The 57,671-nt window shown below is 32.5% G+C and carries 48 protein-coding genes (2 of these 48 running past the window's edge); 7 read left to right on the top strand and 41 right to left on the bottom strand.

What is annotated here, in order from left to right:
- The 33 genes from DMR38_RS02370 to DMR38_RS02195 all read right to left on the bottom strand — a co-directional run.
- Positions 1-1,056: the 5' portion of an RNA-binding domain-containing protein gene (locus tag DMR38_RS02370; RefSeq protein WP_127719828.1), read on the bottom strand. Its footprint begins 273 nt before the window's first position; the window shows 1,056 of its 1,329 coding nt (coding positions 1-1,056); its start codon is at positions 1,054-1,056; the stop codon falls past the left edge of the window.
- A 211-nt stretch (positions 1,057-1,267) separates the two neighbouring features.
- On the bottom strand, positions 1,268-2,677 hold the full coding sequence (ltrA, locus tag DMR38_RS02365) for a group II intron reverse transcriptase/maturase (RefSeq protein WP_127719827.1): 1,410 nt from the start codon (positions 2,675-2,677) through the stop codon (positions 1,268-1,270).
- Between the two features lie 482 nt (positions 2,678-3,159).
- Positions 3,160-4,539 (bottom strand): mannose-1-phosphate guanylyltransferase/mannose-6-phosphate isomerase, encoded by a 1,380-nt coding sequence (locus DMR38_RS02360; protein WP_127719826.1) that lies wholly within the window; start codon positions 4,537-4,539, stop codon positions 3,160-3,162.
- A 495-nt stretch (positions 4,540-5,034) separates the two neighbouring features.
- Positions 5,035-5,754 (bottom strand): polysaccharide deacetylase family protein, encoded by a 720-nt coding sequence (locus tag DMR38_RS02355; RefSeq protein ID WP_127719825.1) that lies wholly within the window; start codon positions 5,752-5,754, stop codon positions 5,035-5,037.
- 57 nt (positions 5,755-5,811) lie between these two features.
- Entirely contained in the window at positions 5,812-7,371 is a 1,560-nt protein-coding gene (locus DMR38_RS02350; protein WP_127719824.1) for an oligosaccharide flippase family protein, read from the bottom strand.
- A 12-nt stretch (positions 7,372-7,383) separates the two neighbouring features.
- Entirely contained in the window at positions 7,384-8,577 is a 1,194-nt protein-coding gene (locus DMR38_RS02345) for a Coenzyme F420 hydrogenase/dehydrogenase, beta subunit C-terminal domain (protein ID WP_127719823.1), read from the bottom strand.
- A 49-nt stretch (positions 8,578-8,626) separates the two neighbouring features.
- The gene (locus DMR38_RS02340) at positions 8,627-9,736 is read right to left on the bottom strand and encodes a polysaccharide pyruvyl transferase family protein (RefSeq protein WP_175412900.1); all 1,110 of its coding nucleotides are present in this window, start codon (positions 9,734-9,736) and stop codon (positions 8,627-8,629) included.
- Between the two features lie 174 nt (positions 9,737-9,910).
- On the bottom strand, positions 9,911-11,092 hold the full coding sequence (locus DMR38_RS02335; RefSeq protein WP_127719821.1) for an O-antigen ligase family protein: 1,182 nt from the start codon (positions 11,090-11,092) through the stop codon (positions 9,911-9,913).
- A 3-nt stretch (positions 11,093-11,095) separates the two neighbouring features.
- Positions 11,096-12,349 carry a glycosyltransferase family 4 protein gene (locus DMR38_RS02330; protein ID WP_127719820.1) on the bottom strand — a complete coding sequence of 418 codons (1,254 nt, stop codon included), beginning with the start codon at positions 12,347-12,349 and terminating at the stop codon, positions 11,096-11,098.
- A gap of 84 nt (positions 12,350-12,433) precedes the next feature.
- Complete coding sequence (locus tag DMR38_RS02325; RefSeq protein WP_127719819.1) at positions 12,434-13,027, bottom strand: acyltransferase; 594 nt, start codon at positions 13,025-13,027, stop codon at positions 12,434-12,436.
- On the bottom strand, positions 13,011-14,075 hold the full coding sequence (locus tag DMR38_RS02320) for a hypothetical protein (RefSeq protein WP_127719818.1): 1,065 nt from the start codon (positions 14,073-14,075) through the stop codon (positions 13,011-13,013). Before DMR38_RS02320 ends, DMR38_RS02325 begins: the two co-directional genes overlap by 17 nt.
- A gap of 14 nt (positions 14,076-14,089) precedes the next feature.
- The gene (locus DMR38_RS02315; protein ID WP_127719817.1) at positions 14,090-15,214 is read right to left on the bottom strand and encodes a glycosyltransferase; all 1,125 of its coding nucleotides are present in this window, start codon (positions 15,212-15,214) and stop codon (positions 14,090-14,092) included.
- A gap of 97 nt (positions 15,215-15,311) precedes the next feature.
- Positions 15,312-16,370, bottom strand: a complete 1,059-nt coding sequence (locus DMR38_RS02310; RefSeq protein WP_127719816.1) for an NAD(P)-dependent oxidoreductase — start codon at positions 16,368-16,370, stop codon at positions 15,312-15,314.
- Complete coding sequence (locus DMR38_RS02305) at positions 16,363-16,908, bottom strand: serine acetyltransferase (protein ID WP_127719815.1); 546 nt, start codon at positions 16,906-16,908, stop codon at positions 16,363-16,365. The genes DMR38_RS02310 and DMR38_RS02305 overlap by 8 nt, the downstream gene beginning before the upstream one ends.
- 12 nt (positions 16,909-16,920) lie before the next feature.
- Entirely contained in the window at positions 16,921-17,649 is a 729-nt protein-coding gene (locus DMR38_RS02300; protein WP_127719814.1) for an IspD/TarI family cytidylyltransferase, read from the bottom strand.
- Positions 17,650-17,740: 91 nt separating this feature from the next.
- Positions 17,741-18,907 (bottom strand): CDP-glycerol glycerophosphotransferase family protein, encoded by a 1,167-nt coding sequence (locus tag DMR38_RS02295; protein WP_127719813.1) that lies wholly within the window; start codon positions 18,905-18,907, stop codon positions 17,741-17,743.
- A 25-nt stretch (positions 18,908-18,932) separates the two neighbouring features.
- Positions 18,933-20,114 carry a glycosyltransferase family 4 protein gene (locus DMR38_RS02290; protein ID WP_175412899.1) on the bottom strand — a complete coding sequence of 394 codons (1,182 nt, stop codon included), beginning with the start codon at positions 20,112-20,114 and terminating at the stop codon, positions 18,933-18,935.
- 2 nt (positions 20,115-20,116) lie between these two features.
- A complete protein-coding gene (locus DMR38_RS02285; RefSeq protein ID WP_347562537.1) occupies positions 20,117-21,088 on the bottom strand; it encodes a WecB/TagA/CpsF family glycosyltransferase in 972 nt (323 codons plus the stop codon).
- 175 nt (positions 21,089-21,263) lie between these two features.
- Positions 21,264-22,199, bottom strand: coding sequence for a GDP-L-fucose synthase (locus tag DMR38_RS02275; RefSeq protein WP_127719811.1), 936 nt, complete (start codon positions 22,197-22,199; stop codon positions 21,264-21,266).
- Between the two features lie 33 nt (positions 22,200-22,232).
- A complete protein-coding gene (gmd, locus tag DMR38_RS02270; RefSeq protein WP_127719810.1) occupies positions 22,233-23,303 on the bottom strand; it encodes a GDP-mannose 4,6-dehydratase in 1,071 nt (356 codons plus the stop codon).
- 16 nt (positions 23,304-23,319) lie between these two features.
- The gene (gene loaP / locus DMR38_RS02265; protein WP_175412898.1) at positions 23,320-23,826 is read right to left on the bottom strand and encodes an antiterminator LoaP; all 507 of its coding nucleotides are present in this window, start codon (positions 23,824-23,826) and stop codon (positions 23,320-23,322) included.
- A 150-nt stretch (positions 23,827-23,976) separates the two neighbouring features.
- Positions 23,977-24,645, bottom strand: coding sequence for a sugar transferase (locus tag DMR38_RS02260; protein WP_127719808.1), 669 nt, complete (start codon positions 24,643-24,645; stop codon positions 23,977-23,979).
- Between the two features lie 1,229 nt (positions 24,646-25,874).
- A complete protein-coding gene (locus tag DMR38_RS02245) occupies positions 25,875-26,441 on the bottom strand; it encodes a sigma-70 family RNA polymerase sigma factor (protein WP_127719807.1) in 567 nt (188 codons plus the stop codon).
- A gap of 19 nt (positions 26,442-26,460) precedes the next feature.
- Positions 26,461-27,084, bottom strand: coding sequence for a sigma-70 family RNA polymerase sigma factor (locus tag DMR38_RS02240; RefSeq protein ID WP_127719806.1), 624 nt, complete (start codon positions 27,082-27,084; stop codon positions 26,461-26,463).
- Positions 27,085-27,447: 363 nt separating this feature from the next.
- Positions 27,448-27,666, bottom strand: coding sequence for a DUF2922 domain-containing protein (locus tag DMR38_RS02235; protein ID WP_127719805.1), 219 nt, complete (start codon positions 27,664-27,666; stop codon positions 27,448-27,450).
- Between the two features lie 66 nt (positions 27,667-27,732).
- Positions 27,733-27,960, bottom strand: a complete 228-nt coding sequence (locus DMR38_RS02230) for a DUF1659 domain-containing protein (protein ID WP_127719804.1) — start codon at positions 27,958-27,960, stop codon at positions 27,733-27,735.
- A 120-nt stretch (positions 27,961-28,080) separates the two neighbouring features.
- Positions 28,081-28,800: a CpsD/CapB family tyrosine-protein kinase gene (locus DMR38_RS02225; protein ID WP_127719803.1), complete on the bottom strand. Its 720-nt coding sequence runs from the start codon at positions 28,798-28,800 to the stop codon at positions 28,081-28,083.
- 39 nt (positions 28,801-28,839) lie between these two features.
- A complete protein-coding gene (locus DMR38_RS02220; RefSeq protein WP_127719802.1) occupies positions 28,840-29,607 on the bottom strand; it encodes a CpsB/CapC family capsule biosynthesis tyrosine phosphatase in 768 nt (255 codons plus the stop codon).
- A 116-nt stretch (positions 29,608-29,723) separates the two neighbouring features.
- Positions 29,724-30,407 (bottom strand): Wzz/FepE/Etk N-terminal domain-containing protein, encoded by a 684-nt coding sequence (locus DMR38_RS02215; protein WP_127719801.1) that lies wholly within the window; start codon positions 30,405-30,407, stop codon positions 29,724-29,726.
- 30 nt (positions 30,408-30,437) lie between these two features.
- Entirely contained in the window at positions 30,438-31,484 is a 1,047-nt protein-coding gene (locus DMR38_RS02210; protein ID WP_127719800.1) for a DUF2140 domain-containing protein, read from the bottom strand.
- Positions 31,485-31,630: 146 nt separating this feature from the next.
- Positions 31,631-32,965 carry a cell wall-binding repeat-containing protein gene (locus DMR38_RS02205; protein WP_127719799.1) on the bottom strand — a complete coding sequence of 445 codons (1,335 nt, stop codon included), beginning with the start codon at positions 32,963-32,965 and terminating at the stop codon, positions 31,631-31,633.
- 190 nt (positions 32,966-33,155) lie between these two features.
- Positions 33,156-34,961, bottom strand: coding sequence for a cell wall-binding repeat-containing protein (locus DMR38_RS02200; RefSeq protein WP_127719798.1), 1,806 nt, complete (start codon positions 34,959-34,961; stop codon positions 33,156-33,158).
- Between the two features lie 188 nt (positions 34,962-35,149).
- Positions 35,150-36,022 carry an SLAP domain-containing protein gene (locus DMR38_RS02195; protein ID WP_127719797.1) on the bottom strand — a complete coding sequence of 291 codons (873 nt, stop codon included), beginning with the start codon at positions 36,020-36,022 and terminating at the stop codon, positions 35,150-35,152.
- Between the two features lie 224 nt (positions 36,023-36,246).
- Between DMR38_RS02195 and DMR38_RS02190 the strand changes: the two genes are divergently transcribed.
- Positions 36,247-38,004, top strand: a complete 1,758-nt coding sequence (locus DMR38_RS02190) for a WG repeat-containing protein (RefSeq protein WP_127719796.1) — start codon at positions 36,247-36,249, stop codon at positions 38,002-38,004.
- Positions 38,005-38,162: 158 nt separating this feature from the next.
- Here the strand turns inward: DMR38_RS02190 and DMR38_RS02185 are convergent, their stop codons facing one another.
- From DMR38_RS02185 to DMR38_RS02175, 3 genes are all read right to left on the bottom strand, one after another.
- Positions 38,163-38,570, bottom strand: coding sequence for a hypothetical protein (locus tag DMR38_RS02185; protein ID WP_127719795.1), 408 nt, complete (start codon positions 38,568-38,570; stop codon positions 38,163-38,165).
- Positions 38,571-38,726: 156 nt separating this feature from the next.
- A complete protein-coding gene (locus tag DMR38_RS02180) occupies positions 38,727-39,869 on the bottom strand; it encodes a TolC family protein (protein WP_127719794.1) in 1,143 nt (380 codons plus the stop codon).
- Between the two features lie 31 nt (positions 39,870-39,900).
- On the bottom strand, positions 39,901-41,037 hold the full coding sequence (locus DMR38_RS02175; protein ID WP_127719793.1) for a TolC family protein: 1,137 nt from the start codon (positions 41,035-41,037) through the stop codon (positions 39,901-39,903).
- 358 nt (positions 41,038-41,395) lie between these two features.
- Here DMR38_RS02175 and DMR38_RS02170 point away from each other — a divergent pair, with 358 nt between their 5' ends.
- The 6 genes from DMR38_RS02170 to DMR38_RS02145 all read left to right on the top strand — a co-directional run bounded on the left by DMR38_RS02170 (position 41,396) and on the right by DMR38_RS02145 (position 48,097).
- Complete coding sequence (locus tag DMR38_RS02170; RefSeq protein WP_127719792.1) at positions 41,396-42,661, top strand: hypothetical protein; 1,266 nt, start codon at positions 41,396-41,398, stop codon at positions 42,659-42,661.
- Positions 42,662-42,775: 114 nt separating this feature from the next.
- Entirely contained in the window at positions 42,776-43,501 is a 726-nt protein-coding gene (locus DMR38_RS02165) for an ABC transporter ATP-binding protein (RefSeq protein ID WP_127719791.1), read from the top strand.
- On the top strand, positions 43,488-44,240 hold the full coding sequence (locus DMR38_RS02160) for an ABC transporter permease (RefSeq protein WP_127719790.1): 753 nt from the start codon (positions 43,488-43,490) through the stop codon (positions 44,238-44,240). The genes DMR38_RS02165 and DMR38_RS02160 overlap by 14 nt, the downstream gene beginning before the upstream one ends.
- Positions 44,241-44,249: 9 nt before the next feature.
- Entirely contained in the window at positions 44,250-45,704 is a 1,455-nt protein-coding gene (locus DMR38_RS02155) for a HAMP domain-containing sensor histidine kinase (RefSeq protein WP_127719789.1), read from the top strand.
- A complete protein-coding gene (locus DMR38_RS02150) occupies positions 45,682-46,374 on the top strand; it encodes a response regulator transcription factor (RefSeq protein ID WP_127723858.1) in 693 nt (230 codons plus the stop codon). The genes DMR38_RS02155 and DMR38_RS02150 overlap by 23 nt, the downstream gene beginning before the upstream one ends.
- A 163-nt stretch (positions 46,375-46,537) precedes the next feature.
- On the top strand, positions 46,538-48,097 hold the full coding sequence (locus DMR38_RS02145; RefSeq protein WP_127719788.1) for a cell wall-binding repeat-containing protein: 1,560 nt from the start codon (positions 46,538-46,540) through the stop codon (positions 48,095-48,097).
- A gap of 51 nt (positions 48,098-48,148) precedes the next feature.
- Here DMR38_RS02145 and DMR38_RS02140 read toward each other — a convergent pair whose 3' ends face one another.
- The 5 genes from DMR38_RS02140 to nifE all read right to left on the bottom strand — a co-directional run.
- The gene (locus tag DMR38_RS02140; protein ID WP_127719787.1) at positions 48,149-51,481 is read right to left on the bottom strand and encodes a cell wall-binding repeat-containing protein; all 3,333 of its coding nucleotides are present in this window, start codon (positions 51,479-51,481) and stop codon (positions 48,149-48,151) included.
- A gap of 133 nt (positions 51,482-51,614) precedes the next feature.
- Positions 51,615-52,361 carry a homocitrate synthase gene (locus tag DMR38_RS02135; RefSeq protein WP_127719786.1) on the bottom strand — a complete coding sequence of 249 codons (747 nt, stop codon included), beginning with the start codon at positions 52,359-52,361 and terminating at the stop codon, positions 51,615-51,617.
- A gap of 73 nt (positions 52,362-52,434) precedes the next feature.
- Positions 52,435-53,472: a homocitrate synthase gene (locus tag DMR38_RS02130; RefSeq protein ID WP_127719785.1), complete on the bottom strand. Its 1,038-nt coding sequence runs from the start codon at positions 53,470-53,472 to the stop codon at positions 52,435-52,437.
- A gap of 71 nt (positions 53,473-53,543) precedes the next feature.
- A complete protein-coding gene (gene nifB, locus DMR38_RS02125) occupies positions 53,544-56,237 on the bottom strand; it encodes a nitrogenase cofactor biosynthesis protein NifB (RefSeq protein WP_127719784.1) in 2,694 nt (897 codons plus the stop codon).
- A gap of 133 nt (positions 56,238-56,370) precedes the next feature.
- Positions 56,371-57,671, bottom strand: the 3' portion of a protein-coding gene (gene nifE, locus DMR38_RS02120) for a nitrogenase iron-molybdenum cofactor biosynthesis protein NifE (protein WP_243124412.1). 118 nt of this gene lie beyond the right edge of the window; 1,301 of the gene's 1,419 nt are visible here — the last part of the coding sequence; its start codon lies beyond the right edge, outside the window — the gene reads right to left on this strand; the stop codon is at positions 56,371-56,373.

The following is a 57,671-nucleotide window of genomic DNA, read 5'->3' as shown; positions in this document are numbered from 1 at the left end:
TGCACCATCTGCTGCCCTAATTGTAGGCTGAATACTGCTTTCTTTATAGCTTGATACTATTTTGGCAATACCTGTACCATATGCCTCAATGAGTTTTAAGCGGTAAAATAAATTTGCAAGCTTTTCATTTCTAGGTTGTGACACACCAAGCATAATAGATTCAATTGATAATCCAGGAACCAGTCCACCAAGAGATATAAATTCTATACGATCATCATAAATATTAATAAGTGTACTTCCACTAAATGAGTATTCTCTATGTACAATACTATTTAACAACGCCTCACGGATAGCTTCTGGTGGATAATCTCTTTTATCAATTCTATCTAATCCCACAAAAGTTGCCTTTGTTTTATTTAATAAATCAATATATTCATAGGAATCAGAGAGCTGCTTTAACAATGAGCCATAATATTCTCTACGGTCTTTAAAAACACTTTTATCCGAGCCTTCAAAGTAAGCAATTTTTATAGAATGTACACACTCGTCAGAAAGTAATAGTCCAAGGTTTGTATATAAACCATCTTCTCCGATAAGTCCTAAAGTAGTCATCTGAGCATAACTAAATTTCAAATTACGTTTTTTCATTTCATTAGCTGCATATTCAAAGGTCAAATCCTGATTAAAGGAACGAACCTTTTCATAATTATCTCCATCTGTCTCTTTAATCATCTTCCTGATAGCATCTTGAGATGCAGGTACAGAAGCACTTCCCTGACGCACATAAACTCCAGAAGGTTTTAAACCTTTCTTTTCTAAATAATAAGGCCGGTCAACACCTCTCTGTACAGATATTTTAATTACTTTCTTATCTTCTATAATTTCTATGTCATAATCAACAAATAATGTAATATCAGGCTTGATAGCATCCCTAATAGCATTTCCTGCCTGCAGCATAATTTCATCGGAATTTTCTAATCCAATTACCTTTCCATCATCTGCAATACCTATATAAATTGTTCCTCCCCTTGTATTAGCAAATGCAACAACTTCTTTTTTTATATCTGATATATAAATTTCCTTTAGCTCTACATTACTACTTTCTATAAATTCCATTATCCTCTCTCCTCATTCTAACACTTATTCTACCCTTCTAGTACTTATTCTATTACTTTCTAACACTATAATCAACAAAAATCGTTTTACTTTTTATTTTGTAATTCTACATTTATAGCAAAAAAATCGAGTAGGAGCTGAATAATTATTTTATTCAGCGACCTCTCACACCACCGAGCATACTGTTCAGTACACGGCGGTTCAATAGGAATTAACGCACTAATGAATAAATTTCAGAAATAGAGATTAATCCTTTTCCTTTTAGATAACTATTGGTTAAAGTTTTAGCTAATATTGGGCTGTTGGATGTTCTCCAATAGCTTTTTCTTGTGTTAGCAAATTCCCATGCTTTATTATTTTGTGTTCCTAATTTTACAAGATTATCGTGTTTTGTTTTAATCTTTTTCCATTGTTTCCAAAAACACATTCTTACCCTTCGCCTTAACCATTCATCAAGCTTCTTAAGAATACTTTTCATATCCGCGATAGCAAAATAGTTTACCCATCCAACTATTGCTTGTTTTAATTTTAAAAACCTATATTCCATATTCATTGCATTACTTCTTGAAGTTAATTTCTTAAGTTTCGCTTTAAATTTGTTCAAAGGTTTCTCATGAATTCTTATTCTATACTCACCTTTACCCCTATAAAAGGAAAATCCTAAAAACTTAAGTTTCCAAGGTCTATCTACTGTGCTTTTCTCTCTATTTACTTTGAGTTTTAACTCTTCTTCAATAAACTTTGTAATGCTCTCCATTACTCTATTTGCTGCTTTCTTGCTTTTTAAGTATATATTACAGTCATCAGCATATCTGCAAAAACAAAGCTTTCGCTTTGTTAGTTCTACATCAAGTTCATGTAACATTATGTTGCTTAATAGTGGAGATAGTGGTCCACATTGCGGTGCACCTTCTTCTGTATTCATAACTACTCCATTTATCATTACACCACTTTGCAGGTATTTTCGTATTAGAGAAATTACTCTACCATCTTCTATATCTTTAGATAGTAGTCTTATTAGTTTATCGTGATTTATCGTATCAAAGTATTTAGCAAGGTCTATATCTACAGTCCATGTATGACCTGCATTTATATATTGTCTGCATTTCTCAACAGCTTGCTTCGCACTTCTTTGCGGTCTAAAACCATAACTATTTTCTGAAAACTTCTTTTCATATATTGGTATTAGCACTTGAGCAATAGCTTGTTGAATAACTCTGTCTACTACAGTAGGTATTCCTAATAATCTCTTCCCTCCGTCAGGCTTTGGAATTTCCACCCTCCTGACAGGTTGTGGTTTATATTTTCCTTCATGTAGTGATTGCCTTAATTCCTGCCCATGTTCTTTTAAGTATTGTAAAAGTTCGTCTAATGTCATGCCATCAATACCATGACTTCCTTTATTGGCTTTTACTCTTTTATAAGCAATATTCAAGTTATCTCTTGATAATATTCGCTCCAGTAAATCACTACTGTATTCATTGACGTTGTTTCTTCCTTTATTGGACATAGAAGAATTACTATGCACTTCTACATTGCTTTTGAGTTCCACTCTCTTTCCATGTAGATAGCCTTTCTTATGAAGTTGTCTGCTTTTATCATAATTCTTCGTATCTTTCAAAATTCTAAAACCTCCTATTGTTCAGTCCTTCCCACGCCGACGCATACTGCGTGGTACTATGACCTCTGCTGACTTCTAATAGTTCAACTACACATCACTGCGTAGGTTATTATTTCTAATTTCATATCCATAACATGCCTATCAGACCTCCCCAGGTAAGAACCCAATCTTTCACTCCATCTATCTGCTACATTTACACCGTCTGTCTTGAATAGCTTAGGGCTTCAGTTTGTGTTGCAACCTCACCCACAGACATATGCCTTATATGTAATTTCTGTCCGTCAGACCGGAGTTTTGCCGCCGACTTCCTTCAGATTCCACGTCACCATGGACACCCTTGTCTTAAGCTATGCACTTGGTACTATCAACCCGTGCTAGGGACTTTCACCCTTTAGATTGCATTCATGCTGGGCGCACAACAAAAGCAGGGTAAATCACTCTACCCTGCTTACTACTTTCTTCACATATTCATTTTATTAAACTTATTTTCTTCCATAATCATCTTCAAATCTTACAATATCATCTTCCTCTAAATAATTACCCATCTGAACCTCAATGATCTCAAGAGGTATCTTTCCTGGATTCTCAAGCCTATGCTTTTGTCCAGGTTTTATAAAAATACTTTCTCCTGCAGGCACCAGCTTTTCTACATCATCTATTGTCATTTTGGCCATACCTTTAACAACAATCCAATGCTCACTCCTATGATAATGCATCTGGTAGCTTAACTTCTTACCCTGGCTTACTTTAATTCTTTTAATCTTAAATGAATTCTTCTCTTCTTCTAAAACTTTATAACTTCCCCAAGGCCTGTAATCCTGCACATGATATTCTACTCTGCTGTCATTTCTTTCTTTTAAGGATTGTACAATTTTCTTTACCTTTTGTGACTGATCTTTTTTGCAAATAAGCAAGGCATCCCTATTATCCACTACAATTAAATCATTGACACCTACTGCTGTTACTATCTTGCCTTTTTCTGAATATATGTAGTTGTCTTTTGAATCAATAAGTATATTATCCTCACCAGATATATTATTATTTTCATCCTTATCAAAGACTTCATAAAAAGAATCAAAGCTGCCAAGGTCATTCCAGCCTATATCTACAGGTGCAACAGCAACATTTTTACTTTTCTCCATAATACCATAATCTATTGAAATTTTTTCATCTATTTTACTAAAAGCTTCTTTTATAGTACTGCTGCTTTCAAAAGCATTATATATATTTGGAGCATAGTGTTTTACTTCATTTATAAAAATATCAGTGTTGAACATAAATATTCCTGCATTCCAATAGTAGCCCTCATCAACATAAGTTGCAGCAATTTCAGCTTCCGGTTTTTCTTTAAATTCTTTTACTTCATAACCATTTAATTTTTTATTTCCGGGTTCAATATATCCATATCCAGTGTTTGGATTATCCGGTTTAATGCCGAAGGTTATAATTGAATCTCTAGTTAATGGTTCTGATTTTTTAATAATATTTGCAAATTCCTGACCCTTTGCAATCATATGATCAGAAGGAAAAACAACTACCGTATCATTACCCTTTTTAGCTATTTCATGAACACCTGCATAAATTGCAGGAAGGGTATTTTTAGCTTCAGGTTCAACAATTATATTAGATTCGCTATATTCATAACCTAATTCTTCAACAGAACCCATTACTAAAAATTTATATTTTTCATTTGTTACTACATATATATCATCTAATTGTGCTAATAATAAACTTCTCTTAAAGGTTTCCTGGAACAAGGATGGTTTATGACTTTGTAATTTTATAAATTGTTTTGGATATCTGTCACGGCTAAGGGGCCACAGCCTTGTCCCACTTCCACCTGCTAAAATTATTATTTTCATTTTTATGTCCATTCCTTTCGTTTCGCTCAAAGTACAAAACGTAATAAAAAGTTTTTGCTTCCAGCTAGTTTATATTTTATGCTAATTTATAGCAGAGTATTGTATGCAGTAACTTTCTCCTTTGGACAAGAGCAAATAGCTATTTTGATCAGTGCATTGAGATCAAGCTTCTTCTTGTCTCTATCATTTATTTCTTCTCAAATCCAAATATTAATATTTCTATTTTTGACAAATATATTTAGAGTTAATCAAAAAATATTGTACTGCATATAAAAATTCCAACAGCTCTATTTATATTATTCTGCTGGAATAATATTTAATCTTGTTCATATCCCCCCGAGGTCGTTGCGAAGAAGCCTGCAACGGAGCTTGCTACTATTATGAAAAAGTTACCTTTTTATTTACAATTTATCAAAAGTGACAAGTACCTTTAGTTGCTTCCATTCGCAATTCGAGCAAAATTTCTATATCAATTGCATATAATATTATATATTACTAAACATGGTATTTGAGAGTAGAGCTCTCAATATTAAACCTCGGAATAGTAAATCTACTTTTAACTGTCGATTTCCTGCAAGAACGATCCTTCACCTGCAAAGCATAATCAAATCCTGCTTTAGATACGACGTCCAATACGCATGAATCATATTGGCCATAAGGATAAGCAAATATATTACATTGCTTTCCTAGCATTTGTTCTATCTCATCCTTAGCTACAATTACCTCTTCTTCTAAATCATGTTTAGATAATCCCAAAAGTGTTTTATGATTTGCTCCATGTACACCAATCGTTACCAGTGGATTAAATGCCATTTCTTTTAGTTCTTGTAAATTAATATAGCCAGAAGTATTAACTAACCTACTTGAGATAAATAATGTAAATGGAGCATTTATTGCAACAAGATACGGATATGCTACCCTATAAGCATCAGACAAACCATCGTCAAATGTAATCGCAGTATATCCCGTCACACGTTCATTGTCTTGAGTCAACATCTCTAACAAACTATTAAGGTCAATACAATTTTTCCGACTTTTCGCAAACTCTTTGAACTGAGCAGTGCTCATTTGGCATCCGCCACAACATTTACTGTTTTTCTCAACATGATGCAAGCAATATATACTTGAATGCGGTAAAGTTAAATTTTGCTTCATCACAATCGGTTTTACAATTGGCTTTGCTATACTCTTGACACGTTTCAAAATATTGTTCATCTATGAATCACCTTCTCATTTTCTCAAATAGGCATAAATAGTACCAACTATCTTATATTACATGAATCTTGTGCAAACTATATGTATGATTTCTATTTTTTCTCCCAATATATGATCTATTAATACCATTGTTTGCTTAAATTCCGCTTTTCTATAATATATGATGAAAAATATGAAATTAGGTACAATTAAACATATAATTGTTCTAATAATTAAATTTGCTAAGTTTCCAAAATTCACTAGTATACAGCATAAATAAGTTAAAGCACATACTACTAAAGTGCAACACATATATTGAATTAATCTCTTTACAAATGTATTCATTGGTCGCTTAAACACTACTGTAAACAAATTATGTAAAACCCATGGCATGCCGACAATAAGTGAGCTCAATACCGTTGACAACAGCACACCATAAATGCCAATGAATTGAACCATAATCAAGTTCATAACCAAATTGGTCAGGGACGTGCATAATGGCCTAAACCTATCTTCATGCCACATTCCAGCTGCGTCCTTATACACAATCAATAGCTGGTTCATTTCTCGAATATAAAAGTAAGCAGCAAAACAGACTACGCATCCTATAGATAATAGGTTTGTTTCACCAATCCATAGTGCCATGAATGGTTGATAAATGCACAATAAACAACACGCACAAAATCCAGAGACCCATGATATTATGAAAGTAAATTTTAAAAGATCATTATAGTTTTTCTCTTCAGTTTCAGTAACTATACTGTTTCCAATTCCAGCTGTACAGGCGTCAAAAAATATAGTTACAAAGCCCATTACAGAATTAAGAATATAATAATAACTATTATAAATGGCCAAAATAGATAAACCTAAAAATGCTGATATTATAATACTATCTGCAGAATTAACAATTATTTCACCAACTTTAGATGTAAAAAGATCTTTTACCCTCTGATTAATTTCTTTTACACGATCAGGTTCAAGATTGCCGCATGGCCGATATTGTGGAAACAATTTATTAGCCTCAACTGCCGTCATTATATTGAGAAGTGCTTGCGAAAGCAGTGTAATTATGACATACCAATAGTAGTTTTTTGTAAAAAATAAAACCATTATTTGAGCAACATACATGACAGTATTCTCTGCAATTGTAACCTTGCTAATTACATCATCTCGTTGATGTGCCGTCAGAAGGCAATTTTTATATGCAAACAACCAATAAGAGAGAACTGTTGCAGCTAAATTAAGCAAATATAAAATATATACATTCATCCCCGCTGGCACTTCTCCAGATATCAAATGAGGAACAAAAGGTGTAATTAAACATCCTACAACGAGAATTATTAGACCGATTATTCTATAATACAGCCTATACAATTTCACTAATGCACAGATTGTAATTGTATCATCATCAGCAATAGGTTTGTACATACTAAAAACCATTGCAGCCCCAACACCCAATTCTGCAAGATTCAGGACTTGAAGAATCGAAGTAAACAAACTATTAAGTCCCAAATACTCTAGTCCAAGTACATATATCATTACAGTTCGAATTAAAAACGGAGCTAAAAGTTGATATATCTTCAAAACAAAACCCGTAATTATATTTCTCGTTGCATTTTTAGTTCTATTGATTCGCATTCTATTCTCCTACTATGCTTTTTTCTTAATCGCTTTCAGAATTTTAGCCGTTATAAGATATGCATGAGCTTTTTTCCACGCATATAAGCATCCCAGAATTTCATAACGTTTGTTATAATAATAATATTTTTCTCTAACTTTTCTGAACCCGCCATCTCTATAGGTTCCCCAAAAGTTATCATATAGCACTGGTTTTTTATTTGGCTCAAGAAGTTGTTTGTTAGATTCAAAAGCCTCTTTCCAAGTATGTTCTTCAATATGCAGCTCTGAGGCTAAGCTACATAGTAATTGTTCTCCTTTCTTCGTATTTGTCAAAACAAGATTAACTCCACGCTCTGATCCTCTCTGAGAGAACTTATACGCTCTATAATTCCAGAAATCTGCTAAAGTAATATCTCCCGTTCTTTCAGGAGAGGAAAAATGACACTCGAAGCACGATTTCCTAAGTGTCAAATCCCTCAATAAAAAAAAATGAAGATAAGGATCCTTAAATTTTGAAGCGATGTATTCTGAACCATTTTTAAATTTTGCTTTCATTGAAAAAACGCTCCAACAAGGTTTCTTATAGCGAAAATTTAATTCAGTTATTTTTGAATGATTTTTTTCGCAGATACATTTCAAATAGTCTCTAAAAATCATTGGCGATGGAACACCATGACACACGATGTCAATGAAAAAGAGATTTTCATAGTTAATTTTCAAATAATTTTGTAATGCAGCAACTTGACATGGTGTTCCAGAAAACAAAACTTTTCGCCCCACTTTCAAATCATTTTTTACTTGTTCATAAATATTTTTTGTATTACTCTGAACATATTTTGAACCTCTCAATTTTTTTACTTCCTGCATATTTAAAGTTCTAATATGTTTCACTCTCATGAGATCATCAAAAGCAGCACCATACACCACACCACCGCCCTGGATAATTCTTTCAGCAATTGTTAAGAATGCACCTCCGGACGTTGATGCCAAACGGCTTTCAACATTTTTTTGCCAACAAGCAAAAACCTTTTCAGCTTTTTTATTTTTCTTTTGATAATTCACTGGACATCTTGAAACGCACAACCCGCATTCAACGCACTTATCAGAATCAATACTTGGATGCATAAAGCCTTGCTCGTCTTCAACTGCAGAAATTGCCTTTTGATTACATATATCAATGCACATCATACAGCCTGTGCATGAACTATCATCACATATTTTCATGTATTTATTCTCCTTTATTTTACTTCAAAGAATAATGTCAAAATACTTTTCATTTTTCTTTTATACATTCACTAATAACATTCTTTAAATTGGCATAATATGTATCTCTGAAAACAGAGTTTAACTGAACATAGTCATAATTATTGTAAATGTAAGTAACTTTTTCATACACGTTATAAATATTATCCACATAGCATACTGTTTGATCATAAATTCCTTTAAACCAATCAACGCCTGTAATCACTTTATGATCATTTGATTTAATAACTATAACTGGTGTTCCAGCAATTAATGAAAATATTGTTCCATGATAGCGATCAGTAATTACTACCCTGTAACGGCCAAAGTCATTAATCATTTGCTGCACACGCTCTTTAATATGTGATTTTAATTTTGAGAAATCACATGCTACTGTAGTATCCGAAATAGTAACATCATCAATTTTCCCTAATTTTTTACTTAACATTTTGATTGTATTTTCATCATAATATTTTTCCGAATCATTCCTACAGCAAATTAGTATTCCGCTTCTATCTTTCTTATCATTTATAGGTAAAGTACCAATTAATGATGTAACTATATCCGGATAGAGAAGAAGTTTATTATTTTCAAACATTTTTTCTCCAACACTGTAAGAAACATAATCCCTGCATAACAACAAGATCTTTTTATGTTGCCGATAATTATTCGAAACAGCCTCTGCATTTTCTCTATTTTTGTATAAAATCGTCTGCGGAAGCATAATAATCGGAATGCTCGGGAAGTTCCTTATAACAAGTTGATGAACGTAGTCATGAAATCCGCCCAAATCCTGTGTGCAATATCCACTTTGGAAAAATATCAAATCCCCATTGCTTTTCTTATTCTTCAGTAAATCAATAAATTTCTGTTCTGCATTTACAATAGTATCTGCTGAAATCTCAGCAATGGTATACTCTGGATAATTTGATACAAGCCAATCTTTAATACAAACATACTGAGCTAAATCACCCATATTAGAATGCGTTGGTACATCTAAATACCAAATTATGTTTAATCCTTTATCTATATATTTATTTAGCTCATCAATATTTTTTCCTGCAATGAAATTAGAATAAAAATATTTGAAACACATATACGGCTTCTTTATCGTATTACTTAAAAATGAATTAGAAGCCATTCGCTTGCGAACCTTATATAAAATGCTGCCTTTCATTATCTAACAAAACCTTTCTATCATAATACAAGAAGTGTTTAGGCCGATGAAATTAAAACACTTCTACAGTTATTTGATATTTATTACATATGATTACAAAACAAGAAAAGTGTAAAACATGTTAATGTAGCCTGTTTTTCACTTTTCTGTTGTCTCCGAAAAGCAAGAAAATGACCGAGAAAAACACAATAAAATCAAAAAAGGAACTGATGTAATCATTAAGTTCACTAACCCACCGATAAATGATGCCCAAATTGCTCCAATAAGAATGCCATTTTCTCGAATTTCATAATGTTTGTATAGTTGCCTTAATGTATCCCAGATCAACTTGATAAAAAATACTGTCCCAATTGCACCATAAATTAGTAAAAGCTCTAGTATTGAATTATGAGCACTTACAAAAGCAGAATCTATGTAGCCTATATAATCTGCAACTATTTTAGTTCCATATCCATAGCCAACTAAAGGTGATAAACTTATCAATTCCGGAATATGAGAGTAGATATTTGTGCGGCCTGTTAATGTAATACTTTTGTGCAAAACTTCAGTAATAACAAAGTTAAATACTCCTATGTTTTGATAATATCCAAATATAATTAATATATTTAAGATAGCAATTAATATTAGTCCTATTTTAAGTGTAATAAACTTCCATACACTTACATTTTTATAATAAATTAAAGCTACTGTAATTATAATCAAAGCAAGCATAACAGTACCTTGGCCACTTTTTAAGCATATTGAATCTAAAAAAGCAAGAAGAAGTAATACAAAATCGCATCTTTTAATTTTTTTATATAATAGATAATCCGTACTAATTAATAACACTATCAATGTGAAAATTGTCTGAACAGTATCAGCTCTAGAACCAATAAACAACATAACCTCTTGATAGTCCGATGCTTGATAATAAAAGCTTTGACACAAAGTAATCAAAATATATACCGTAGAAATATACCAAACTGCTTTGTGCAAATATACATAATCCTTTCTTTTTAGATTACTGAAATAAGTAAAACCTGCAATCAATATCAACATATAGTCAATCAATCGAATAATATTTTGCATTGTTGTCCCGTGGATATTTAATGCTATAAACTGCTGAATAACAATTATTACTATTGACAATGCAACTTTATGTTTATGTATCTTAATTGTTTTCGTTTGCCCAATTCGTATTGCTAAATAAAGTAAGCAAAATAAAATTCTTGTACCAATTATTATCCAGCCTAACTTGGGAATATATTCATTCAAAATTTGTATTGGGAAAATAATTAATAGTAACAAAATATAATTAATCTCTCGTCTTTCAGAATACATAATTTAGATTTTCCTTTCAATATCGTTATAGATTGAAATGAGCTGCTTCAAATTAGTTTCTTGATCATGTGTTTTAGTTGCATGCTCAACAGCTTCTTTAGATAAATTAATTGCAAAACTTTCATCATCAAATACTTTACAAACATAATATGCTAACATATGGATGTCATTTGCAGGATACAATAATCCCTCTCTTCCATGCTCAATCATATTTTGTACCCCACCAACACATGAGGATACCACAGGGACTCCCAAGAGCATAGCTTCTCCTACAGAATTAGGTGAGTTTTCAATACTCGATGGCGATACAAATACATTACTATGTAAGTATTGTTGTTTCATTTTTTCTGCATTAAGAAACCCTGTAAAGAAAACATTATTCGTCAAGTCTTCTTTCTTAATAATATCTAAAATATATTTTTGATACACACTAAGTTTCCATTTGGGATCCTGGCTAAAATCTTTTCCACCTATGTATAGTTTAACATCTGGATATTCTCGTTTAATAATTGGCATTGCCTGCAACATCAAATGGATTCCTTTAATTGGATAATGTGCCTGGCTGCAAAATATAGAATGTTTTTCACACTTTAAATATTCCCACTGTCCCATATAAAATTCCTTACGAAGGATTTCATTATTAAAATGATAGTGAACGTCAGGATTGATCGCCCATACACAAGCTTTGTCCCAATCAGTTCTACCTATTACATGTTTGACTGAAGAAATTGCCTCTATCTCATATTTTCCCTTTTTCTCAAATACATCATGTTTTTCTTTTAAATTGCCTTTAATTAAATCCTTTATTCGCGTTCCGTGAATAACTCTTTCTGGCAAATATGCATAGTAGTACTTTGCATATTCGGAAAGTAATCCCTGAATTGAAATTACTACTCTATTTATGATTTTCAGTCTCGAACATGCCTCAACCATTGCAAGTGCATGCTCGTCCTCTGTCCCCCAAATATGAATCACGTCGGGTTTTTCCCTTTGAATTATTTCAATTAACTGTTGGATGTACTCTTCATCACGCCGTCCTACTCTTTCATTTTTGTTTTCTACTGCATAGTATGTAATTTTATTAACAACACCACAGCGTGATTTTACATCATCAAATAGATAAACTAAGTTGGTTTCTGGAATTGATGAAACAAGATCTGCCAAATAGACCATCCATCCCCCAACAACAGGTTCCTTTATACCTTCATATTCTGCTATCTGCGGCAATATAATATTCCCTATCCACAAGACTTTCATCCTAAAATCCTCCCCCTATTTCAACGCTAGGTAGCAGTACTAATAAGCATATATCTTCAACCTGCCACATTATAACTCATTAATTTATATCTTTCGTATAAATTTAGCTGGTGCCCCACCCCATATTTCTCCATCTGGTATTGATTTAGTAACAACAGAACCGGCACCAACAATCGATTTTTCTCCAATTGTGACTCCTTTTAACACTATGGAACACGCTCCAATGAAAGCTCCTCTTTTAATTCTAATAGGTGCGCTTTGAATATTTGTATCATAGCTTTCCATCCTTTGCTCCATATTCAATGAATGAAAATCGGTATTCCATATCTTACAACTTCCTCCGATCATCACATCGTCTTCGATGATAATGTTATTCATACTAACTAATGAAGAATTTGAAATTCCAACATTATTACCGATTGCAATTTTACCACCCCGATATGTTCGCAAAATCAACCGCGTATCTCCGCCAATAATGTTATATTTCTTTCCTGAACGAAACTCGACATTTTTCCCAATTGTAATTGAATGCTTTGTATCAGCTCGTATCGTAAGTATGCCTTCAATATGATATGTTTTTCCACCCAAATCCACTCCAAAATAGTGGAACAAAATCATGTTTACAATTTTCTCGAATACTTTTCGAATTTTTCTTATTATATTATATATTGTTTTCATGGTTACGTTCCTTTACAAAATCAAGTATTTCCCCCGACGCCGCAAGTTGCCTTCTCATAAACTCTCGTATATTGTTCAGATAAGCTTCGTCTGCATTTCTATTGACTATTTCTTTAAAGTCACAAGAATCAATATCCTCATATACGATACCTAATCCATTATCTTCAATGAAATCAAGTGATCTACACTTTCTACCAACTACTGGGGTTCCTCTATAAATCGTGTCAAATACAACTCCGCTGCTGTGCTTTGAATATGCATCAGAGTAATTCAAAATACAATACTTACTTTGCCGTATATACTTATCATAGTCTTCGTCACTGATATATCCTAGCACTAAGGTGATGTTTGAACTTTTTGAGCAAACATTCAATAGTTCTTGTTTAATATCGTTGTCAACTGGTCTTCCTGCTATTATTGCTGAACAATCAGAATTAACCAATTTTTTAGCAACTTCAACTGTGCCTTTGTCTCTCGTTATTATTCCAACAATCCCATAATCATATTTCTTGCCAGTCAATTCTTTTGGTAAGCAACTATACTCTTTCTGTGTGACACAGTAATCTGGAACAACACAATATGGAACTCCATATGCTCTGCCTATTTCGTCATTAGGGCAAAGGATTCCTTTCAACTTATTCTTAATCACACGATATATAAACCGTTTTAATGTAGAATCTATAGAGAACGTATTGTACTGAATCATATAAATATTTAAAGGTTTATAATATAGCATTAATGCAAAGAAAACCGTGGCTACAGCATTGCATTGTAAAATGATGATGTCATTTTGGGCCTTATGAAACAGTTCAAAACAGTTATGAATTACTTTATACTTTGTTTTAATAATATTCTCGTTTACGTAGGTATCGTATTTAAGTTGCATAAATCCATCAAACTTTGTTTTATAAATTGGACCACCTGCAATTTCTATTTTGCATTTTCCTATAAACATATTTAGATAATTTTCAGCCAGAGTAAAATAATGCCCTGTGGACTTGCCATTTCTATTTAGGCTGCGCACATCCGCAATAATCAAATGTTCCATATTTAGCGTCTCCTTTATAGGGTTTTAAGCCATTGTTGTAAGGCGGTCATCTTTTCTTCATATGTAAACGGCATCTTGCTTTCTTTAATGGTCCAATCATTAGATAACGGACGTATTTTTGAATTTATTTTGCTGAAATCAATATACTCTTTACTTACATCTAATACTTCACCGTTTTTTTCATTAACCAAACACGCTGAACCAGCATTCTGAGATACCATCACATATTCTCCAGCTAATAATGCTTCGTTTGTTACTGCCCCAAAAGCTTCACGGAGACTCGGCAAGATCAAAACCTGACCAATATTGAAGAACGCATAGAGATTTTCCCCCTCCATTCTTCCCATCATCATGATGTAGCTTCCTGCTTTTTCATTTCGAATCAATTCTTTTACACTATTCATAATATTTTCGCCGCTTGAACCACAATCGCCAATAATAAGCAAAACAGCATTGCTATTCAGTTCGTGAGCATAAATAAAAGACTCTACTAAGTACTCTATATTCTTTTCTTCTGATAGTCTTCCAACAAATAAATACACTTTTTTTCCAATTAACTGATAGCGATGAATATTTTCTATCGCCAGCGAAGCACTGCTCGCCATTTTTTTCCGGAACATTTCATCTTTTTGGATGATGGGAAACACGAAAGTCTGTACTTTATAATGTACACTATACCAATTTTGTGCAACATCATTACACAAAATAATGCCATCAAGAAATCGCATTATTAAATTTCTGGAAATTTTTCTAACACCGGAACAATTCTCGGCATAATTTTTGCTATCATCACATATGGTAATAATACAGTATTTTTTCTTTGAGAAGGCACGTGCAATAACAGCGCACCATGCGCCAAAACTATACTCTCCAACAAGTACTATATCTGGTTGCCTTTTTATTATTTCTGATATATGCCCTTTATATATAGCTCTTCCTCCAAGAGTGATCCTCTTTTCCATATAATGAGGCTTAAACAGAAATAGATTCTGTATTTTATCATAGTCAAATTTTTGACTTTTCAGATTGCTATAGTAAAGGAAAATATCCGTGTCAAACGCACTTGATAAATCATTAAAAAAGTCAATTCTATATGGTGCAATCGTAGGATGAAAAATTAGCATTTTTTTTCTCATCATTATTTCCTTTCTGCAATAAGTTTTCCTGAAAATTCATGTTTATCAACTGCTTATACATTATACCATATGGCAACTATTAAACCTATTCCTGTATCATTTAATCAAATTCATTTTCATATATCCATGCGACTAATCTTTTATATGATTCAAGTAATCCCACCTCTGGTTTCCATCCCAATTCTCTCATCTTTTCTGAACTCAAGAACACTTTAACATCAGGCGCATACCCATAAAGCAACCGGTCCTCCGGAATATCGTAAACAACTTTAATTTTGCTATTTGCTATCTCAGAAGCGACCATTTCAGCCATTTCATAAATTGTTGTATGATTTTCTTCATTCGACACGTTATAGGTTTGTCCATGAGCTCCTTTCCCCAGTAAAAGCAGGATTGCTTTAATTGCATCACTCGTATATACATAGTTTCCTTCGGATAAACCTCTCGTGTGGAGAACAATATTTTCACCCTTAATGACACTACGGGCAAATTGTGCAAAAACTCTATTCTCATACTTACTAATACCAGCCCCAAATGTTTGAGCTAATCTTGCACATTTAACATTTAAGCCATATTGAGCAGAATATGCTGTACACATGCATTCGCACATTCTTTTACTCTCAGAATAGCAACTACGCACTTGATTTATATCAATATAGCCTAGCTCATTTTCTGTCACTCTTTTTGTGGTTCCTGCATCGCCGTATACTTCCATAGAAGAAAGGTAAACAACGCTCTCAACCCCATTAGAAACAGCGAAATCTAATACTGTCTTAGTTCCAATAATCGCTGTTGTAATAGTTTCAACTGGATTTGTAACCATCATTTTTGAATTAGTGATACCCGCAGTATGAACTAAATAATTCACCTTGAAATCAGTTTCCAACACTTCTCTTGATAAATCACATTTTGTAAAAAACAAACGTGGATTATTTATGTCCTCGCCATAGATGCTATTAGCTTTATCTTGATTTCTTATCACTGCAATAATTTGCAAATTTAAACTATATTTATGATCACAATACATCAAGGCTCTTACCAATAAAGAACCGACTAATCCAGTTGCACCTGTTATCATAAATGTTTTGTTTTTAAATTGTTCAAACTCAATATTGCTATTTGCAATTGTCTCAAAATCCTCTTGTAATATCCTATCCATTATTTTTATTCTCCTCACTCAGTGTGCCTAAGGAATACTTATATCCAGATTTTTTAATAATGACTCTTGGCTTTTCTAAAACTACAGTTGCATTATCCGGTATATCTTCAAATACAATACAATTAGCACCAATTCTAACATTATTACCCACATGAATTCCGCCAAAGATTTTTGCCCCTGGCCCGATATAAACATTATCTCCAATTACTGGTTCTCCACCACGACTACGTCCAATCGTAACTTGGTGCGAAAGAAAACAATTTTTACCGATTCTTGCACCAGCTGCTATTACAATTCCATTAAGATTATGACCCAAAGTAGGACGCCCTCCCTGGAAGCAATCCCCCCATTCTTCAATGAAGTTAATATCTGCATTATTTTTATAATTTACCCTGTAGATGTATAACTTATAGTACATCTTCAATATTTTATTTGTATGAGGGTCAAATATTTTTTCGCGCCTGTTCCAATATTTATCATAATTAAAGCCTTTTACCCAATTTTTAATTACATTTTTTATCTTTTCTTTAAAAGCCATGGGTATTCACCCTCATTCCTTAAATCCATAAATTTGTGCGTTCTCTTTTGCATCGAGCAAAGCTCTCATTGTATAGAAATCATCTGGAGTAGTAATTTTTATATTTTCTTCCGGCCCATCTACTAGATACAACTTAGCACCAAAATACTGCATCATTGAGCATGAATCTATAAAAGAATCATTCCCCTCTTCCAATGCTTTACGGTGAACTGTAATAATATCTTCAAGCCAGAAACTCTGCGGTGCTCTTGCCAACCTAGAGTTTGCACGATACGGAATATAATCAATCGACGAATCATCGGAAACCACAAGGACCGTTTCTTTTACCTTCACGCAGGTAATTGCTGATCCATACTCTCTTACAGATTGAATATTATCTGAAATTGTCTTATGGTTAATTAATGGCCTGACACCATCATGAATCAAAACGATACTCTTTTCTCCCTTTGCAACCTTTTCAGCAGCTTCCAAACCATTAAAAATTGATAACTGGCCTGTTGCACCGCCATGAACAATCGCTTTTACTTTGTGGATGTTATATTTGTTAATCAACTTTTCTAGGTAGGAAATCCACGATTCAATACATGCAATTACAATAGCATCAATTTCTTCATGTTCTTCAAATATCTCTAAGGTGTGTATAATAATAGGTTTTTCATGAATCGTTAAAAATTGTTTTGGTTTCGATTTACTGTGCATTCTAGAACCGACTCCCCCGGCAAATATTACAGCAATGTTCATTGATTTATCCTCTCATTCTTTTGCTTGTTTAAGACAATAAAATACACATCTAGTTCAAATGAAACATCGCAAATGTAAAAGCAAAGATGTTTCACTTCAAGCAATTAGCATCAAAAATTAGATTGCATACACGCTCTGAACTACAAGCATCATCATATTTATGGAATACTTTCTTTAACTTCAACCGTTTTGAAAGCCATTGGTTGTCTATTGTATCAGCTTCCTGAAAATAATTCAGCAGACTATCAAAGTCGGATACAATCGGACCAGGGAAATAATCTTCAACTAGGTCAAAAACAAAACCTCTGCTTTTTCGATATTCATCCATATCTGATAAGACCATCGTAATAGGTTTTCCTAAAAGTAAATAATCAACAACTACAGAAGAATAATCAGATAATAAACCGTCTGTTTCCGGCAAAAGTTCATAAAGTTGGATATCATTGTTTTCCAAATCTATATTTGTAATAACTCTTATATGCTCATATTTACCAAGTCCAGCCAACAGCATTGAATCCATAGGATGCGGTTTAATTATAAGTAAGCAGTTATTATTAAGGAGTACATCTTCGAGTTTTCGAAATTGTTCAGCATTCATTGTACTTATGCCAAAAGCCGTAGCATTACCATCAACTCCACTGTGTCCAATGGATGCTTTTCTATAAGTTGGCATCCATATATATATTTTTTTATATGATTCTTTAGATACTCCAAGTTTTTCAAGGGCTTTTTCTTTCGAAAATAGCCAATCATTTCTAGGCAAGCCTGTAGTTATTACCCTATTTTCATCCATATCTAACACTCTTGAATGAATTTTTCTGTATATATCTCCAGTAACAATGGTCAAATCACCGCGATACATACGGTCTTTATCAGTAATGGATTTATATCCATTTCCATGCCATAAATTTACTTGACTTTGACCTGCTCCTGAATAAACCTCCGAAAAATAGCCATGCGTAGAAAAAATATATTTTGCACGTAAAAACGTCCAGATTCCTTTAAAAGAACCTTTTTCAACCACTGTTACATCTACATTTTCTTTTACAATTTCCGGTACTTTATCATTATTACTTTGACCCCAATATAATCTATAACATTCTATAATATCTTTGCGATTATTAACTATATAGTGAAACAGAGCTAAAGAATTATCACTAAATGCCGGATAACTGCTGAACAAAACTATATTGCTCTTTGGAATTATTTTGTTGGCGATTGATAACAATCTTTTTTTAACCCCCATATATCTTTTCATGGCCTCCTACTATATCCACATTCTGCTATTTACATATCGTTCTATAAATCATTTTCAAGTCATCATAATTTCGCTCAGGCGTATATTTTTGATCATATTCTAATAGTGCTTTTTCATGCAATGTTGGCTCTTTTATTAATTCTTGCACCGCACGAATTATATCACTTATAGAATCACTTCTGAACTTAATACCTGCTTGTTCATCAATAATAATACTTCCGACATTTCCAATTTCAGATCCTAAAACTGGCGTTCGCACTGAATATGCTTCTACAATCGTCATTGGGAATCCCTCATACCACTGTGTTGGTAATATAAGAGCTTTCGAATTGGCAATAATTTTTCTGACCTCGCTATTAGGTACAAATTCCTTCATTTCCACGCTTGTCAAACTATTCTCAGTAATGTACTGTTTACACCATTCTTCCATTGGCCCCATACCACAGATCACAAGTTTCGGAGCCTCTTTTCCCATTTGATTCCAAGCTTTAAGAAGAATATCAACGCCTTTTAACTTGTCAATTCTTCCTGCAAACACAAACTGGTTTTCTCTACACTCGTATGGGATGATTTCTTCATTGCTCTCAACAAAATTTGGCTTCACAAATACTCGTTCTGGCCTAATCTGCTTCAAGTTCAACAACTTCTGCTTATTAAATTCTGTCAAACAGATATAATTCAGCTTTCCATAGATACCAAGCATTCGATGAATTTTCGTGCTTATTACACAGGCAAGAGTCTGCATTTTGCTTCCACGATAACAGCTGTGTTTTACAGCACATTTCAAGCCATTATTAATGCAATCCTCACAAATATGTCCGTCCCTATAGAACGTAGCTCCGGGGCAAAGTAAGCGAAAATTATGCACAGTTTGAATCACTGGCTTTTTATAGGAAAGAGCAGCGTAATATACAGACGGACTGATTAGGTTTAATGTGTTGTGAACATGCACAATATCAATCTGCTGCTCCCTGATTATCTTCTTTACCTCTCTATATGTTCTTATGTTGAATACCGTTGTAAAAGGAAGCAACAATTTCTGGAATTTCGATAGTTCTTTTAGCTCGCAATTGTTTCTCGTATATAAAATTACTTTATGCCCATGTTTCTCTAATAATTTCTTTTCATTGGCAACAACTGTATCTTCTCCACCTGGAATTTGATAATAATTGTGGACAATAAGGATTTTTTGTTTTCTTTTTTCCACCCTCATTTCCCCCTTATCACAGCGTTCCAGATAAATTTTGTGTTCGTGTGCCAATAACGCTTAAACAGTCTTCCCGGGTCCTGAATCAAGCGATATACCCATTCCAGATTGCTCTTTTGCATCCACTCTGGCGCTCTTTTCAGCTGTTCTGCATGGTATGCAAATCCAGCACCAACCCCCACCATCAAGCCATCAAGTTTTCCCTGATGGGCTGCCATCCACTTTTCCTGCTTCGGAGCGCCAAGCCCGATCCAGATAAAATCGGGTTTTGTCTCGTTGATTTTCTTGATAACAGCTACATCTTCCTCTTCTGTTAGTGGATGGAACGGAGGGCTATACATTCCGGCAATCTGAATGCCTAGGTACTTCTTCGTAAGTTTTTGGTATAGCGCTTTCAACGTTTCATCTGTAGAACCATAGAAATAATGGCGATAGCCATTCTCAGTTGATATTTTGAATATCTCGCCCATCAGATTTGGCCCGGTAGTACGATGCATATTCTTATAACCACGCTTATTGCCTACAGAACTCAAAGGTCCACCATCTGGAATTGCCATAATGCCACCGTTTTGAACAGCACAGTATTCCAGATCCTCATACGCCGTTACTGTGGTGTGAACGTTGGCTACAGTTATGTAATTGCCCTTTAACTCTTTAACATTAGCGTTCAGATAATCCAGAAGCCAATCCATGTCGATGGCAGCTATATTGACGCCCATGATATTGCAGGTAGGGATTTTGCTTTTATCTACTTTTCTCTTGTATTCAGTCTCCATCATCTTGGTACTGCTTCCCCTTCCTACGTTTTCATATGTCGAAAGTTCTGTACATGCATTACCCTTCTCCCAACACTTCAGAAAGAAGGCTTCTCCAATCCAAAGAATTAACAATCTATAACCACAGACAAATATTTTGCCTATCTCGATGTTCTTATCATCCAGTGTTGCGGTTAAATCCAATTCTTTTTCAGCCATATATTTTTCTATGTATTCATTCTAAATTGATGATTTTCTTTAGTTGACTAGATCAACCTTAGCTTCAATTACGCCTACAATTGTTACTTTATGATGTTGTATACGCAAATTAGCAATTGACAAACAAACACATTTTCAATTCAATATCATAAATGTATAAAATACAGAATGTAAACTAAAAACATTTATAATTTTCCTTATACCATTCATAACTTTTTTTTAACCCATCTCTGAGTTCAATCTTGTATTTCCAGCCCAAACTTATAAGCTTGGATACATCAAGTAATTTTCTTGGAGTTCCATCTGGTTTCTCAGGATTAAATTTCAATTCACCTTTGAAACCTACAACTTCTTTTATCATCTCCGCAAGTTCCCCTATAGTCAATTCCTTACCTGTCCCAATATTGACATGCTCTTCACCATCATATGTTTCCATTAAATATACACAGGCATCTGCCATATCATCAACATGCAAAAACTCTCTTAACGGCTTTCCAGTACCCCATACCTCAACAGAAGGAGCGTTACTTATTTTTGCTTCATGAAATTTTCTGATTAGTGCAGGTGCAACATGCGAAGTCTGTAGGTTATAATTATCATGCGGTCCATACAAATTTGTCGGCATAACGCTTATAAAATTATCACCATACTGCCTCTTAAAGAACTGGCACATTTTTAAGCCTGAAATTTTAGCAAGGGCATATCCTTCATTGGTAGGTTCAAGATATCCTGATAAAAGGTATTCCTCTTTAATTGGCTGAGGGCACATTTTAGGATATATGCATGAACTTCCTAAAAACATAAGCTTTTTAACCTTAAAATCATGACATGCTTTTATTACATTGCATTCTATCTGCAAATTTTCATAAATGAAATCTGCAGGACATGTATTGTTGGCATTTATCCCGCCTACATGTGCAGCAGCTAGAAAAACATATTCGGGTTTTTCTTCTTCAAAAAACTTTCTTACAGCTTCCTGATTTGCTAAATCAAGCTCGCTGTGTGTTCTTCCTATTATATTTGTATAACCTTTTGATTTCAAATTTCTTACTATGGCTGAACCAACCAGTCCCTTATGTCCAGCTACATAGATTTTACTTTTCTTTTCCATTATTACATCTCCCAAAATTATAGTTAAAAATTTTTATCTGGATGCTGCAGCCTCGTCTTTAGCTAAATCAATCCCAGCAATTTCCTTCATATCACTTTCAACCATCATACGGATTAAATCCTTAAAGTAAACTTTTCTTTTCCATTTTAAAGCCTTTTCAGCTTTTGCTGGACTCCCTAATAATAAATCAACTTCTGTAGGCCTAAAGTATCTTGGATTGATTTCAACCAAAGTCTTGCCACTCTTTTTATCGTAACCTTTCTCTTCTATACCTGTTCCCTTCCATCCTATTTCAATGCCTGCTTCTTTAAAAGCAAGTTCAACAAATTCTCTTACGGTATGTGTTTCTCCAGTTGCCAAAACATAATCATCAGGCTTATCTTGTTGAAGCATAAGCCACATACCTTCAACATAATCTCCTGCATATCCCCAATCTCTTTTTGCATCAAGATTTCCTAAGGTTAATATATCTTGTTTTCCTGCTATAATACTTGCAACAGCTCTTGTAATTTTTCTTGTTACGAATGTTTCTCCTCTTCTTGGAGATTCATGGTTAAATAAAATTCCATTACAGGCAAATACGTTATAAGCTTCTCTATAGTTAACTGTAACCCAATATGCATATAGCTTTGCTGCTGCATAGGGACTTCTCGGATAAAATGGTGTTTTTTCACTTTGAGGTGCTGTACCAGGGATACCTCCAAATAATTCTGAGGTTGAAGCTTGATAATATTTACATTTAAGTCGGTTTTCTTTTATTGAATCAAGAATTCTTAGTGTTCCTAATGCATCTGTTTCAGCTGTATATTCAGGAACTTCAAAGGAAACCTGAACATGGCTTTGCGCTCCCAAATTATAAATCTCATCTGGACTAATTTTTTCAATTATCCTGTTTATATTACTTGAATCTGTTAAATCTCCATAATGAAGGAATAATTTCTTATTTCCTATTTCGGGGTTTTCAAATAAATGGTCTATTCTTTTTGTATTAAATGTACTTGCTCGTCGTATAATTCCATGAACTTCATATCCTTTATCCAGTAAAAACTCAGATAGATATGATCCATCTTGTCCTGTTATTCCTGTTATAAGTGCTTTTTTCATTCTAACTTCTCCTAACCTATATCTTTTTAACAATTTCTACACCAACACTAACATCCATAACCCTTCCAAAAAACTCTATTTCTATTACTGCTTTTCTTTTATGCCTATCAATCCTTTTTATAGTTCCTTCATAATTCTTCATTGGACCATCTGTTATTATAATCTTGTCATTTTCTATATATCCATAGGACATCTTAATAAAATGATCTTTTTTTCCAAACCTCATTAAAAATTCTATCTCTCTATCGTATAGGGGTATTATCTCTTTTCCATCTCCAAGAATTTTAATTAATTTAGGAATCTTTTTTACATTAAGTAGCAAATCATCTATATGGTCACTAATCATAAATATATATCCAGGGAACAATATTTCATTTGTTATATGCCATTTACCCATATATTTAATCTTCTTCTCATAATAAGGGATAAAACATTCCTCTAGAACATCATTAGATATCAACTTATTACAAATAAATTTTATCTTTTCTTCCTCTCCTGTTCTAACTTGAACTGCATACCACATAATTGTCCTCCTTTTGGGCAGGCTTCGCCCCTCCGCAGCTAAAATACAACCTTTTAACTGTGAATTCTATATATTTATGACATTTAGATAATCAAAACGCGGCAGCGCGACGATTTTAAGTATCTAAAATTTGTGTTATAATGCAGCCTCTTAGCTCGCATTTTCATCCCCCAAAAATACACCCAAAGTTCTAAATATAAGCTTTATATCCAGCAGTGTACTTCTGTCCCTTATATATTCTAAATCCAATCTCATCCAATCATCAAAATCAATACTGCTTCTTCCCATAACCTGCCAGTAACACGTAAGTCCAGGCTTTACAATAAGTTTTTTCTTTTGATACTCGGTAAACTTTACTACCTCCTGTGGAAGATTGGGTCTTGGTCCAACAAGTGACATGTCCCCTTTAATTACATTGAACAATTGGGGAAGTTCATCAAGACTTGTTTTTCTTATAAACTTACCTACCCTTGTAATTCTCGGATCTTCTTTTATCTTGAACATGGGTCCTGTCATTTCATTTTTGCCCCTAAGATTGTCCAAAAGTTCTTCTGCATCATCTACCATAGAGCGAAATTTATACATTTTAAAAGGTTTTCCATCCATACCCACTCTCACTTGAGAAAATATAACAGATCCCCTTGAATCAAGCTTGATTGCAATAGCCACCATCAACATCATAGGAGAAAAGGCGATGATGCCTAAAAAAGACAAAATTAAATCTATACCTCTTTTAACAAAATAATAAATCGCACTTTTTTTATAATTTTCCATATTTTCTACTGTTACTTCCATAGGTCTGCTTTGCAATTCTGTCATATAATCCCCCCTACTTATACAATAATCGAACCCACATAACACTTTTTTTAAACAAAATCTTTATATGTATATGCCACTTTCTTTAAATCTAGAACTAATTTTATATATTAAATTCATAAATTTTAATTATTGCAAAAATAAACCCAGTATCAAACATTTTATGAGAAATTTACTTCAGTTAAACCTCTCAATAAAATTCCTCATCTGATCTGAGGCTATTAATTCCACATTAGTATCTTCGTTTATACCTTATTGAACTTTATGTAAAAAAACATATATATTAACCAAGTTACCCATTTTTTTCACCAATTAGATTAATATACTACCTTCTTTTTTAATTATAATACCCTATTTAAATATAGACAACCTTTAAATACAACCTATTTGTAAATTTTAATAAAAAAATAGGAAAAATATTTATATTTAATATTAACTTTATTAGAATTAAATGTGGACAATTTTTAATACATTATCTTTTAAAAACTTTGTCATATTGTCATCTTTTTTAAACACAATTTGCATTTAAAAATAAAAAAATAGCGTCTGGATTTGCCAGACGCTTCATTTTTCTCTTAGACTCTCTAATTGAAATTTGAGCTTATACATAAAATATGCTAACAAAATTGAAAGCACATTTAAAAACTTTTTGTATAAGTCTTAGTGAGGTATTTTAGGAACTCCACGCAGACCTTTCTAACTTAAAAATCAATGAATCTTACTTAGCTGGCAAAGCAGATATCCCAAATCTATGATTTGATGATAGTGGCTTTCTCTTTAAAGTTTTATTTTTTAACTAAGTTTAGATGAATTATCTAGGGGCGTAGCTACTGTTATCTCCCACTTTGATAAAAGCTGGAGTGTTACAGTAGGTAGCCATCAGATAAACTTATGCGTAGAAATATTTTACAATGAGCAAATACATTTAAATATTTTGTATATAAACAGAGTTCTTGGCATCAGATGGAGTTTTGACTCCACCTGATGCTTAGAAATCGTTATCCAGGGACGTAGCTGCTCTTTACTCCCACTTGAAGAAGTTGGAATATTAGAGCAGGTAGTCATCGGATAAGTCTTAATAGAAAATTTATTAAAAAGCTTAGGGTTTTTGAATTGTCTGAGGTACGAGTTTATATAAGCTTCTTTAGATTTTCAAAATACCGAACTTTAGACTTATTAAAAGTTTTTAGTGTGATGAAATTTGTTAGTATATGGCTTGCATAAGTCAACTTTCAAACTAAAAAGTTCTTTAAACTCTCCAGGGCTTTTCTCTTCCTATATACCGCAGTTCTATAAGAGATTCCCTCTTTTTCAGCATACTCATTTAAACTCCTATCTTGAATATAGTACCAATCTATTAAATTTCTTTTATCCTCGGGAAGCTTGTCCATAGCTTTATTCAGCTGAATTATAAGCTTTCTTTTTATCAAATTCTCTTCAATATTTTCATCTGAAGCTATCATATTTATGAACTCGCACCCTTCCTCATTTTTGCTGTAAAGGCTGCAGCAGCTTACCTTCCTTATATTGCTTCTTATCATATTATAGAAATTCTTTTTAACAGAACTTTTCACATAGGCGGCAAATGGATATTTAGAATTTATATCATACATTCCAATTGCCTTTATAACAGAATACCGTCCTTCTTGTATCAGGTCCTCCATATCGTATCCTTTTATATAAGTACATTTTGCCATATTAATTACCATGCCGTTGAATTTGATGCATATATTCTCTACTGCATTTTTGTCTCCACTCTGGGCTCTTTCAAGTAAAATTTCAAGCTGTAGATTTTCCATACTTTTATCCCCCTAATTTTCAAATTTCATCAAGTCCGATTTTTAAGTAGTATTTTCTTCTAAGCTTGTTTAACTTTTTCCTGAGCCTATACACTCTCTGCTTAAGTGCATTATAATTGCAATTGTTTTTTTTAGAATATTCTTTTAAATTGTCATAGTGAATAATTAAATACATGGTTTTTCTTTCTTTTTCATTTAATTGTCCATTAAAATATTCAAACATTTCCTCTAAAATAATTTTATTTAATATCTCGTCTTCCATAGTTACGCTTCCTTTATGCCTATTGCACATATAGTCCATCGCATCTTCTTCGTTGAAATCGTTTTCCAAATTTAGAGTAATATTTTTTACCCTGCAATTACTATTTACAGCATTTACTATGACACTTCTTATTATCTTTATGTTGTAGCTTTTAAATTCACTCCAGGTGCTTCCCCTGAATTTTTCACAATATACAATCATTTTGTGAAGACATTTATTTTTAACATCTGCTTCATAAATACTTCCACAGTGTTTAAACATCTTTTCATCATAAAGTTCTTCTATAATTTTTATAAAGTGTGTTTCTAGTCTAGCTGTCCAGTAAGGTTCTTCATTTTTAACTCCCTTTATAAGCTCCTTCAGGTGGATGTCATTTTCCATAGCCATTCCCCCAATACAGTATTTTTAAAGGTAATATTTACAACATAACATATATATCATTTATAATTGAAATGCACATTATGTAAATTAAGCTAAATATGAGAATATATACCTTTCACTATATAAGACCACATTTCCCTTATAAAAGTAACACTTTTTATCTAACTTTATATAAACAGAGTTCTTGGTTTCAGGTGGAGTTTTTTTCTCCATCTGAAACTTAGAAATCGTTATCCAGGGGCGTAGCAGCCGTTATCCCCCACTTTATAAGAAGATGGGGGTATTACGGCTGGTAGCCATCAGATAAAGCTAGCGGATTTAGACAATACTAGCCTAAATCCGCTGCTTTTTACTTACTTATGCCTATTTTACCTCAAGTTCCGTAGTTGAACTATCTAAAATATGTGCTGCATCTATGGATTTTAGATTTCCACTTTTTGAAGTGAATACATTTTTTGCAATAATTGCCGTCATAGCATTTTTTACTTCCAGATCTGTGATGCCCTCTTTTACATTTTGAACCTTTATAGAAGTTTTTTTACCTTGCTCATTAAAGAAACTCATAACTAGTGATTTACTCATAATTTTTCCCACCCTTCTTTTCAATTCACAATTCACAGTTCACAATTCACAATTTTAAGTTTAAGCTTAAGCAGTTACTGTTATGGCATTCTGGTCTTGCTTTACAAGTTCATTTAATGTCTTTCCAAGAAGCTTTTCTATTTCCTTTGCAACATTGTAGATATCCTGGTCTGCAGCAGTTGTCTTGATGTTTGAAAACCTCTGTTGTTTAATTACCTCTTTCCCCTTGGCATCTAAACCATCCTTATACTTTAGTATTAATGAAGTTTGCAATGTTGTTGACTTTACAGCCATGTTTATCAACCCCTTTCAAGTAATATATATGCACCTTTTAGAAAAGAGGCAAAATTTTTTCAAAAAAATAAAATGGTTAGAATATCCAACTTAGAATTCCAACCACTTTTTAAAAATACATTATTTTTTTCTTTTTTCTTTCTTTTTAATTTTAGTTCCATCACTGCCATAATAATAATGGTAGTAATAGCCGTAATAGCCCTTTTCCTTTATCTCCAGCTTATTTAAAACTACTCCTATTATATTGGCATTTACCTTTACAAGAAGTTCCTTAGCCTTTACTGCTGCTTCTTTTTCCACCTGGGAAGATGCTATTACAAGCAGGCATCCATCTGCATAACGGGACAAAAGCTGTGCATCTGTTACTGCAACTACAGGGGGCGTATCTATTATTATGTATTCATATTTTTCCTTTAAGTCCTGTAAAAAGTTTTCCATTTTCTTTGATCCCAAAAGCTCTGATGGATTAGGCGGTCTGGTACCTGACGTTAACAGGTTAAGATTTTCTACGCCTGTTTCCTTTACAGCGTCCTCAAATTCAACTTTTCCAGCCAAAACATCTGACAATCCAATTTCATTTGAAGTCAAAAATATCTTGTGAAGCCTGGGTTTTCTCTGGTCACAATCTATTATGATTGTTTTTGAGCCTGACTCTGCCATAACTACTGCCAAATTTGAGCAGGTAGTTGATTTTCCTTCTCCAGGTCCTGAACTTGTGAGCATTATAGTCTGTATCTTCTTGTCAAAAGAAGAAAACTGAATATTGGTTCTAAGTGTCCTATAAGCTTCGGCAATAGGATCCTTAGGATTTTTTACAGTGATTATATCTGGTTTTTCCATTGTCTTCACTCCATTTATCTATCATAATGGTACTTTTATCTATCTTCTCAAAAAACTAAAAATACCCTTTCTCTCTTTTATTCTTTCCTCTGGGAGCTGTATTATTTCATTTTTAAGCATTTTTTTGCAATTATCTAGTACTTGTTCTTCTATACCCTTGTTAAATCGCGAAGCTTCCTCTAAAGCTTTACTGATACCAGGGCACCTTACTCCTGTGGAATGGGCATCTGAAGCTATAAAGCTGCTCACTCCACTTTCTATAAGAAGTTCTGCAGTTTTTTTTACCTTTTTCCCAAAGAGGCCTAAAAGACTCCCTGTATTTACTTGAAGTAAACATTTTTCATTTATAAATTCATTTATTTTAGAAGGTGTGTCTATAATGTACTTATACCTTTCAGGGTGGGCCAAAATTGGATGCACACCTCTTATTTCAAGTTCATATATAATATCCAGAGCATTTTGGGGTAAATTCATCATTGGCAGCTCTACCAGCATGTAATTAGTTCCTTCAATACATCCTATTTCCCCTGACTTAAAATTTTCAATGGTATGTCTGTCCAAAAACACTTCCTGAGCTGAAACAATATTTACACATATATTCTCCTGCTTAGCTTCATTCCTCACCTTATCTACTAATTCAATAACATCTTTATAGCTGTTTTCATAGTATCCTTTATAAAAATGGGGGGTTGCGGCTATAGTTTCCACCCCATCTTCTTCTGTAAGCCTCAGCATATTCATAGTATCTTCCATGGATTTTGATCCATCATCTATACCCGGAAGTATATGACTGTGTATATCTATCATGCTATACCCCTTTTCAATGCACAATTCACAATTCACATTTCACAATTTACAGTTCACAGTTCACAGTTCACAATTAATTCTCAATTGTGCATCGTGCATCGTGCACTGTGAATTGTCTACATGTTGCCTTTTGGTATTATACCTATTACAGGCATCCCCAAAGTTTTATTTACATCTTCTTCTGTCTTTATAGTATTGTCCATATATTCCAACATAAATGAAAAACCAACAGAGGCCATAAGTCCAATAAAGAATGCAATTGCCATATTAAGCACTTTTTTAGGTTTTACCGGTTTGTTAGGGAACTGAGGTCTATCCATAATCTGTATATCTCCGCCTGTTGGAAATACTCTTTTGGATTCAGTTATAAAAGAATTTGATACTGCATTTACCATATTTACAGCCTGGGATGGATCTTTACTCTGCCCTTTTATTTGTAAAATTTGTGTACCCTGCTGTGGTGTAACTGTAATAATCTTTTGAAGTTGACCTGCACTTACAGAGCCATTCATCTTATTAGAAGCACTTTCCATAACAGCATTTGATCCTGCAATTTGTGCATAGGTCTTTACCAAATTTTGATACATCATAACCTCATTGTATTGGGTATTGGATTTTTGGCTGTTTTCAGGTTTTCCAACTATTATAGTAGTGCTTGCTTCATAGGTTGGTTTTATTACAAAAAAACTTAAAATTCCAGCCAGTAAAGTACAAGCTACCGTTACTAATACTATGAGTTTAAATCTCTTTTTCAATATATAATAGAAGTCTCTAAGATCTAGCGTTGTTTCTTCTTCCATTAAGATATTCCTCCTTGAATTTGGCGTAAATTAATTTCCTATCATACTGCTTAATATACTTACAGCAGATGAGTCTACATTAGAACCTATAGCAGCTTTTAATTCAGCTTTTTCTTGAGAAGACAATTTATTATAGGCAGCTCTAACACTACCTTCTGCGGAATAAGGATTGTATGAAGAATCTTTCATATTATTTACAATAGATGCCATCTGTGATATAACTGCTTTTTGTCCTCCAGTACTTACAGCGCCTGAAGCCGCATTAAGACCGCTTGATAACCTATTTAATGCCTGCTGTCTTTCTTGTGAAACAGGAGTTTTGCTGCTGTTTGACTGAGTACTGCTGACAGATGGATTACTATTATTATTTGATTTTACACCTGTGCTCTCACCATTAGTTTTCGTGGAAGAGTCCAAATTCTTTACATTAGAAAAATTTTTTATAAAATTTTGTAACGAACTGCTTATTTTTCCTTTAAGCATATCTTCAATATTAAGCTGCTTCTTTTCAAGAGTAACTAAAAGTTTCTGATCTTTTACATTTATATTTTTTATGCTTATTGGAAGTTCACTAGTACTAATAGTTATGGAATCTCCTTCAAGGGCCATTCCACTTTTCAACTTAGGTTGTAATTTCTTTAATACATAAGACTTTGGTAAAGTAATCTTACCTAACTTAAAATATTCAGGGTTATATACTATCTTTCCCTTTTCAAAAGAAACATCCCCTTGAGATGACAAAAACAGATTAAAATTTTTATAGGTAACAGGTACAAAAAATACCATCTTATCACCTTTAAAATCTGCTTCCACTGACTTTACTACAAGATCATTAGTTTTATACTGCTTAAAATAAAGGGATATAACTCCATTCACCTCATCTTTTGAAAGTTCTGCAGTTCCACCGCTCTCCTGAGCTTTTAACATTTTTGTTAAAAGATCCGCCGAAAACTTGTATTTAGGTGAACTGTAGGACGAATTCCAAAAAACAAGTTTGGTAAAAATTGCGACTGCAGCAATTAATAAGGCAATTATAATTAGAATCACCGGTTTTTTTCTACTTTTCAATTTACCCATACTATTTTCTCCTAAAATTTAAAAATGATTTAATAAGTTATCCTTAAATACATCACTTATTATAACATATTTAAAGATAACTTATTTACAAAAGAATTTTATTTAATTGGTGTAAATTAAAACTTTATAATCCAACTAATCCAAATTTATTTCTGATATAATCCAAACTTATTAGCAAGTGTAATGCCTTCTGAAATGCTTACCCCTGCATTTACCACAGCAGTTTGAAGGCTGCTCTTTTCATCATGTGTAAGGTTATTATAAAGCTGTTTTACATTGTTTGCATCTGCATTATAGTTATAATTTGAATCTGCCTCATATTTGTCTAAAGCAGTTATAATATCTGAAATTATGGTTTTTTGATTATTATCCAATTTAGAAGTATCCATAGATTTAAGTTTACTTAATACCGAACTCAAATTGGCATCATCAGAAGAAGATGACCCTCCTACAGGTGTTGGAGGATTTTGTATGCTTATTCCTGATACAGTCTGCTCTACAACACTTACCAAACTATCAGGAACTGCTGCGGCTCCACCAATAGCTGTAACACTTGCAGTTTTAGGCACGTTTGATTTTATAAAGTCTTCCATTCCAGAATAAAGTGTGTTGTAAGTCAAAATTATAGGTGAAGATGTTTTTGCTGCAGCTGCAGATCCGGAAAGAGCATCTGCAAATTCATTTCCAGTAGGCCCATCTGCTTTAACTACATATAATTTATTAAAGTCAATGCTGCCTTTAAAATAAGACAATACCTTTACATTGGTATCAAATCTATTTTGGCCGCTTATTCTAGCCACTGCAGGCAGTCCTGAAATAGCGCTGTCACTTATAACTCCTTCTCCACCTATTACATAGGAATTCTTTATAGAACCTTTATTCTGATTTATATAATTCTGTACAGCATCAGACAGTGAGTCCTTTCCCGTCAAAAGTATTGGCATACCCTGCTCTGCAGCTATAGGGGCAATGGAGAGGGCATCTGCAAATCCATATCCTGAAGTTACAACTGCTTTAGTAACATTTCCCAGAGAATTTGCCACAACTACAGAAGTCTCAAATCTATTTTGTCCTCCTAAACGCTGTACATTAAGTTTCATGGACTTTAGTTCATTTTCTATATCACTTGAAATGGAGGCTTCTCCACCTATTTCTATTACATGAGTTGCCTTAAGTCTTGCTATTTCACTTTTCACACCTTCATTTAACTCTTTGCTTCCAGTCAAGAGTATAGGTGCACTGTATTTTTTTGCAACAGGTGCTGCACAGAGGGCATCTGCATAGCCTTCTCCACTGGCAAGTACTACGTAGTCAGAAGATCCCCAACTATTTTTAGATACCGCAGTAGAAGTTGCATATCTATCCTGTCCCCATAATCTACTCGATGCTGCAAATACATTTTGCCCTGCAGCAAATACTGTAGAGGAGGCAAGAAAAACGCCAAGTATTAGTTTTGAAATTATTTTATTTCTTCGTAACATAAGTATCCCCCTTATTTAATTCACAATTCACATTTCACAATTCAGTTCTCAATTTAATAGTAAGTCTTAAAATTTATTTTGTCTACCACTATTGTCTTGCATGTTGTGGTAATTTTAAGATTTTCTATTATATTTATACTTATTAATAAAACTCAGGTTTTAGGCCTGAGTTTTATTGAACTTTTCAGTTTTAGTTAATATTAGATACGTCTATTATAAGATGTCCAGCACTATTAGCAAAATTAATAGTATATGTTCCACCAACTCTACTACTTGGCAAAATTATATCCACTAATTTATTTGCATTAGTTTCATGTGACCATCCAGAATCAAACATTTCTGTACTATCCTTATATATATTACCTAAGGTATACCCGTGATATTTAACAATTGTATCTTTAGAAGAATCATTCTTAAAATAGTTACTTATTTTCGTAGTTAAATCATTTTTAAACGTTTCATATCCACTAGCAGTATTATATTTAGGTAAATCTGTAGTTATCTTATTCACTATATAATCTTTATCTAAATGTCCCGAACCATCAGTAAGGAAATATTTTGATCCTAGACTTGATAAAAATGTTTTTAAGTCTTTATTGCTATTTCCTATAGTTAAACTTCCTAATAATTGTTTATTATATACCAAATCTAATTTAGCATTAGCTTTATCCACATTATCCTTTATAGCCTGAATATCACTATCAGTAAGTTTTCCGTCAACTAGATATTTATTTTGTGCATCTACAAATATGTCTTCAACACTTCTATCATTTTTCTTTAATTGTACACTTATAGATGTATCGTTAGAACCTTCATTTGGTTTTATTGTAAAAAATTCATTGTAATACTTACCTGTATTTAGATCTTTCACAAATTGTTTATAATTGTCATTATTAACTATTGAACCATTTAACAAAGCACCACTAAGAGGTACACTTGATCCACTGCTACCACCGTTGCCACCACCTGGTGTTGTTGATGAATTTCCCATATCACCTTTAATATCACTTGCAACTGAATCAGGTATGCTACCTGCTCCTCCTAATACTGTAAGAGTACTATTTGTAAGTCCCTTTTCCTTAAGAAAACTTGAAGTAGCAGAACTTATTGTTTTTCCTGTTATTACAAGAGGATTCCCAAGTTTAGCAGCAAGTGCTCCACCTGTAAGTGCGTCTGCAAATTCATTGCCTAAAGGTCCATCTCCAAGTGCTGCATACATACTGTTGAAATTAAAGCTTGAAGCAAATTCTCTGAGTACAGCTACATTTGTATCATATCTAGTTTGTCCACCTAATCTTTTTGCTGATGGAAGTGAGTTTAAAATAGAATCACTTATAGATGCTATACCACCTATTACATAAGTTTGAGTTATTTGTAAATGTGCTTTAATATAGTTTGATACTGTATCTGGTAAACTACCTGCTCTACTTAAAAGTATAGGCATTCCGTTTATAGCTGCAGCAGGACCTGCTGAAAGGGCATCTGCATAACCTTCTCCGCTGGCAATAACTGCTTTCGTAGGTGTTCCAATCTTTTCTGCTATTTTTACAGAAGTTTCATATCTATCTTGTCCACCTATTCTTTCTACATCAGTTACCTGTGCTTTTATGCTATTTAAAACACTGTCAGGTACTACTCCTGTTCCTCCAACTACAATTACATGTTTTACGTTTAATTTTTTAAGTTCATTTAATGTATTTTGCTCTAAAGCATTACTGCTGTCACCTGTAGTTAAAAGTATAGGTGCATTGTTGGCTTTTGCAAGCGGCGTAGCACAAAGTGCATCTGCATAACCTTCTCCATTTGCCACTATAGCATAATCTGATGAAGTCCAACCCGAATCAGCCACTTTTGTAGCTGTTTCATATCTGTTAGTCCCACCTACTCTGTTCACACCAGAATCTGCAGCCTTTACACCTGTGGAAACTGCCGTAGTCGTCACAAGTAAAGATGCTATACTGCAAGCTGACAGAACCTTTTTGCTTTTTTTCTGCATAAATAATCCCTCCAAATTATCATATATTTCTTCATAAATAATCTAACACAACATTGAACAATTCATTTCTTTACAATTTGTTACATATACATTATAGTTCAAATACACATTTTTTTAAATGTTACTTAAAAATTATGCACATTTTTATATTCGTATAATTTGCAATTTTCTATAGGGAATTGTAAAAATTATTTTCTTTTTACATTGACCTTACCGTTTATCTTAACAAGCTTATATGCCACAGACCACCCATCTAGAGCCTGATTTTGTTCCGGATGTACATCTGTAGGAAATGCAAAATTACATATCTTTGCCCTACAAGGACTTACTGTAAAATCTTTCAACTCAAAACTTTCAGATTTAACAGCTCTCTTTTTAGCATCCAGTACAGTCATAGGTATTTTGCTTATAGTAATAGGCTGATTTGCAGCATTTCTCATAACAGCAGTTACTAAAATGTTACCATTTGTTTGAATTCCAATACTAAAAGTTGATATACTAAATTCTCCTTCTTCCATTTCAGGAAGTTCAGCTAAAAACTTATTAAAAACCAGTTTGTCTTCATCTTTCATTCCTACAGGAAGGCCTTCATATATAGGTCTTACAGTAGATGTAACATTAAACTCTCCATTTAAAGCAACCTGCCAATCGTCCTGAGGTATCTTATCTACTTTAACATTTTTTTTGTCAAAATAAAGTTTTATAGGTCTTGCAGAATGAGGTGGCAGTTCTCCAAGACAAGCTAAATTAAATTGCTGTGCTGCCAGAATATCTCCTTTAGAGTTCTTAATTACAAAAGGTATCATCCGTAAATTCAATTTATCTGAAAGGCCATTTCTTACATATATTTTAACTTCAAGCTTGTCTCCTAAATCATAAGCATATACACCTGATACATTAAGTTGTCCCTCTTTTATGGGTGGTAATTCTTTTATTTCATCTTCAAAAATCTCTTTTTGCACATCTGAAACTACATTTTCTTCTTCATCTAAAAGTGAAAGAACTGTTGAAACATATTCTTCACTGTCCTGTGCCCTATCTTTCTGTGCTTTTTTAACCATTTTATACCTCCAAATCCATATAATAAATAGTTGTTAATCATTTTAATGATATCTTAGTTAAATATATCATTACCATTTTAAGTTGTCAATTTTCAATCTGTAGTAAAACGATGGCAACTTTTCCATAAGTAAATTCCAAGGGGATAAATTTTATTGATGCTAATTCTAATAACATAATATAAATGGTATAATAAGCTAAAAATATATTTAAGGAGGGAAGAACTTTGAAAAAAGTATCTAAAAAATATTTAAGCTTAATGTTTACTTTTATGCTTTCAACCAGCACTGGGTTTATCTTCAACTCACCAAAAGTGTCAGCATCAAACAACTTAAATCATTCAATTACAGATTTAAATGTATCCTGTACAAATGTATATGCCTTTGAAACAAACCTTGCAAAATTTCAAAATAACAATTTTTATGGATTAATTGACAAAGACGGTAAAGTAAAATTGCCAGCCAAATTTACCTCCATATCTTCCTTTAAAAACGGATATGCAAAAATTGCCAAAGGTTCTAAATTTGGATTTGTCAATGAAAATGGATCCGTTGTAGTAGAACCACAATTTGAAGAAGTTTCAGACTTTTTTGCAAATGGACTAGCTGCTGTAAAACAAAATTCCAAATGGGGTTTAATAAATAGCTCGGGTAAAATTGTAACTGAGCCACAGTTTGATGCAATTTATGGATTTTATAACAGTCTTATGAGAGTTAGGGAAGGCAATAGTTATGGATTTTTAAAAAGTGATGGCACTTTACTTTCTGGATGTAATTATAATAATGCCTATGATTTTAACGATGGATATGCTGCTGTAAAAAAAGGAAATACCTGGGGTATTATAGGCAAGTCGGGGAACTTCACATCCTTTAATTTTGATGAAATAAAATCTCCAGTTCTCGGACTTGTTCCTGTTAAAAAGGATAAACACTGGGGTCTTTCAGATATGAATGAAAAAATAGTTTTAGAACCTAAATACACTGACATATCATATTTAAACAATAATTTAATAAAAATATCAAGTGGAGATAAATATGGTGCCATAGATAAAAAAGGGAACTTAATTCTGGATTTAAATTATGACAGCATAATACCTGAAGATGACGGAATGTGCCAAATAGTTGAAAACGGTCAATATGGTATAACTAATTCTACAGGCAAAATAATTGTTAGTCCACAATTTACTTGGATAGATACTTTTCAAGAAGGAAAAGCCATTGTATGTTCACATGATCAGTATGGATTCATAGATAAAAAAGGAGAATTAACTCACGAATCTCAATTGGACAAAGTGTATGCTTTCAAGGAAGGTATGGCAATGGTGAAAAAGGATGGAAAATATGGATTTATAAACTCAAAAGGTGACGTGGTAATAAGTCCTATATTTGATAATGCCTCAGATTTTAATGAAGGATATGCTGTGGTAAAAAAAAATACTGGTTCTTCTTCTGTTGAAAATTCTGATGACTCAGAACTCAAAGAAAAGTATATAAAATGGGGTTACATTGACAGACTTGGCTCCACTTTTATCACCTATAATTTTGATAGTGCCTCCAGTTTTAATGAAGGCTGTTCCCTTGCTGTAAAAGATGGCAAGTGTAATATAATAAAAAATACAGATATAAAATCCATACCAAACACTGTAATAAATGATCCTTTTAAAACCTGGAAAATAAAATTTTCTAAAGCCATAGATGGAAGACACACTCTCTCAAACAAAGACGATACAGTTCTAAATGACATAGACATGACTATGACAGACAATATTAGTGTTACTGACAGCAGCAAAAAATGCGTAAATGTTTCCTTTACTTTTGAAAGCCCTGATACTATAGTGATAAATCCACCCTCTAATGGCTATACCCCTGGAGAAACATATACCATTACAGTCTTAAGTAACGGCAAATACAACATACAGGATATGGGAAGAAATAAATTAAAACCTAATGTTACAGAAATGTGCTTTCAAGTATTAAATAACTAGTATGGAATTCTCAATTTAGAAATATTGAGACGCAAAGCTTTTTTAATTAATAGTTAAGAATGAAGAATTAATAGTTAATGTGGATTTTTTGTAACAGCTAAAAATCATCTTTCACTATTAATTCTTCATTATTAATTCTTACATTATAGTATTCTGCATTACTTTACAGTCAAATTAACTATACTTTTATTATCTCTTACAGCCATTACATTTACCTGCATATTCTTATATTTTTTCTTTAAATCCTGGGCATATTTTTGTGCAAGATCTTTAGCTTCTTTGTCACTAACTCCACTTTTAATTACCATTGTAGCTATGGCTCTGTTATTTTGTACATATACCTGTCCATTAAATATAGCTTTTTCCTTCTTAAGCTGAGCTGTCTTGTCTGTATCTGTTGTTATCTTAGCTGCTTCTTTCTGTTTTGCTGCCTCCTTCTGTTTTTCCGCCGCAATTTTTGAAGCATCATTTTGGGAAGATTGTTTTCCAAAGGAACATCCCGATAGAGATATAAGCAGTGTTAACATCAATGCAAGTATTCCTAATTTTTTAAAATTGTGTTTCACATTATCACTCTCCATATAATTATTTCAAATCTCATTTTATCATATATGATTCAATTTTATAGTATTTCTATTTATTTTAATAAAAATTTAATTTTCTACAAAAATAAAACTATGCTAAATATTATCTAGCATAGTTTTTAAATATTGTCTGTAAAATTATTGTGTTAAGTTATATTCAAATTGCTCTACTGCTACCACATAATTGTTTATAGCATTTTTTAAATTAATTTTTTCACTTTTAAGTGCAAGAGCTGCAGAATCTGCTTGAAGCTGCACGGCAACTCCCTGTTGAACCTTTGCTTCCGTAGTATCGTAAGTTGACTGAGCACTTGCTACTTTTGCTTGTTCAGTTTCTATAGCATCCTCTAAAGTTTTTAATCCATAGTAGCCATTCCACAAATTAGTTTTAATAGTCAATATAGTATTAGTACGGCTATTTTCAAGATCTTCAATGCTAAGTCCCGCACTTACCTCACCTGATGCATCATTATGAGAATACTGCTTATATATATTCTCCTTTATTCTAAGTATATCCAGATTGTTATCTATCTTCCCTATATTATAGTTACTGTCAACTGCTTTATTAATCTTATCTTCTATATTGCTGTCATTATATTTTACAAAAGATTTTTCAGTCGGAACCAGAGTCAAATCCCCATCAAGATCCATATTTATTGTCTGCTTTATAGCCAATAAATTTTGTTGAAACTGTGCTTTAGGCTGATTTAATGAGGCTTGAAGCTGACTTTCCTGAACTTGTAAAGACTGCAAGTCATTATTTGTAAGTTGTCCATTTGCTATTTTCACCTTGGTCTGGGCAATTTGTTCCTCAACATTTTTTATCTGGTCATTAATTGTATTTATCTGATCCTCATTGGTAAGAGCATTTAAATACTGCTGTTCTGTAGAAAATTTAAGATTCTGCAGCGAATCATCCTTATCATGTTTTGCGTCTTTTATGTTCTGTTCATCTGCCTTTGGAATTACATCTGTAGTAAGCTTTATATTTGCATATTGTCCATTTGGATAATTAGCCTCACTTGTTCCACTGTTATTTATAAGAGCTGCATTCATATTGTCCCTGTCAAATTGTCTTTGATATAGAAGTATTTTTTGTTCTTTAGTTTGGATAGATACACTATTTTTTTCTATATCATTAAGTACCTGATCCAAACTTAAAGTTGCATTACCAGTAATGCTATTTACAGGTGTTATGGTACTATTATTTGCTGCAAAGCATGTACTACTTATACTAAAAGCTAATGCTAATCCAATTGCTATACTTAATTTACCTTTCATCCTTTTTCCCCCTTCAATATGAAAGCTTCTATTAATTAGATAAATTTGAAGTATCACTTCCTGCGCCACAAGCTAATTCCAACTTAGTTTGTGCCATCCATATACTTCTTTCTGCAGATTTCAAATCATTTTGTGCACTCTTCAAATTAGCAGCCTGGGTATCAAAATCTATCCTGCTTAGCACCCCTACATTATATTTTATCTGTGCAGTATTATAATTAGTCTGTGCTAAATTTAAGGCATCTTTTTTTGATCCAAGTATTCTTGTCTTAACTTGAAGATCATTATACAAGCTATTTACCTCTGAAGTTATATTCAATTTTTGAATCTCCAAACTATCAGAAGCATTATCTACATTTGCCTGAGCAAGTCTATTTGGAACACTTTGCTTATCAGAGAATATGCCATTTACAACATCATATTTGAATTTTTGAAGTTCTATATTTTTCTGTCCTATTAAAACTTCCGCTCTATTTTTCAGAGCATCATTTAAATACTCATTATAATTTCTTATATAAGGTGATTCCGTAAGCTTGTCTTTAAACGGAATAGCATACTGGGTATATATATCAATTCCTGCAATTTTATTTAAACTCTGAATATCTGAATTATACTGTCTCTGACATTTTCTAAGTTGATTTTTTTCCGATATATAATCTGCTTCAGCCTTTTTTTCATCTGAAGGGGATATCGTTCCAAGGCCTAATTTGAGCTGTGCACTATTATATTGTTTTTCTGCATTTTTAAATTTTTGATTTTCCAAATCTACTGCATCTTTATCATTCATAATTGTCGTATATTGATTATAGGCAGACAGCTTTACCTGATTTTCAGCTACAGTTTTTATTTGAGTGTATTTATATTCAGAAAACTTATCCTGCTGTTGAGTATCGCTCATATTTTCCATTAATTGCAATCTAGTATATCTATCTAAATTTGCTCCACCTTTGTCTAATTGATCAGAATAAGAAGCTGCATTTTTTATATCACTCGTGTAGGAGTTTTGAGCCTGTTTTATTGAAATATCTGCACTTTTGACATCATAAGAATTTTGAATAGCAGTATTGATAAAACTGTCAATATCTAATGTATTTCCATCTGCAAAAACTGCAGTGCTTGTACAAAGTGTTATTACTGCTGTGAAAGCTAATATTTTAATTTTATTCATTTTTTCCTCCTTCCATATATTAAATTATTTTCTTCCAAAATATAATATTTCAATGATAACTAATTCTATCACAATTATATTTATATTTCCATGGTAAAGTTAACCTACAATTTTGTTTAAAATTGTATCTGATGGCTACCTACTGTAACACTCCCACTTCTATCAAAGTGGGAGATAACAGTAGCTACGCCCCTAGATAATTCATCTAAACTTAGTGGGAGAAACAAAACTCCCACTAAGTAAGATTCATTGATAAGTTTATACTTTGTTTATATTTGATTTATACAAATTAGATACACTCAATTTATAATTAAACTATGAAAGTCTTTCATAAATAATCATAAAGGAGCTATGCAAAATGAAAATAAGTAAGAAAGCAGCAATGCTTATAAGTTTTACTATTGGAACACTTATGTTTACAACTACAGCATTTGCTGAAGTCAATTCAAAAAGTGGATATGATAGACTTAAAGATTCCCTTAAGTACACTGCTCAAAGCTGCACTAGTAAATTTTCAAGCTTTACTGTAGATTCTTCATTTTTAGTTAAAGATAATGGTTCGATTATATATTCTAAAAATATGCTAAATAAATATAATTTGTCTGACAAATCTGTAGAAAATACAAGCAAGACAAATAATGGCACTACTATATCAAAATACCTATACTATAAGGATAAAAATATTATTATAAATAATAATACTCTAAATGGTAATATGTATTACGTAACCAATATAACCGACAAAACTAAAGCAGATGATTCAATCCTTTCAAATCCGTTTAAAGAGAATAGAACATCTGATATTGAAAAAATAGTAGATGCTGCTATTGGTAATTTAAAGGATTCTATATCTGTAACCGAAAAACCTGATGGAAGTAAAAAACTATCCACTTCTTTAAACGAAAATCAAATACCATCACTTATAAATGCATTAATATCTTTTAGATTAAAAGAAGATATTACTAATATCAACAAACAACATTCACAACCAGATTCGTCTTCTGTAAAACTTCCACAAATTTCAAAAGACGTATTTGTTAAGGATGCCTCTGCTGAAATTACTACAGATAAGAATGGAACAATACAAAATGTACTTGCATCTGGAACAATTTCAGGAAAAGATAACAGCGGCAAAGATCATCTTTTAGTTTTCGAATTATCTCTAAAAATTAAAGATATAAATAGTACAAAAGTATCCAAACCAGATCTTTCAGATAAAAAAGTATTTGAAAACACTGAAAAGGACTATACTAAATTATCTAATCCAAATGCATATCTTGGCAAATATAAAACTGACATTACAATAAAAAAAGAGGATAAATTTCAAAAAATAGGTGAACGATTTATAGAAATCAATAAAATAGATAGCAAACATGTAGAAGGAAAATATTATGAAACATTTTTAAAAGGATATGAAAATTACTCTTCAAACACAAAATCATTCAACTTTAAAGGTAATTTTCAGGATCAAAGTACCTCAGCAGATTTTAGTACTACTACATCTTCCGGGAACAGCCTTAAGGGAAACATATATATTTCCCCAACATCTGCAAATATAAATTTTAATATAGATAATGAGCCAGAATTTGATACTGATTCTTTATTTAATAAGATACTCAATTGATTAAGTGAATTTTTAATATAAAATTTGGAATATGTGCTGACAAAACTCATTGTCAGTATGTTTCCAAATGTAAGTTAAAATTTGATAAAGCATCCAATGAGGAGGGAATGCCATTTGGAAACAGTAATTGAGATAAATAATTTAAGCAAATTATTTAAAAATGACAGGGGTATAAGTAATCTAAATTTGAAAATAAATAGAGGCGATATCTTTGGATTTTTAGGACCTAATGGAGCTGGCAAATCAACTACTATGAAAATTATGACAGGTCTTGCAAAACCGGATAGAGGTGATGTAAAAATTTTTAACCATAGTATTTTAGATGATTTTGAAAATGCAATGAAAGACGTAACCTGCATTATAGAAACTGCTCAATCCTACGGATATTTAACTGCATTTGAAAATTTAAAACAAACTTCAAGATATTATAAAAATGTAAATGATTCAAGAATTAATGAAGTTTTGAATTTACTGGGTCTTTCAAAATATAAACATGAAAAAACTAAAAAGTTCTCTCTTGGAATGAAACAGAGACTTGGAATTGCTTCTGCAATTTTGTCAAAGCCCAAAATAATTATTTTAGATGAACCCTTAAATGGACTGGATATAGAAGGAATGATTGACGTAAGAAATATTATAAAAGATATGGCTCAAAAAGAACAGACTACATTTTTCATATCAAGTCATCTAATACATGATATTGAAATGACCTGCACTAAGATAGGCTTATTATATAATGGTACTCTAATTAATGTTGATACTACTAAAAATATTTTAAAAAATTATTCTTCACTTGAAAACTATTTTGTCAGCGAGGTAAATAGGAATGATAGAATTTAAAGCTGCTTTAATCAATGAAATTGAAAAATTGTATAAAAAGAAAAAAATGCTCCTATCTGCTATAATATCATTTATAATTATTATATTGGGTCAAATAGTAATTATTGCACTGAGAAATGGATTTGGACTTAGAGGGGTTTCAAATACAGAATTTCCAATACTAGTTTTATCACTTATATCAAATATTGTTCTTCCACTATTCACTGCTCTAGTTACAATAGATAGTTTTTCGGGAGAATTTTCACATAACACAATGAAAATCCCACTTACAATGCCAATTACAAGATTGAAATTATTTACTGCAAAATTAGTTTCAATAACTGTATTTATATTATCAAATCTTTTTTTTGTAATGATTTTTTCAATTACAGCAGGCTTGATTTTTAATTCAAATACAGTAACTTTATTAAGTATATTCAGAATAATTCTCTCTTATACTGTTACAATATTTCCAATGATTGTTTTTGCATTGATCGTCGCATTTTTATCGAATATTTTTAAAAGTGGCACAAGTGTATTCTTTTTATCCATTTTAATTTTTATACTATTTAAATTTTTAAGCATTATATTTTTTCAGTATTCGTCTTTATTCTTTATAAGCTTATTTGATTGGTACAAGCTATGGATTATGAATACCATTCCTGTTTATAAAATATTTTGTAAATTTATGATGATGCTAAGCTATGCTATAATATTTTTTACAGGAAGTTATTATTTATTTGATAAAAAAGATTTTTAAGGTGAGAAAATGGATATCAAAAAACGTCTTACAGTTTACAACAGCATGACACTTATAGTTCCTTTTATTGTTACAATCTTAACTGCATTTATATTTATATTTATATCTTCAAAATTTTTGAACACAAACATAGGATATGACAATTTCAAAAAACTTGAAGCTATAAAATCACAATTATTAAATATATCCGCTGAAATATCCCCTTCAAATATTGAAGATGCCAAATTTGAAAAATATCTATACCAAAAACTTTCCAATGTAAATGGGGACATTATAATATTAAAGAACAATAACGTAATCTTTAATTCTATGGATATAAATAAAATAGACATTCAAAAATTTTTTCAAGAAAATAATCGTGAAACAATTTCAATTGACGGTAATCAATATATTTTTCATATAATCCCGCTTAATTATGACGATTCTTCAACTAAAACAATACTTATAGTTCCACTCGGGGATGACAGCAATGTACTTAAAATTTTTATTATAACTATAATAAGCATTTTTATATTTTCTTGTATAATAACAAATATATTTGTTTCCTACTTATTTTCAAGAAGAATAGTTTCTCCAATAGAAAGTTTAAAAAAGGCAACCTCGGAAATAAGTCGTGGTGACTTAAGTTTTGAAATCATAGAAGATGGTGACAGTGAAATAAGGGATTTATGTTCCGACTTTGAAAAAATGAGGATACAGTTGAAAAATTCCATACATATGAAGATGAAGTACGATGAGGATAGAAAAATATTGGTTTCAAGTATATCACATGACTTAAAAACTCCTATTACATCCATAAAAGGATATGTTGAGGGTATTTTAGACGGAGTTACAAATACTCCTGAAAAACTTGAGCATTATTTAAAAACAATTTATTCTAAATCACAACAAATCGACAAAATGATTGACGATTTACTTTTATATTCAAAACTTGATTTAAATCAGATACCCTTTAATTTTGAAAAGACGGACATAGTTGAATATTTTACATACTGCGTTGAAGAAAGTGCTTTTGAATTAAATAAATTAAATATTGATATTTCTCTTCAAAATAATCTGAATAAATGTAAATATGTAATGATTGATCGTGAAAGATTTACAAGAGTTGCTCTAAATATTATCAATAATTCTAAAAAATACATGGGTGATACTAAAAACAGTAATATATTAATCTCCCTCAGAGAAAACAACGCAAGTATACTAATTGAAATAAAAGATAATGGCTCTGGCATAAGCCAAAATGACATACATAAAATATTTGACAGATTTTATAGGGCAGATTCTGCAAGAACAGAAACCAAAGGAAGTGGTCTTGGCCTTGCAATTGCAAAGCAAATTGTTGAAGGACATAAGGGTAAGATATGGGCTGCAAGTGAAGAAGGCAAAGGTACAAGTATAACTATATCATTACCCAAATTACATGAAAGGCAGATAATTTATGATGAAAAAGATTTTAATAATTGAAGATGATTTAAGCATTGCTGAACTCATAAGAGACTATTTGGAACTTGAAGACTTTGAAGTTGTAATATGTACTGATGGAATAGAAGGTTTAAATAATTTTAAAGAAAACAAATTTGATCTGTTAATTTTAGATATAATGCTCCCTCAACTAGATGGTTTTAGTATTTTACATAGTATACAGGAAGAAAAAGACATTCCTGTACTACTAGTTTCTGCAAAAAAAGAAGAAATTGATAAAATAAAAGGATTAACTCTTGGTGCTGACGATTATATAACCAAGCCCTTCAGCCCAAGTGAACTAGTTGCAAGAGTCAAATCCCACATTAAAAATTATGAAAAAATAAAAGATAAATTTGTTAAACCTTCAAAAAATAATATTATTATAAGAGGTTTGGAAATAAATCAAAATTGTAGACAAGTTTTTGTAAATGGCAGAGAAGTAAATTTAGCTCAAAAAGAATTTGAAATACTATCGTACCTGGCTCAAAACCCTAATAGAGTTTTTAGTAAGGAAGATTTATTTGAAAAAATTTGGGGATTAGATGCAATAGGTGATACCTCCACTGTTACTGTACATATAGGCCGAATAAGAGAAAAAATAGAGTCTTCTCCTTCCAATCCTCAATACATTCAAACTGTATGGGGCGCTGGATACAGATTACGAGTTTAATCAAAACCAATTCTTTAATTTATTATGTATAAAAGTTAAATATATAAGTATTTTCTTCCTAATTTTCTCAATATATTTAAGTAAGTTAAATTTTTCTTATAGGTTTTTTTGTAGCTTTATGCTAGAATTAAGTATATATACTTTAAAGGGAGATGGAAGGATAGTGAAGAAAATACTAGGAATAGCTGCAACAGCAGCTATAGTATTGGGTATGTCAAATACTACCTATGCTAAAACTACGTATAATGTAACACGACTTGCAGGAAGCAACAGATATGAAACTTCGGAAAAAATTGCAGATAACTTTGAAAACGGAACAGTTCAAAGTGTAATAGTAGCCAGTGGAAAGGACTTTCCTGATGCTCTAGGTGGAAGTGTACTGTCAAAAATATACAACGCACCTATACTTTTATTAAATGATGACTTTAAAAATTCTTCAAATGCAGTAGATTACATACAAAACCATTTAAGCAAGAGCGGAAATATATACATATTAGGGGGTACTTCTTCTGTAAGTGATGATTTTGTAAGCTACATAAAAGGACTTGGCTATGGAAATGTAACACGATTTGGTGGTAACAATAGGTTTGAAACCAACAAATCTATCATTAATTCCATGAATGTTCAAAAAGGTACTCCTATGGTAATTACAAATGGTTGGGGCTTTGCAGATGCCCTCAGCGTATCAAGTGCAGCTGCATGTTACAAATACCCTATATTTATGATAGATAATGGAAAGTTATCTGAAAGCAATAAAGATGTTATTTCCAGTATACAACCGTCTAAAATATTGATAATAGGCGGACAAGGTTCTGTAAGTGACAGTGTAGTAAATGAAATAAAAAGTATGGATTCTTCTCTTACAGATAGTAATATAACTAGATTAGGTGGACAAACTAGATATGATACTTCACTCAGCATATGTAAATACTTTAATTCAAATTCAAATTTTGCAGTATTAGCAAATGGTGCAAACTTCCCAGATGCACTAGCTGGAAGTGCACTAGCTTCTAAATTAAGTGCACCTATAATGCTAACAAATGGTAAGGATATATCAGAACAAAAAAGCTATATAGATGAAAAAGGGTATAAGGACATATTCCTTTTAGGAGGACTTAGTTCTGTAGATTTGTCCGTAGAATATTTGCTAAAGCCTACTTCATCAATACCTAAATCTGAAATAGACTATATAACTGCTTTAAAAGGCTACTGTGAATCCTATAAGGATAAAACAGGTACCGTTTCAACCCAAATGGAGGATGTGTATAATAAGACAACTGACATAAGAACAGCTATTACTTCTGCATCAACAGCACAGGAGTTATCATCAGATATAGAACAATTAATTACTTTGTTCAATCAGGGTAATTCTTATTTATCCTCTTACAAAAATGATCTTACAGCATTAAAAGATGAAGTTTCCAATCTTTCAGTACCAAATGGATTAGCCAGCCTTAACAAACAGTACTTAGATAATATAAATACACAATTAAATTATGTAAATATAACTATGAATTATACAACCAGCTGTCTCAATGTATTTACTGAAATGAAAGATGCTCTGGACAATATGGATATAGACAAATTAGAGAAATCTACTAATGCACTTCAAGTCATGGGAAATAGCGGAGGTTATATTTCCAATATTGAAAATGGAAATAAAGGAATAGATGATTTAGATACAATGCTTGGAAATGCCTTAAATAGTTATCAACATCAGTAATTTAAGCGTAATAAGCCCCCTGATATTAAATACCAGGGGGCTTATATTTTTTTATTCTCCTACTGTTATAATTTTACCTGAAATATCACTATCAGATGGAGAATAGATTGTATATCCTGAAGTATTATGACTTTCACTTCTTACATTTATCTTAGAGCTATCACTATTAGCTCTTACTAGAATGCGATCACCTCTGCTGAATGTCCCATTGTTAAACCTGTAAACAAGAGTTCTATTATCTACCCATACTGAAGTAGGTATCAGTTGCTGTCCTGTTTCTTCATCTGTAAACAAGAAGTCATCATTATAAGAAGTAACAATATCATCATCTATTTCTTGATTAAATACTACATTTACAACATTCATACCAGAATTAGGGCTGGCAGACCATAAATCCTGCATGGCTATAGGTGGTACATACACTGCCGTAGAACCAGATTTTATATTACGTCCTGCCGCATCTACAGAACTTGTATTTTCTATACTTACATTAGTCATACTGCCTGCATTTTTTATGGCATTTATCTTCTGATTGTTTTTAATTCCAGACTTAAATATGAGTGTTACATCATTCCCACTTGTAGACCCAGTATCCGGTGCATAACCTGCTACTCGAAAATCATTAAAAGACAGCACATCCAGCGGTTTTGATAGTGACACTTTAACATATATATCATTATTTGCGAAACTCATCTGTGCAGTACCTGCTACAAGTCTTGGTCCATCATTATTATCATCTATAGTTATATCTCCCATATATGATCCGAGATCTAGAGGTTTTCCATCTACATCCTTAAGATTTTTTACTCCCATTTGAATTACACTGGAGCCACTACTTCCTGAGCCTATAGTATAATCAGAATTAAATTCCACAGTTACACTCTTGCCATCAATGCTTGGAGTAATCATAGCACTGGATGGTAAACTTCTTGTATTTCCCTGACCATCTTTAAACATATAATTAGATGAATTTTCTAAAGAATCTTGATCCATAGCCTTACTAAAAAATATTGCCACAGCATGGGAATTATCTACCCTTCTCAATATTTCCGTTACATTTGTACCTTCATTGTCCATTCCAGATAAGGTAGTAGTATAATTATCCATTATGTTAGGACTTGCCTCTGTATCAATTATATTTTTTACAGTCAAAGTATATTTCGAACCTTTAAGATCATCCTCTTTAAACTTTATGTCAAAAGTCCTTTTACTATTTCCATCTACAGTTATATCATTTATAGTATCAATTTTATAAGTTATATTTGCTCCCGTAGAATCAAGTACAGTGTAATTTCCCTTATTTTCAGCATAACTTGTGGAAACATCCTTATTAAATTTTATCCTTATAGTCTTTTCATCAAAAATACTAGCTGTAGATATTGTAGGTTTAGTGGTGTCTCCTCCAACATAAAGACTCATGTTGGATTCATTTATGTAGTTTCCAAAGGTATCTGTAACATTTCCTTTTATCGTAACTGCATTTTCTCCCTGCTTAAGCATATCACTCACTTTTGTGATTTTCACTACAGTATCTCCTGACCCTGTATCAAAAGTTACATAGGAATCATCCACATTTACTGTAGTTCCATTTATTTTGTAATTGCTCGGTTCAAGGGCAGTCTGCTCATCCATAGGTCTATTGTACTTTACATAAATAGTATCTACATTGTTACTTGTTACGCTTTGAACTTGTGGGTTTCCAGACACAGAATTTACAGTAAAATCTTTAGAAGTACTACTTATTGGCAAATTAGCTGCATCACTGAATTTACCTCCAGATTCTCCATTTGGCACAGTAAAAGTATTTTTACCTACTGGAAGCGGAGAATTAAAGTATAAATCTACACCATCAGCCCATACCCCATCTAAGGATTTATCCCTAAATTTAGTAACAGAATCAGATGTGTTTATTCCAAAAGCAGTTATACTCTGCCTATTTATTCTAAACGAAGACAGATTACTGCTGTCCATTCTAATTGGCTCTGAAAATTTCACCCTTAACTTGTTTCCACCTATAGCTGTTATAGAATCAAAAGTTGGAGTACTTATAGACGAAAAAGTAACTTGCTTATCATATTTTGGTACAGTAGTTCCCAAATTTTTTGTATTTACAGCACTTTTAACAGTAAAAGTCACACTCTTATTTAAAGTAAAGGGGTGAGAAAATGTAACAAAAACAGTTCTATTGTCCTCCTGAAGTGTTGCTGTAGCTTGAGTTTGCACAGTTGAGCCAAGATCTCCACCATCTATTTGATAATTTGCAGACCTCTCTGCAGAATCTTTGTCTACATCCGTATTAAATACAACTTTTATCTGATTAAGTCCATTTGTAGTTACAGACCCTACTGTGGCACTTTCAACCCCACTGCCTGAAGCTGCTGCATTTATATCAGAGATAGTTTTGTCAGAAACCGTTCCATTTTCCTCTATAAGATTTAAATCAGTAGTTTTTGCTGCTTTATTTTTGATATAATTCATTGCATTTGCAGTACCGCTGTCATCCTGACCATCAATAAGTACAAGAGGTGCAGCACTTGTTCCAGCCACAGAAGCTGCAATTAATGCATCTGCATATTTATCACCAGTAGCATTTGCAATATAGAGTTTATCCGCCTTTAGTTCGCTGTCAAATTGATTCAATATATTTAAGTTAGTGGCAAATCTATCTGCCCCTCCAGATATCCTGTTTACAGCACCTATACTTTTATATGTATTGTCATTTATTAAAGTTTGCGTACTTATAACAGTAACTTTGGAATTATTGTTCTTTATAAAATTCTCTATAGGGCTCATAGCTTGAGTATTATTCACTCCAAGTAATAATATTTCACCTTTAGCAGCTGCTACGGGTGCAGCAGATAAAGCATCTGCAAAGCCTTCTCCCCCTACCATCATTACATTGTCTGCATTTACCCCCAGCTTTACAAGCTGTTTAGCTACTGCAAGGTTAGTTTCATATCTATTTTTCCCACTTAACTCAATTAAATTATAACCTTGACTCTTTAGATCATCTCTTGTTTTCTGGCATATTGATGCAGTTCCACCTATTATATATATATTTTTTGGTTTTAACTTATCCAGTGCAGATTTTGCATTAGAATTAAGAGATCCTGCCTCAGTTAAAAGTACAGGTGCCTTCAATTGTTTTGCAAGTACTGCAGAACTTATAGCATCTGAATATCCTCCACCTGAAGCAAGTATTACATTGTCAGTACTTGTCCAATTTTGTGTAGCAACTATAGCTGCTGTTTCATAGCAATCTGCTCCAGATAATTTTGTAACTTCCCCTGCTGCCGCTTTAGCAGAAGTAACAGGAAGTGCCGGTGAAAGCAACAACGATAATACAGCCGTGGTGCTTATTGCCTTTATAGCATTTCTTTTCATATACTTATTACCTCCTACCTTATTTAGCAATATATAAATATTGTACCATACATTTTTGCTTTAATGATAGGATTTATTTATTTTATGGTGACAGGCACCGAATGGGAACGTAAATGTTCCATCGCGGTGCCTGTCACCTAAGTACTTTTTCGCCTTCAAACATATCTAAAGTTTTAGCAAACTTGATAAAATCACAGTTACCTGCCCTTTCTCCTACGCCTGAAATTGTACAGTCTGCAAACTTAGCTCCTGCTTCTACAGCTGCAAGAGAATTTGCCAGCGCCATTCCGAAATCATTATGAGCGTGAATTTCTATTTCTATAGGTACTTCCTGAAGTAATTTTTTTATGCTATAAAAAACTTTCCTTGGATAAGATATTCCTACCGTATCAGAGTACCTTATTCTTTTGATGCCAATTTTAGAAACAACTGTGCAAAATTCAATTAAAAAATTCATATCAGACCTTGCCGCATCCTCCATACCTACGGTTACTTCATACCCTTTTTCTAAAGCATAAGTTGTACATTTTTTTATACACTCTAAAACCCAAGCTTTATCTTTTCCAAGTTTGGATTTAATCTGTAAATCAGATGTGGGAATAGATATATGAACTATATCTACACCACAATCTATGGAAGCATCTATATCTTTAATATTTGCCCTGTTCCAGGATGATATTTTACTTTTCAAACCCAATGCTGCAATTTTTTCAATACTTGCTTTTTCCTCTCCACCCATAGCTGCCGAACCCGCTTCTATCTGATAAATATCCATATCATTTAAGATTTTAGCAATTTTAACTTTTTCATCTATTCCAAATGCTATGCCTGCTTTCTGTTCCCCATCTCTTAAAGTAGTGTCTACAATATTAACATCCATATGAAGCACCTCCTTTTTCCAATTCACAATTCACAGTTCACAGTTCACAATTAATGAAAATTTTTCTCAACTATCAATTTTTAATTTTTTTAAAATCATTAAACATTTCGATCAGTTCCTTATCAAGAATATTTCTCTTAAGTTTAATGCTGTTTTTTCTTATTTCTTTCAAAAATTCTCCAATATCTACATCCTGATAGTTTACATTAAGTTCCTTCAGTTTTATCATCACTGCCTTTTTCCCGGAATGTTTTCCTATATACATGATTCTCTTCTTTCCAATATCATAGGGATTATAAGGTTCATAAGTATCTGGGTTTTTTTCTATACCATCTACATGAATACCGGATTCATATTTAAAAATATCTTCTCCTATTACAGCTTTCATAGGATGCACCTTTTGGTGGGTAAGTTTTGTATATACTTCTGCTAGCTGTCCCATGAATTTTAAGTTTCCACATACTTTCCCACTTTTTATGACTTTTAAGCCTAAAATAACTTCTTCTAAAGATGCAAATCCGTAAACCTGTCCATTAAAAGCTGCAGTTACAACATCGGCACCATCAGCACAGGATTCAATGCTTACGGAAGTCGCCATATAAAATTTATCATCTGCACAAAAATCCACATATACTGAAAACCAATTTTTTATATTTTCTATAAGTCTGTTCCACCCAGCTATATTATACTTTACAATGCCCTTTATTCTGATGCATATTATATTAAGTTTACTAAAAATTTTACAGTTATCTTTTTCATTGAGATGCTCTAAAATTTTAATATCTACCTCCAATATTATCTTTTTATTTCTTAGTTTATTTAAAAATTCCTCTGGTAATGTTTCAACTTTTTTGTAATCTATAATTAAATGTTCAAATTCATATACATCTAATAAATCCCCCACCCTGTATATGTAGTCTATATTTTCAGGAAGGTCTTTTATTTTTTGAATCGCTTCACCATTAATTTCCATAAAATCTACACCTATGTTTTTAACAAGTGCTATAAATTCACCCGCTAAATCCTGGTCAACTATCTCAGTCCTTTTTACAGCTTCAGGTAAAGTTCTATCTACAATAAATTTTTTTTCTTTCCCTAATATAATGGACATACATACACCACCTTTCAATTCACAATTCACAATGCACAATTCACAATGCACAGTTCATAATTTTAGAATTCCTATCCTGCATTCATTTCCGAATGAATTTTATCTTTTTCCAATATTTTTACAGCTTTTACTATACCTTTGTTTATAGAATCATACATTTCAATAACTTTAATTCCTCTTTTTCCTAATTTTTCTGTTGGATCAACACCTGCCCTAAGTGCAAGGACCGCATTACAGTCACCTATGGCTTTCATAGTTTTTTCCATTTTGTCTTCATGTTCATCACATTCATACACTCCTGTGCAGTATTTATCCACATTCCTCTTTTCCAAAAATTTTGTAGTTCCATCATTATAAGTATAAATATAAAATTCAGCAGCGTGTCCAAAATGCTGATCTATATTAATACCGGATTTAGAGGCTACTGCAAACTTATATTTTTTACTTTTAGCTGCATTTTTAATAAGCTTCTCTTCTTCTATTTTTTTATCATCAGAACACTTGCCCAAACAGCCTCCACAGCCTATATTTCTAAAATCTATAGAACGATCTTCTGAAAGTGTTCCTACCGCATCTGCCCTACACTGTCTGCAGTGGTACATTTGTTTCATATTCACTTCACATTTTTTTCTCATTTCATTTAATTGTATATTGGAAACAAGAGGCAAACCTTCAAATACACTTCCGGGAACTGGTATCATCTGCATTATATTTGTCATATATGCTCCGCATTCTTTAACTTTCTTCACTACCTCTTTTATGTGATTATCATTTATACCCTTGAGCATAACTATATTCACTTTGCATATTATACCTTTGGAGCACAGGTATTTTAGTCCTGTAAGTTGGTTGTTTAAAAGTATTTTTGCTCCTTCTTCTCCAGTATATTTGTGTCCTAAATAATTTACCTCTTTATATATTCTCGATCCTATTTTGCTGTCCACTGTATTTATTGTAACTGTGACATGTGACACACCAAGCTGTACCAGTTCGTCTGCATAGAATGGGAGCATAAGTCCATTAGTAGATAAGCAAAAAGTAGTTTCCGGAGAATGCTCTCTTATAAGCTTCAGTGACTCTCTAACCTGATCAAAATTTGCAAGGGCATCTCCAGGACCTGCTATACCTATTACAGTCAAATTTTTCATTTTACTCTTAACAATTTTGAACTTTTCAAGAGCTTCTTTTGGACTTAAAATCTCACTTGTTACTCCCGGCCTACTTTCATTTGCACAATCATATTTTCTGCTGCAATAATTACAACTTATATTACATTTTGGAGCTATTGGTATGTGCATTCTTGCAAATTTATGTGCATTATCTGAAAAACAGGGATGTGTACAGCTTTTATCAACAGGAGTTTGTATACTTTCTTTTTCCCCCATTTTTGCAAAAGGTGCATAAAAGTCATTATAAGCTTTTTCCCTGTAAGTATTTTGAGTATGAGAAAGCATAACATTTGCCACAGAATCTATTAAAAAGGCAGATCCACTATATGCTGTTATTACCTGCCTCTGTCCTCCAACTCTATCATGTATAGGAAACCCTATTCTTATTATTTCAAGCTTCAATTTTTGTGCCATTCTTCTACCATCTGAATTTCCTATAATTAAATTTATTTTAAGCTTTTCAGCATAATCTTCCATAGTTTCAAAATCAGTATCATCTAAAACAATGCAGTCCTCTTTTTGAACTTTTAATTCTTCCTTCAACTTTTCTCTAAGCATTTCATTTTTAGATCCCATGCCTATCATTTTTATTAATATGCCATTTTCTTCACAGAGCCTTGACACTGCATATACAAGTTCCGGCTCTCCATATAAAAGTACCCTTGCCTCACCTGTATATTTATGGTTGTCAACCATGGCATCAAGATATCTTCCCCTTTGAACCAGATACTTATCAGGTATGGAAGTACCCGTTATTTTAGATATAAGTTCAATAAATTTATTTGTATTTCTAAAACCTATTGGTATGGGACATTTGTAAAGAGGCACTTTAAATTTATCTTTTAAATATGTGCCAGGAGATTTATCATCTGAAATGGTCATACCCATCTCAATAGTGCCTACTGCCCCGGACATCTTTTTAATATCTTCTATTTTAGTTCCTCCAGATGGAATTCTCTTATATTTTTCATTATGAGCAGAATCAAGAGTATTAGATACATCCGGCAAAATCGTATATTCTACTTTAAAATCATCTAGTATTTGTTTTATATTTCTCACATCACCCGGATTTAAATTGGCACATATTATATTTAATTTTCCTGTACTCTCAGATTTTTCACATGCTTGTTCAACAATACTTCTTAAAACTTGAAAGTAACCTTCTGCCTGTGAAGCACCATATCCTGGTGTGGATGCTGTTATTACCTTTATATTTTTAATTTTCTCATTATCTTTTTCTTCATTATAGAATTCTTCTACTATTCTCTTTGTATCCTCTCCTATGGTTTCTGCAAGACAGGTTGTCATTACACCAATAGTTGTAGGTTCATACATTTTAATCATATTTCTAAGGCCTTTTTTCAAATTTTCATTTCCACCATATACAGTTCCCTGTTCCGTAAGAGCAGATGATGCTATATCTACAGGCTCATTGTAGTGGGTGGCCATATGTCTTCTGATATAAGTGCTGCAGCCTTGAGAACCATGTAAAATTACCATATTATTTTCTATTCCCTTAAAGGCCATTACTCCTCCCATAGGCATGCACATTTTACATGGATTTATATCTACATTTACCAACTTTTTATTGCTCATCTCCATCATCCCTCCATAAAATTTATCTGACGGCTACCTACTGTAACACTCCCACTTTTATCAAAGTGGGAGAATAACAGTAGCTACGCCCCTAGATAATTCATCTAAACTTAGTGGGAGAAACAAATTCCCACTAAGTAAGATTCATTGATATATATTGCCAAACAGGACTACTTACAGTCAAATCTATTTCCTTAGCAAAATTTATAGCTCCCTGAAATCCCCCAAGTATGTGTTTTCTCTCATGATTGTGGTCACAAAAAGCAACTCCAAGTTTATATGCAAGAGGTCTTTCTTTAACTCCTCCCACAAGGACATCTGCTCCCTTTTCGACCATGAATCTTTCAAGTTCATAAGGATTCGCATCATCAAGTATTACAGTTCCCTCATTTGTAATTTGTCTTATTATTTCATAATCTTCTGGTTTCCCAGTTTGAGTTCCAACCATTACAGTTTCAATTCCAAGGTCCCTAAATTGTTTTATAAGTGATATGGCTTTATAGCCGCCTCCTACATATATTGCAGCCTTTTTGCCTTTAAGCCTTCCCCTATAATATTCAAGTTCAGGTTGTATCTTTTCTTCCTCTTCTTTTATAAGCTTTTCTGCCTTTTTCACAGTTTCTTCATTTCCTACAAGATGTGCCACCTGTAAAAGTGAATTTTCAGTATCCTCAAGACCTACAAAACTTGTCTTTATAAATGGAATATCATATAGTTCTTCCATTTTTTTAGCTAAATACCCCATAGAGCCGGCACACTGAACTATATTAAGTTTTGCCTCAGGTGCTTTTACTATTTCATCAACTTTTCCATCACCTGTAAGTTTTGAAACAATATCAATTCCTATCCTCTTTAAGTAGTTTTCTACTACCCATACTTCTCCTGCAAGATTAAAGTCACCCATATAGTTGATTCCATTTAGCTTTTTTTCACTTTTTTTATTTCCTATGAGTTTCAATATGGCATTACAGGCAGCTCTATAACCAGTAGATTTATTTCCTGAAAATCCAGGAGACTTTACAGGTATTACTCTTATTTTATATTTTTCTTCGGCCATCTTGCAGACTGCATCTACATCATCTCCGATAACTCCTACAATACAAGTTGCATATATGAATATAACTTTTGGGTGAAATTTATCTACTATTTCATCTACAGCTGCTCTTAATTTTTTTTCACCTCCAAATATAACATCAGTTTCACTTAAATCCGTAGAAAAACTATTTCTAAATAATTCAGAACCACTTGACAAACTCCCACGAAGATCCCATGTATAAGCAGCACAACCTATTGGCCCATGTATTAAATGAAAAGCATCTGTTATAGGATTTAAAACTACCCTAGCTCCACAATACACGCATGCTCTCTGGCTCACAGCTCCAGAAACACTGTTTTCCTCACATCTGATTTTTGTATCTTTGTCCTTGGAGTTAT

It is taken from the genome of Clostridium sp. AWRP (assembly GCF_004006395.2).
Taxonomy (GTDB): Bacteria; Bacillota; Clostridia; order Clostridiales; family Clostridiaceae; genus Clostridium_B.
This window is presented reverse-complemented; position numbering and strand designations above follow the sequence as displayed.

Bases quoted from the DNA above. Each gene is read 5' to 3' on its own strand.
- DMR38_RS02225 (WP_127719803.1), bottom strand. From the start codon at position 28,800: ATGGAAAAACCAGATATAATCACTGTAAAAAATCCTAAGGATCCTATT.
- DMR38_RS02320 (WP_127719818.1), bottom strand. From the start codon at position 14,075: ATGGAACATTTGATTATTGCGGATGTGCGCAGCCTAAATAGAAATGGC.
- DMR38_RS02135 (WP_127719786.1), bottom strand. From the start codon at position 52,361: ATGGATGTTAATATTGTAGACACTACTTTAAGAGATGGGGAACAGAAA.
- DMR38_RS02130 (WP_127719785.1), bottom strand. From the start codon at position 53,472: ATGTCCATTATATTAGGGAAAGAAAAAAAATTTATTGTAGATAGAACT.
- DMR38_RS02155 (WP_127719789.1), top strand. From the start codon at position 44,250: ATGGATATCAAAAAACGTCTTACAGTTTACAACAGCATGACACTTATA.
- gmd (WP_127719810.1), bottom strand. From the start codon at position 23,303: ATGAAAAAAGCACTTATAACAGGAATAACAGGACAAGATGGATCATAT.
- DMR38_RS02180 (WP_127719794.1), bottom strand. From the start codon at position 39,869: ATGAAAGGTAAATTAAGTATAGCAATTGGATTAGCATTAGCTTTTAGT.
- DMR38_RS02140 (WP_127719787.1), bottom strand. From the start codon at position 51,481: ATGAAAAGAAATGCTATAAAGGCAATAAGCACCACGGCTGTATTATCG.
- DMR38_RS02220 (WP_127719802.1), bottom strand. From the start codon at position 29,607: ATGATAGATATACACAGTCATATACTTCCGGGTATAGATGATGGATCA.
- DMR38_RS02175 (WP_127719793.1), bottom strand. From the start codon at position 41,037: ATGAATAAAATTAAAATATTAGCTTTCACAGCAGTAATAACACTTTGT.
- DMR38_RS02300 (WP_127719814.1), bottom strand. From the start codon at position 17,649: ATGAACATTGCTGTAATATTTGCCGGGGGAGTCGGTTCTAGAATGCAC.
- DMR38_RS02235 (WP_127719805.1), bottom strand. From the start codon at position 27,666: ATGAGTAAATCACTAGTTATGAGTTTCTTTAATGAGCAAGGTAAAAAA.
- loaP (WP_175412898.1), bottom strand. From the start codon at position 23,826: ATGTGGTATGCAGTTCAAGTTAGAACAGGAGAGGAAGAAAAGATAAAA.
- DMR38_RS02160 (WP_127719790.1), top strand. From the start codon at position 43,488: ATGATAGAATTTAAAGCTGCTTTAATCAATGAAATTGAAAAATTGTAT.
- DMR38_RS02260 (WP_127719808.1), bottom strand. From the start codon at position 24,645: ATGACAGAATTGCAAAGCAGACCTATGGAAGTAACAGTAGAAAATATG.
- DMR38_RS02150 (WP_127723858.1), top strand. From the start codon at position 45,682: ATGAAAAAGATTTTAATAATTGAAGATGATTTAAGCATTGCTGAACTC.
- DMR38_RS02240 (WP_127719806.1), bottom strand. From the start codon at position 27,084: ATGGAAAATGACATCCACCTGAAGGAGCTTATAAAGGGAGTTAAAAAT.
- DMR38_RS02350 (WP_127719824.1), bottom strand. From the start codon at position 7,371: ATGCGAATCAATAGAACTAAAAATGCAACGAGAAATATAATTACGGGT.
- DMR38_RS02230 (WP_127719804.1), bottom strand. From the start codon at position 27,960: ATGGCTGTAAAGTCAACAACATTGCAAACTTCATTAATACTAAAGTAT.
- DMR38_RS02310 (WP_127719816.1), bottom strand. From the start codon at position 16,370: ATGGATAGGATATTACAAGAGGATTTTGAGACAATTGCAAATAGCAAT.
- DMR38_RS02355 (WP_127719825.1), bottom strand. From the start codon at position 5,754: ATGAACAATATTTTGAAACGTGTCAAGAGTATAGCAAAGCCAATTGTA.
- DMR38_RS02295 (WP_127719813.1), bottom strand. From the start codon at position 18,907: ATGAAAAGATATATGGGGGTTAAAAAAAGATTGTTATCAATCGCCAAC.
- nifB (WP_127719784.1), bottom strand. From the start codon at position 56,237: ATGAGCAATAAAAAGTTGGTAAATGTAGATATAAATCCATGTAAAATG.
- DMR38_RS02325 (WP_127719819.1), bottom strand. From the start codon at position 13,027: ATGAAAACAATATATAATATAATAAGAAAAATTCGAAAAGTATTCGAG.
- DMR38_RS02330 (WP_127719820.1), bottom strand. From the start codon at position 12,349: ATGAAAGTCTTGTGGATAGGGAATATTATATTGCCGCAGATAGCAGAA.
- DMR38_RS02215 (WP_127719801.1), bottom strand. From the start codon at position 30,407: ATGGAAGAAGAAACAACGCTAGATCTTAGAGACTTCTATTATATATTG.
- DMR38_RS02200 (WP_127719798.1), bottom strand. From the start codon at position 34,961: ATGCAGAAAAAAAGCAAAAAGGTTCTGTCAGCTTGCAGTATAGCATCT.
- DMR38_RS02245 (WP_127719807.1), bottom strand. From the start codon at position 26,441: ATGGAAAATCTACAGCTTGAAATTTTACTTGAAAGAGCCCAGAGTGGA.
- DMR38_RS02345 (WP_127719823.1), bottom strand. From the start codon at position 8,577: ATGAAAATATGTGATGATAGTTCATGCACAGGCTGTATGATGTGCATT.
- DMR38_RS02305 (WP_127719815.1), bottom strand. From the start codon at position 16,908: ATGGCTTTTAAAGAAAAGATAAAAAATGTAATTAAAAATTGGGTAAAA.
- DMR38_RS02360 (WP_127719826.1), bottom strand. From the start codon at position 4,539: ATGAAAATAATAATTTTAGCAGGTGGAAGTGGGACAAGGCTGTGGCCC.
- DMR38_RS02315 (WP_127719817.1), bottom strand. From the start codon at position 15,214: ATGATGAGAAAAAAAATGCTAATTTTTCATCCTACGATTGCACCATAT.
- DMR38_RS02170 (WP_127719792.1), top strand. From the start codon at position 41,396: ATGAAAATAAGTAAGAAAGCAGCAATGCTTATAAGTTTTACTATTGGA.
- DMR38_RS02275 (WP_127719811.1), bottom strand. From the start codon at position 22,199: ATGGAAAAGAAAAGTAAAATCTATGTAGCTGGACATAAGGGACTGGTT.
- DMR38_RS02205 (WP_127719799.1), bottom strand. From the start codon at position 32,965: ATGTTACGAAGAAATAAAATAATTTCAAAACTAATACTTGGCGTTTTT.
- DMR38_RS02285 (WP_347562537.1), bottom strand. From the start codon at position 21,088: ATGGCTGAAAAAGAATTGGATTTAACCGCAACACTGGATGATAAGAAC.
- DMR38_RS02210 (WP_127719800.1), bottom strand. From the start codon at position 31,484: ATGGGTAAATTGAAAAGTAGAAAAAAACCGGTGATTCTAATTATAATT.
- DMR38_RS02195 (WP_127719797.1), bottom strand. From the start codon at position 36,022: ATGGTTAAAAAAGCACAGAAAGATAGGGCACAGGACAGTGAAGAATAT.
- DMR38_RS02340 (WP_175412900.1), bottom strand. From the start codon at position 9,736: ATGGCTTCTAATTCATTTTTAAGTAATACGATAAAGAAGCCGTATATG.
- DMR38_RS02335 (WP_127719821.1), bottom strand. From the start codon at position 11,092: ATGTATTCTGAAAGACGAGAGATTAATTATATTTTGTTACTATTAATT.